Here is a 57671-nt window from a genome sequence, read left to right as displayed (position 1 = left end):
CGTTTCACAATCACCTGCTTTTTCGCCATTTGTTTGGCACCACGAGCCAAATTAACGCTAACGATCGCGGGTAATAGTTGGGGGGTCAATCCCACAGCTAAGGCGAGGGAGAAGAGAAAGGATTCCAGCACGGGGCGTTGCAAATAAACGTTGGCGGCAAAAATCAGCACCACCAAAATCAACGTCACTTCCATCAGAAAGTAGCCAAACTTGCTGAGTCCCGTTTCAAATTCGGTTTCGGGGGGTCTAAGTTTCAGGCTTTCTGATACCTTGCCAAATTCAGTCTGCTTTCCCGTCTGTACCACGATCGCTTTTGCAGTACCACTAATAACATTTGTTCCCATATAAAGGGTGTTGGTGCGATCGCTGAGTCCGACTTCGGCAGGCAATACGCCACTCATTTTATCAGCGGGATAGGTTTCTCCCGTCAGTGCTGCTTCATTCACCGACAAATCCTTAGACTCTAAAATCAGGCAGTCACCGGGAATACTATTGCCAGCAGCAAGCAACACAATATCACCTGGAACCACGTTCTCATTGGGGATTTCTTGAGATTGACCATCTCTCAAAACTGTGGCTTTTACTTGTACTAAAGCTAGTAGCTTCGCGACAGCATCGGTGGCTCCCCGCTCTTGCCAAAATCCTAATAGCCCGCTAATTAGTACGATCGTCAGAATAATTATGGTGTCAATGGCATCGCCCAGGAAACTGGAGAGCAGCGCCGCTGCCATTAAAATCAAAATAATCGGACTCTTAAACTGGTTCAGCAAGAGTATGAGTGCGTTTGACTTTCGTTTCTGCTTCAGGCTATTTGCACCGTACTCGCTGAGGCGTTGCTGCGCCTCCTGGCGACTCAAGCCCTGAAGGCCACTCTTGAGCTGCTGTAACACCTGTTCGGCTGGCAGATGCCAAAATGAGGGGAGAACTTGAGGCATAAGATTCAGATCCTGCTTGGCTACTTAAACTAATGTTTTGGCACACTAAGTACGGAAGAGCCAGAAAAAGAAAAACTATTTTTTTAATAAAGTTTTGGCTTTTTCTTGAAACTGCTTACGCGATGGTTCAGGGACGTGGACGCTCAATCGTTCTACTAAATCTTCAGGAGTGGATGCTTGTTCTAAAGTTTGTTCGATGAGGATTTTAGCGATCGGCCCAATAATAACCGCAAGCAATGTTTCTAACTGTTTTCGGATGTCAGGAGATAGAGAGTAGGTCAGGTTTTCTGTTTGCGTCTGAGTTGCTAAAGCGGTTTGAACGATTGAGACTGCTTGTTGAATATTTTTGAGTTCCTCTGGCTTTAAGTTGTCCTTGAGTGGCTGGGGCTGTTTGTTATTGTAGAGAACTTCAAAGATGGGTACAGAGCCAATGCCTTTCAAATTGCGATCGCTATGCCGATAGATCCCAAAACCACTGCTGTGGGAGAGGCGCACCAAGACTTCCGTCACTTCCGAGAGCAGAATTTGCCCAGCGCTGGCAAGTGCGGCGACACGGGCGGTATAGTCCACTTCGTGACCGATAAAGTTACCCCCGTCGGGAAGCGGACTGCCGGTGTGCATTCCAATTGTGACTTGCAGCGGCCCTAATGGGGTAGGAATCGGATCGTTAATGTGGTTCAATTGAATAGCGATCGCCCACTGTAGGGCTTGCACAGGGCTGGCGAAGACCAGAAAAAAAGCGTCGCCGATAGTTTCCACCTTACGTCCGCCATAAGCAGCGATCGTGTCTTCAACGCGCCCTCTGTGCGGCAAAAGAATCGTGTCTCTGTAAATGCGGTTGGATTCTGTGATATCGCTGCCAGGTAAATTGAGTTTAATGGCAGTAGAGCTAACTAGGTCAGTGAACACCATCGTGACCAGGTTCTCAGACATGGTAACCTTTTTGCCTTCAACAAGACTTGTTTCCAGGTTAAACCTTTGCTGGGAGGTTGGGGACGGGAAAAGTCACTCATTCACTCATTAAAAAGTCAAAAGTAAACAATATGCTTCTGAATTAATTATTGCCGAGCGGTGGAAACCATCGACACAACTTTGTTCAAACTGTCAGCATAAACAGTCCATGTGTTTAGATGTTAGGGTGTTTGAATGCGCCAATTGTGGATATAATGCCGATCGAGATTTCAACGCGAGTCGAAATTTAGAAATTTATCCACAAAACGCGGTTGGCTAAACCGTGTAAGTCTGCTGAGGGTTAACCGCTCGGATGCGCCCAAAGCAGCAGAAAGTAAGCACTAAAATGAGATATCCGTGAAATATCGTGATATACCGTTTTATATCAGTCTTATGTAGCAGTTTTTGCGTCTATTTCACTTGTGACGAGTTTATGAGTTCTCCGATTCGCTTCCTCATGTGCGCCCCCGACCACTACGACGTAGATTATGTGATTAATCCCTGGATGGAAGGGAATATTCACAAATCATCCCGCGATCGCGCCGTCGAACAGTGGCAAAATCTTCACCACATCCTCAAAGACCATACCATCGTGGATTTGGTCAAACCCCAAAAGGGTTGGCCGGATATGGTGTTTACCGCTAACGCCGGTCTAGTTTTGGGTCAAAACGTAGTCCTCAGCCGCTTTTACCACAAAGAACGCCAAGGGGAAGAACCCTACTTCAAAGAGTGGTTTTCCTCACAGGGCTACACTGTGTACGAACTGCCCAAAGACCTGCCCTTTGAAGGTGCTGGTGACGCCCTGCTTGACCGGGAAGGGCGCTGGTTGTGGGCGGGATACGGCTTCCGATCGGAACTCGACTCCCACCCTTACCTGGCAAAATGGCTCGATATAGAGGTACTTTCCCTGCGGCTGACAGATGAGCGGTTCTATCACCTGGATACCTGCTTCTGTCCTCTGGCTGGCGGCTATTTGCTCTACTATCCACCAGCATTTGATTCTTACTCAAATCGCATGATTGAAATGCGGGTATCGCCAGAAAAGCGGATTGCTATTGAGGAAGCGGATGCTGTCAATTTCGCTTGTAACGCTGTCAACGTAGATAGCGTTGTGATTATGAACAAGACGAGTGACAGCTTGAAACAGCGCTTGACTGGCGCTGGCTTTCAGGTAATAGAAACGTCGCTAACGGAATTTCTCAAAGCTGGTGGGGCTGCTAAGTGCCTGACGCTGAGGGTGACGGAGCCTGTGCGGACGGAAGCCCACGCCAATGTATCGGTAGAAAGTCGCACGATTCGGATGGAAGGTCATTTGCTGGACTCCGGTCTGATCAGTCGTGCGCTAGACTTGGTTGTGGAAAACGGCGGTAGTTTCCAAGTTCTCAATTTCAATTTGGGAGAACAACGACAAAGTACCTCTTCGGCAGATGTGAAGGTGTCGGCTCCTTCTCATGAGATCATGGAAGAGATTATGACCCAGTTGATCGACCTGGGTGCTTTACCTCCGCCGCAAGATGTTTGCGATGTCAACATTGCACCTGTAATTCAAAATGGTGTTGCTCCCGATGATTTTTATGTTACGACTATTTATCCGACGGAAGTGCGGGTGAATTCTCAGTGGGTGAAGGTGCAAAATCAGCGCATGGATGGCGCGATCGCAATTACTTACAACTCTGATAGCCCCGTAGCTCGCTGCAAGTTGCTGCGAGATCTGGAAGTGGGGGAAGACGTCATTGTCGGTGTGGAAGGTATCCGCACGATTCGCAAAACGGAATCCCGCGAACAACGGAATACCCAAGAATTCAGCTTTATGGGATCGGGTGTTTCCAGCGAACGCCGGGTGGAATTGGTTGTTGAACAAATCGCCTGGGAACTGCGGCAAATTCGCGATCGAGGCGGCAAAGTAGTGGTAACGGCAGGGCCGGTAGTAATTCATACTGGCGGTGGCGAACATCTGTCGCATCTGATTCGGGAAGGTTACGTGCAGGCGTTGTTGGGCGGAAATGCGATCGCAGTCCACGACATCGAACAATCCACGATGGGTACATCTTTGGGTGTGGATATGAAACGCGGCGTCGCCGTGCGCGGCGGACACCGACACCACCTGAAGGTAATTAACGCCATCCGTCGCTGCGGTAGTATTGCCAAAGCTGTTGAACTAGGCATGATTGACAACGGGGTGATGTACGAGTGCGTTCGCAACAACATACCATTCGCCCTTGCCGGTTCGATCAGAGATGATGGCCCTTTGCCTGATACTCAGATGGATTTGATTAAGGCGCAGGAAGAGTATGCCCGGTTGTTGGAAGGTGCAGACATGATTTTGATGCTGTCTTCCATGCTGCATTCGATCGGTGTGGGCAATATGACACCTGCTGGAGTCAAGATGGTTTGTGTCGATATTAACCCAGCTGTAGTGACGAAATTGAGCGATCGGGGTTCGATCGAATCCGTCGGCGTCGTCACCGATGTCGGTTTATTCCTCAGTTTGTTAATCCAACAATTGGATAAATTGACCAGTCCTTATCGCGCTAGTCACACCGTTTAAACAAGTAGGACTTACGCAAAAACCAAGGTTTTGCCCCCCTTGCCCCCCAAATCTGGGGGGAATCAGGAGAAAAGCGTAAGTCCTAAACAAATAGGGGTTACCTAAAAAATTCATGTGATTATTCTTATCTGCGTTTATCTGCGTACATCTGTCTACCCTACGGGAAGGCGAAGCGCCTACATCTGCGGTAAAAATTTAACCAACGATGACAACAGAAAATTTGACGATCTCACTCATGTACTAACGATGCAACCGGACACAATAATCGCTTGTAATCACTTGCTTTAGATATTTCGGCAAATATAGCAACCGCCAAGGCAGTTAGGAAGTTCTTAATTCCACCAAATCGTTCGGCAGAGCGCTCACGGCGAAGCCCTTGATTCCCCTTCTTCCCCTAGCCCTTAGCTATAGCTCTTTTTTTAATTTCAGCAATGGGTAAAAACAAGGTCTCTTCAATCTCTTTTCGCAGAGAAGGGCATACATTATAAGCACGATCGAGGCAATCCACCAGCAAATTATTGGCATCATAATACTGCCGAAGTAATTCTTTATGCTGATAACTGAATTGCCAATTATGGCTGATATTGCGATGCTTAATCATCACGATTTTTAATTGCTCAGTCCAAACCAGACCATCGGCTTTCCACCATCTATAGAATTCTTCGTCTTTGATGCCCGGATCGGGTAGTTGCTCTTTAAGTTGTTGTAGCGCACCCCTTAGTTCAGGCTGAAAGCTAAGGTTAAGGGCGCGATCGAGGGCACGGTTAAGGTTAAGACCACGGCCAGTGGTAAGCTCACTTTTACTGGCATGAATCAGGATAGGATCGAGAACACGTACAAGACTATAGTCAAGAGCAGGGTTAAGAGCAGGGTCGAAGGCAGGATCGAGGGCACAGTTAAACGTCAGCTCAAAGGCACGGTAAAGGTCAGGATCGAGAACAGAGTCAAGGGTACGGTAAAGTAAGCGGTAAAGAGCAAAGTCAAGGGCAAAGTAAAAAGCTCTCACTGCCATTGGTTTGTAAGGAACATCAACGGAAATAGATTTCTCATTTACCCACATCAGGAACCGCTGCAACTTCTCATCCTTAGCTAGCATTTGATCAATGCTTTGTTTCATTAACTGCAATAGATAATCTGCATTTGGTAACATCCCCGATGTTAGTAAAAAAATTTCTTGCCACTGTTTCTTACTGATATGGCTACTCAGTTTTTCCCAAGCCTGTGATTCCGAGCTATCAACAATTTGTTTAGCAGTAAAATACTCTTGAAATGTCAGATGAGAGAAAGAGTAAATTCCCCATGCTCGTTCTACTAATAACCCATGTTGCGCTTGAATTGATTTCAGCACTGCTTCACTATCTAACTGCATTTCATTAGGGTCAGTTTTGGCATTTGGTAAAGTGTGAAGATAATCAGCAATCAGTCGCTGAATTTTGGATTGTTCAAAGAAGTAATCGCCTTGTTCAAATGTAATAGCTGCCAACTGAGAAAGCAGTTGTTTTTTACGTGCCAATGTCAAAGAATGATATACCTCATCTCGGCAAATGCCTCTAGCCTCATCCCATCTTCTCAGTAAAATGTTCAATCCTTGTTCGTACAATCTAGCTCGATTGAAAGGAAAATCAGCTTTTACTTGAAACACTAAGCAAGTCAGATTTAGCAAAATAGGCGTGACAGCCAGTTCTCGGATTGACTGATTTTCAGGACGCAGAAGTTTATCAATAAACTGATGGGCTAAAGCTTTCCCTTCAGAGTGGTTATTCCTCGCAACTGCTACAAACCATTTTTCGGCAAAACTTTCAACTTGCTCAGAGTTAAAATCTGCTACCTCAACATCTGTGAATTTCTGAAATTGATAATTAGATGCGGCAATCCTACAAGTAATCACAAAGTAATTTTTATGATAATCCTGAGCAAGCTTGCGAATTTCCCTAACAACTTTATCACTATCCTCTTCTGCTACTTCATCTAAGCCATCAAGCAAAATCAGCGTTTTACCTTCAAACAGTAAATTATTAGTAATTTCTGGCTCAATTTCACAACTATTAAATTGTTTAATGATATAACTTAATAGATTAAATTTGTCTTCTTCGCTAGCATCTTCACTAAATTCTTTCAGTTTAATAAATATCGGTACTCGATTTGGCTCAAACTCTCCTTCATTACACTGAATTGCTACATATTGTAAAAACGTAGTTTTACCCGATCCTGGCTTACCAAGTACCATTAATTTACCATATCGCGATACGGCATCTAAGCCAGAAACTCGTGCCTGACGTACCCTACCAAGTCCAAGTCGGTCAAAATTATTTAACTCTGGGTTAAAACCTTTTACCAATTCAGAAATATCTTGCCATTGTTGACTATTTATTTGCTCTAAAACATTAACTTCAGTGAATATATCAGTTAGTGCGATCGGCCTAGAAATATCCAACAGTCGCAAAGTGCCGCACTGATATTGTATTTGATCGCGGCGAGAAAGGCGGACTTTCTGCACTAACCGATCGATATTATCAGGATCGGCGCTGTTGTTCGGCGGCTGCTCTGGCGATCGCGCAATCTCTTGCCAATCTAATCCTAATACTTGACAAATGTTTACAAAATTTGAGGAATCAATCGGTTTACCGCTGAAAAAATTCATCACTGTCGAGCGACTTACCCCTACTTGTTCCTTTAAATCCTCCCGTCTCCAGCCTTTACCAGTAAGCGCTGTCAGTGCTTGTTCAATCCCTCCCTCTGAGGCTTTGAGCGATCGGCCCATCCGCTTTACCATAGCTCAACCATGACACTTGTACAGATTTTAACACCTTAATGGCTAAAGTCATACTGAACTCATACCAAACTCATACCTTACCGTAATTGACTTTTCTAGATTGAACTGAGTACTATTTGATTAACGAAATAAATAAGCATCTCCGCAAAAAATGTAGAGACGTTGCATACAAAGTCTCTACACTTGAAATTCCGACAATCAACAATCTAATTAAGGAAATCAAAAAACTTATGCAACTATCTGAAAGCACCGGGATGTTTTCTGCTAATAACCCATTGGCATTTAATCAAAATTCAGACTTAATTGACATTCAGGGAAATCATCAGCCATTTAATCAGATGGGAGTAGGCTATCAGAATATTGCCTTTATCGATCCAACAGTTAAAGATTATCAAAGCCTGATTGCCGGAATAGTTCCGAATACTGAAATTGTACTCCTCGACCCCACGCGAGATGGAGTAGAACAAATTACCCAAATCTTAGCCGATCGCACAGAAGTAAGTAGCGCCCACATCATCACTCACGGCGGGGAAGCTAGCTTGCAGTTGGGGACGGCGCAACTAAGTTTGGAAAACCTCGATCGATATCGCGCCTCTTTGGAACAGTGGAAAAACGCCCTAACACCTGATGCAGACATTCTCCTATATGGTTGCAATGTAGCAGCAGGAGAGAAAGGAACTGCCTTTGTGCAATCTCTCAGTCAGATAACCGATGCAGATATCGCCGCTTCCGATGACTTAACAGGAAGTGCAGCATTAGGCGGAGACTGGGAATTTGAAGTAAAAACCGGGGAAATTGAAGCAAACATAGCCCTGGAAGCAGAAACAATGGCGAGCTATAACTCAGTTCTGCTTACTTTTAGTCCTGCTACCCAGTTTGGCACGGGAGTACAACCCCAGTCTGTCACAGCACACGACTTCAACGGAGATGGACATCTTGACCTAGCCCTTCCCACCCGTGCTTCTGGCGCTGTCTCTATCTTATTAGGAGATAGCACTGGTAACTTTGGCAAAGCCACTAACTTTAACGCAGGACAATACCCCTTTGATGTTGCCGTAGGAAACTTTAACAATGACAGCTTTCCCGATATAGCCGCAGCGAATTGGGGTACTAGCAACGTTTCCATCCTGTTAGGGGATGGTACGGGTAGCTTTAAAGCGGCTACCAACTTTAGCGTGGGAACAAGTCCCTGGTCTGTGGAAGCGGGTGATTTCAACAGCGACGGCAAACTTGACCTAGCCACAGCGAACATTGATTCTAACAACGTTTCCATCCTCTTAGGGGATGGTACGGGTAGTTTTAGCACGGCTACCAACTTTAGCGTGGGGCTACGACCTCAGTTCGTTGGAGTAGGTGACTTCAACGCAGACAGCAAGCTTGACCTAGCTACAGCCAACTTTAACTCGAACAATGTTTCTATTTTGTTGGGGACAGGTACGGGCAGCTTTGGCACTGCTACCAACTTTAGTGTAGGGACTCGACCCTATGCGCTAGCTGTAAGTGACTTGAACGCAGACGGCAAGGCTGACTTAGCTGTAGCAAATGAAGGCTCTAGCAACGTTTCTGTCTTGTTGGGTACAGGTACGGGCAGCTTTGGTGGGGCTACCAACTTTAGCGTGGGGTCTGGGCCGCGTTTTGTCGCAGCGGGAGACCTTAACGCAGATGGTAAGCTCGATCTAGCTACAGCCAACCTTAATTCAAACAATGTTTCCGTTTTGTTGGGAACAGGTACGGGCAGTTTTGACCCTCCCACGAACTTTAGCACGGGGGCAGGGACAGGGCCGTGGACGGTGGCGATAAGCGACTTGAATAAGGACGGCGCACCGGATTTGGCTACGCCGAACTATTGGACGAATAACGTCTCAGTTCTGATCAATACTACACCTTTAGTTAATTTTGGTGCTGCTAGTTATAGCGCTACAGAAGACAGCAGCGATACGGTAGTTAATATTCCGGTTACTCTCAGCGCTACTCCCGGTACTGATGTAACTGTGCCAATTGTAATTAACAATGGCAGCAGTGCTACAGAAGGCGCTGGCAATGATTACACTCTTGCAACTACTTCTGTTACTTTCGCAGCGGGTGCTACTGGTGCTGCATTAACTCAGAATGTTGCTGTTACTATTAAGCCTGACAATATTCCTGAAAATGATGAAAAGCTAGTTCTCGATTTTGGCACAATTACTGCTGCTGCTGCGGGTACAACCAAACAAACAACGCTAACTATTGCGGCGAATGATGCTATTGATTACGCTGTTAGTGCTGGTGTTGCCAATATTCCCGAAGGTAATAGCGGCATAACTCCCATTACTTTCACGGTTATTCGCAGTGGTAGTATTGATGCAGCGAGTAAAGTAGATTTTGCCATTGGTGGTACTGCTACTAATAACAGCGATTACAACAATATTAGCGGAACTTCTGGCGCAACTTCTACAACTGGCACGATTACCTTTGCCGCAGGTGAAACTCAAAAAACCATCACCATGAATATTGTTGGTGATACGGCATTTGAACCAGAGGAAACAGTCATTGTTAATTTATCGAATCCGGTAGCACCTGGGCAGACTCCGACTATTTCCAATGTAAGTGCGACAACTACTGTTAATAATGACGATACTCAGCCTCAACCAGGTACTTTGCAATTCAGTGCGGCTAATTTCAGCGTACCAGAAGGGAATAGCGGCGGTTTTGTAAATGCGACAGCAGTTACCGTTAATCGTACAGGTGGTAGCAGTGGTGCAGTAAGCGTGCAGGCGCGAGTTAATCTGAATAATCCGGGTACTGCTAATAATCCAGGTAGTCCTAACCCGAATGATTACAACAATAATATCTTTCCAATTACTGTTAATTTTGCCGATGGAGATACTGCTGCCAAAACGGTAGTTATTCCCATCAATGGCGATACTACGGTTGAACCGGATGAAACGGTGAATTTGGAGTTAATTTCTGGCAGTGTTACAGGTGGGGCGACAATTGGTACTCAAAATACAGCGATTTTGACGATTAGTAATGATGATGCAAACACACCCTTTACCGACATCAATGCCGGGTTGCCTGGTGTTTATTCCAGTTCCGTTGCCTGGGGAGATTACGACAATGATGGAAAATTGGATATTCTACTCACGGGAGACAGATCAGGTTCAGGCTACATCACCAAAGTGTACCGCAACACGGGCAGTGGCTTTAGCGATATCAATGCCGGGTTGCCTGATGCTTACCGCAGTTCCGTTGCCTGGGGAGATTACGACAATGATGGCAGATTAGATATCCTACTCACGGGCTACGCCGCTGGTTCAGTCGGCATCGCCAAAGTGTACCGTAACACGGGCAGTGGCTTTACCGACATCAATGCCGGGTTGACTGGTGTTTACCACAGTTCCGCTGCCTGGGGAGATTACGACAATGATGGCAAATTGGATATCCTACTCACGGGCCGCACTGATTCAGGCCACATCACCAAAGTGTACCGCAACACGGGCAGTGGCTTTAGCGATATCAATGCTGGATTGACTGGTGTTGGCTGGGGTTCCGTCGCCTGGGGAGATTACGACAATGATGGCAGATTAGATATCCTACTCACAGGCGACAGTAGTTCAGGCGTCATCGCCAAAGTGTACCGCAATACGGGCAGTGGCTTTACCGACATCAATGCCGGACTACCTGGTGTTTGGGGCAGTTCCGCTGTCTGGGGAGATTACGACAATGATGGCAAATTGGATATCCTACTCACGGGCTGGATTGGTTCATACAGCTCAAGTATCGCCAAAGTGTACCGCAATACGGGCAGTGGCTTTACCGACATCAATGCCGGACTACCTGGTGTTGGGTTCAGTTCCGCAGCGTGGGGAGATTACGACAATGATGGCAAATTGGATATCCTACTCACGGGCTACGGTGGTTCAAGCAGTATCGCCAAAGTGTACCGCAACACGGGCAGTGGCTTTACCGATATTAATGCCGGGTTGACTGATGTTTACCACAGTTCCGCAGCCTGGGGAGATTATGACAATGATCGTAAATTGGATATCCTACTGACGGGCTACAGTAGTTCAGGCAGCGGTATCGCCAAAGTGTACCGCAACAACACTTCGACTGCCAATACTCCACCCACTACACCCACAGGGCTATCATCCACAATTTCTGAAACAGCAGTCACCTTAAACTGGAATCCAGCGACGGATGCTCAAACTCCCACCACTGGTTTAGCCTATAACCTGCGAGTCGGCACTACTCCTGGCGGTAACGATGTTTTTGCCCCGATGTCTCTGAACACGGGTTATCGGCAAGTACCCCAACTGGGCAATACCAACATGAAAACCAGTTGGCAGCTGAACAATTTAACTCCGGGACAAACTTATTACTGGAATGTACAAGCAATTGATACTGCTTGGGCGGGTTCACCTTTTGCCACAGAAGGAAGTTTTACTGTTGCCAACCCAACCCCATCCACAGTTAGCATTACTACCACAGATGCCGAGGCAGCTGAAGCAGCTAACGGACAAACCGCCAATCCCGGACAATTCAGTTTAACTCGTACTGGCAATTTATCCACGCCACTAACAGTTAAATACACCACTTCCGGTACTGCTACTAATAGCACTGATTACAACAATCTCCCTGGTAGCATCACTTTCGGTGCAAATCAATCTACATTTACTCTGCCGATTAATGTCATCAATGACAATTTGGTAGAAGGCAGCGAAACGGCGACAGTTACGATTACCCCAGATAATGCCTACACCGTTGATACCAATAACAAAGCTACCGTCTTCATTGCCGACATCATTACCGTTCCCCAAACTATCAACAGCATCTTGAGTTCTACCGACCCGAATAATCCCACTCGTTCTGGCAAATTCCGAGATGATTATCGCCTGACGGGAGTAACGCCGGGACAACAGGTGCAACTCAATCTTAACGCCCCATTCGATGCTTACTTACAATTGGTGAATGCAGACACTGGTCAGGTAATTGCCTCTAACGATGACTCCAACGGAACTCTCAACTCCCAACTCAATTTCGCAGTGGAGTCGGGTATCAATTACCTAGTGCGAGTAACGAGTTATGCTGGCGGTGCGACAGGTAATTACAGTTTAATTACTGCTATTGTGCCACCACCCACCGTTACTATCACTGCCGCAGATGCCAATGCTGCGGAAGTAATTAGCGGACAAACACCTAACCCAGGACAATTTACCATTTCTCGTACTGGTAGCACCGCTAACTCGCTGACAGTTAACTACACTACTGGGGGAACTGCCACCAATAGTCAAGATTACAACAATATCGCCAGCAGCATTATCATCCCAGCAGGTGCTAGCAGCGCTAACTTGCCTATTAATGTTATCGACGATAACCAAGCAGAAGGTGATGAAGTAGTTTCTCTTACCTTAATTGGCAATAGTACTTACAATCTCGGTAATGCCAAGAGTGCCACTGTTACTATTGCTGACAATGAACCCGCAATTAATATCCCTACAATCAGTGGAAGTCAAACCCTAAATGCGACATTGAGTACCGCTGACCCCAATAACACCAACCGTTCTGGCAGCTATAAAGATGATTATCGTTTGGTTGGGGTGACTCCAGGACAGACGATTCAAATCAACCTTAATGCTTCTTCATTTGATACTTACCTGCAAGTAATCAATGCAAATACGGGTGAAGTGATTACCTTTGACGATGACGCTGGCGAAGGTCGCAACTCCCAACTTTCTCTCACTGTGCAACCAGGTATCAATTATCTGGTGCGAGTTACCAGTTTCTCTGGCGGTGCGACAGGTAACTACACTTTAATTACTTCAGATCCACCCAGCGTCGTCACTATCACTGCTACAGATGCCAATGCTGCGGAAGTAGTTAACGGACAAACACCTAATCCCGGACAATTCACTATTACTCGTACAGGTAACACCGCTAACTCACTGACAGTTAACTACACCACTGGAGGAACTGCTACCAAAGGCACTGATTACAACAATCTTCCCGGCAATATCGTCATTCCAGTAGGTCAAACTAGCATCAACTTACCTATTAACGTTATCGATGATAGTTTGGGAGAAGGTAATGAAACAGCAATTCTTACCTTAGCTGCTAATAGTGGTTACACAATAGGTAACGCTAACAGTGGCACAGTTACCATTGCGGATAACGAACCTTTCAACCGTCCACCGCAAGAGATAATTCACTTAAATTCGCGTCGCCTTAGTCCTACAAATGGAGCAGTAACTTACTCTGGCGTATACACCGATCCCGATGGCGATATTCTGAATTACACTGCAACTAATAGCAACGGTGAACCTTTACCCAGTTGGTTGGGATTCTCCTTTGACTCCAACAACAATAGCATCACCTTCACTCAGGCTTCTACTCCTCCTAGCAATTGGCAATACTCCTACGTGAGGTTAACTGCTACAGACCCTTGGGGTGCCAGTGCAAGCCAAAGTTTTGGGATAAATAAAAGCGGTAGCGGATGGGTTATAGATGGTTACATTGCTGGTTCTACCATCTTCTTTGATGCCAACAAAAATGGTGTAATCGATCGCGACGAACCATCCACAAAAACTGATAGTTCGGGTGCTTATCAGCTAGACATTTCTCCAAATTTCGATACCAATAATAATGGTCAATTCGACCCAGAAGAAGGTAATTTTGTCGCTAATGGCGGTACTGATACCGCTACCGGATTGCCTTTGGAAACGCCTCTTACTGCACCACCCTATGCCAGTGTGGTAACTTTATTAACCAGTATGGTGACAGAATTGCTCGATCGCGGTATCAACCCCGATGAAGCAGAGTCCCAAGTGAAAGCGGCCCTGTCTCTGCCATCTGATGTAAATCTTACCAGTTTAGATCCGATCGCTGCTACCAATAATAAGGAACCCGGTGGCGTGGAAGTTTTGGCAGCAATGGTGAAGGTGCAAAACTTCATCACGGAGACTAAAGCTATAATTGATGGGGCTTTCGGACAACCGCAAGGGGTTGCCGCTGCTAAAAATGATACCGTGCAGGGGATTATGAGTGCGATCGTCAATCAAATTCAATCTGGTGTAATCTTAGATTTCACTAATCCCGAACAGTTGGCGGTAATTATTGAGGCGTCTGTCAATAAGGCAAAACAGTTGTCTTCCACGTTTAATCCTGTGGTAAATAGCGAATTTATCGCCTCATCTGCTAACGTCATGGCACAGGTAAATCAACGCATCGATAAGATTGTCGCCACTACCGCGCCTGACTCAATTCAACAACAAATTGCTCGCGTGCAAAAAGTAGCGCTAGGTGAAATAACTTTAGACTTCAAAGCAGCGGCATCTGGCACAAAATCAATCAACGAGCTAATTGCTGAAAATACTGGTGCAGCTTTAAATACCCAAATTCAAACAGCCCGTATTCCAGGCGTTCCCGCTGTTCCAATTATCAATCATTTACCTAAGTTCGACTCTACTCACCTGTTCGATAGCGACTTTTATCTCCAACAAAACCCGGATGTAGCAGATGCTATTGCTAATAAACTTTTTGCCGATGCTTTAGCACATTTCAGTCAATTTGGTTACGCTGAAGGTCGCAATCCCAGTGCCATATTTGCCACTGACTATCTAAACAAAAATAGCGATGTGGCGGCGGCTGTTGCTAAAGGCGCATTCCACAGCGGTTTTGAACACTTTATCAAGTATGGCATGGCTGAAGGGCGATCGCCTGCGCCTGAATTTATGCCATTAGATGAGTTTTATATATCCGCAAATCAGGATGTCGCACAAGCAGTTAGCCAAGGCAATTTAAAAAGTGGAATCGAACACCTGATGCGATTTGGTATGGCTGAAAATCGCGATCCTTTTACCCGGTTTAATGCTATTTCAGAAACTTTCGATCCCACTTTCTATTTAGCCTGGAACCAGGATGTTGCTGAAGCGGTGAATCGAGGCGAATTCCGCGATTCCTGGGAACATTTCGTTAATTTTGGCAGGTTTGAAAGTCGCGATCCAAGCACGATTTTCAGTAACTTTTCCTATCTTAAAGAAAACCAAGATGTTGCTGCCGCAATTTCTCAAGGCAAATTCCAAAATGGGTTTGACCATTACCTAAAATTCGGTTTTCTAGAGAAACGCAAATCGAATGATTTGTCCGTTCCTCTTTTCTTTTAATCGGGCGAAATGGGGAATAAAAAGAAAACTAATTCTTCATTCCCCATTTCCATAAGGTACATCAGAAGTGCTGAGTACGTCAAAAATTAGCACGGATTGGTGAGATGCGATCGCTCTCCCACTTTCACTTCGCTTATACAGACCAAGGCGCAGGCGTTGCATTCGGGCATAAAAATTGTTGAAGAAAAGCGATCGCGTAGCGTGCCGTAGGCATATCGCTTACTCCCCGAATGCTTCGCCCCTACTCACACATCGGATTGTTTTTTTGTCAATTTATAGCAACCGCCAGGGCGATTAAGCCAACTCCAACTGTTACCTTTAGTCCATAATCCCTTACGGAGTAACCTCTTCCCTCTTCCCTCTTCCCTCTTCCCTAGCCCCTAGCCCCTAGCCCCTAGTCCCTAGCTATATTATACTGGACTGGCACTCTAGCAAGGCAAGGTGACGATAAAGGTGGTGCCAACTCCAACTTCGCTCTCTACAGCGATCGCACCACCGTGTAAATCAACTGCTTTTTTGACAATTGTCAGTCCTAAACCATTCCCGGCAATTCCACCTACATTGTTACATCTATGAAACGGTTCAAATAGTTTCCCTAGATCTTCTTCGGGAATGCCGATACCCCGATCTTGAATGCGGAAAATCACTGCTGAGGACTCTTGACTGGTAAATTCTTTTTTGCTCTTTTCAATCTCTAATTCCAAGGTAATTGTACCTCCGTTGGGGGAATATTTGATGGCATTGGAGAGCAAATTGGAGAGAATGTGCTGTAGTAGTCGTTGATCCAGTGTTGCAACGATAACACCTGATGAAACAAAACTTAACTGGTGTTTACTTTCAGTGTTTAATTGCATTTTTTCCACGAGAAATTGGCAAAATTCGGATAAATTAAGCGGAGCCGGATTAAACTGTAGTTGCTCGGCTTCCGCTCGACCGATCATCAGCATATCCTCAATCAATTGGTTCATATTCTGGGTAGCTGATTGAATCAAACGGAGACATTTTAGTTTGCTTTCGTCATCCCACCGACTGCGGCTAAATTCGAGCAATTTTGTAGAGGTTAAGATCGCAGTCAATGGGTTGCGTAATTCGTGGGCTGCCATTGCCACATATCTGTTTTGGCGACCCGCTTGTTCTTGTGCAATTTGCAGTAGTTGTTCGGAATTTTCTAGAGCTTGCTGCATTTTATTTTCTAATTCGTGTCGGTGAATGGCAATTTCAATATTTGCTTGTAAATCTTTTTGGTGGAAAGGTTTAATAATATAGGCGAATGGGTCTGTAAGCTTGGCTCTCTGCAAGGTTTTTTCATCGGCATAAGCTGTCAAGAACACAATTGGGATATTAAAACGATTACGAATTTCTTCGGCAGCTATTATACCGTCTATATCTCCTTCCAAAACAATATCCATCAGTATTAAATCTGGTTGGCTCTGTTCTGCTCGTTCAATTGCTTCTTCGCCGGTTGTGACAATATCTGTTACTATATATCCCAACTTTCTCAATCTGACTGCCACGTCTTCGGCTACGATAATTTCATCTTCTACAATTAAGATCTTTTTATTCGTCATTACATTAAAACCTCCGGCGGTAATTTAATTCAGCAAAGGTAATTTTAAAGGTCGTCCCTTGATGGCTATCAATTTCGAGAACTCCCTTTAGCTGGCGTGTCAATATACGGACTAATCGCAAACCTAGTGTTTCGGTGGTTTCTAAGTTAAAATTAGGTGGTAATCCGATGCCATTATCACTGATGCTTAAGTTAAATTCCTTAGAGGCCAGTTGAATAAATTGAATGCTAACTTCACCTTTACTGCCTTGGGGAAAAGCATATTTCAGTGAATTGGAAAGCACTTCATTAATAATTAAACCACAGGGTATGGCTGTTTCTATATTCAAATAAATCGGGGCGACGTTAAGATTGAGGTGAATAGTATTATTGGTGCAGCCGAAAGACTGTAATAAATTAGCGACCAAGCTTTGAATGTATTCGACCAAATCAATCCGGTCTAAATGCTCGGATTGATATAATTGCTCGTGAATGAGCGCCATTGAAGAGATGCGGTTTTGGCTTTCTCGAAATAGATCGATCGCCAGGGCGTCATTGAGAGATTGGGATTGCAATTCGAGTAGGCTGGAAATAACCTGCATATTGTTTTTGACGCGATGGTGAACTTCTTTGAGAAGTATTTCTTTCTCTTGCAGCGAGGCTTTTATTTGCGCTTCGGCTAACTTGCGATCGGTGATATCCTCCGCAATCCCCGCCGTGCGGTAAACTTTGCCAAATTCATCTTTAATTGGAAAAGATCGGTCCCAAATCCAGCGAATTGAACCATCGGGCTGCACGATCCGATATTCCACACTCGTGGACTTTTCTGTCCCCAGTGCGGACATTTTGGCTAATACGGTTTCCCGATCTTCTGGCTCGATCGAATCTATCCAGGATTGCCGGTCAGCATACAGTTGCTCGCAAGGGCGTCCCCAGATTTGCTCGTAAGCTGGACTCACGTATAGGATCTCTTTGCCCTCTGGGGACAGCAGCCAGAAGACATCTTGCACATTTTCTGCCAGCTGGCGAAATCGCTCTTCACTTTCGCGCAGCGCTTCCTCAGCTCGTTTGCGCTCAGTAATATCTCGCAAAGAAACAACATAAACTGATTCTCCCTCCCATTGGACTGGTACTACAGACATTTCCCCAATAGAAATTTCCCCTCTAGATCTAATAATGCCCAATTCCACTGTGTTACTTACTGCGATCGGCAAGCCAAATTCTTGACCGATGAGGTCTTCTGGCTGGCAGTTGAAAAGCTTTCCAGCGGCTGGATTGGCAAAACGGACTTTGCTAAAGCGATCGACAATTAACAAACCATCGAACAGATTTGCAACAATAGTATGCAGTCGAGCTTCGCTCTCAAACAAGTTGGCAATAATTTTTTGCAGTCGCGCCTCATTTTCTCGCAACTCTTGCTGGGCTCGTTTGCGTCCGCTGATATCTTCCACAATATTAATAAAATACTTCGGCTCACCCGCATTTCCACAACGCAAAAGCGATACCGTCAGATTGACCCAGACAGGAAAACCATTTTTACGGATGTAGCGCTTTTCCATTGAGTAAGTCTCTATTTCACCAGCCCATATTTGCCGGTAATTTACTAGGTTCTCTGAAATATCATCGGGGTGGGTAATTTCTTGGAAAGTCTTTTGTTGCAGTTCCTCTTCTGTATATCCTACAATATCTGCAAACTTTTGGTTGACTACGAAATACTGACCGGATAACAATAACTGTGCTATACCGACCGCCGCCTGATTGAAAATGCTGCGGAATCTTTCTTCGCTTTCCCGCAACTGCGCTTCTACCCGCCGTCGATCGATAATTTCTTCTCGAAGCAACGCATTAGCAACCTTTAATTCGGCTGTTCTATGCTCTACTCTAATTTCTAATTGTTCTTTCGCCTGTTGCAGTGCTGCTTCTGCCTGTTTTCGCTCTGGTTCTGGCAAGTTCCAAGAGGATTGCAAAGGCTCAGTAATTGGTATGTTATGTTGTAATTCTGATGTTCGATCATCACCATCTTTTGCTAAGTTTTCCATAGGACTTTATTTGCGTAAAAAATTTAACCCAAATAAAATTGCGGCAATGGTTCCAGAGACATTTATTTCTCCGGCTACTATTTTTTCCATCACTTTGGCAACTGGAATTAATTCTACTTCAATGTCTTCTGTGATATCCAGCTGCTGCTTGCCAGATAAATGAACATTTTCGGCGATAAACAGGTGAATTTTATTGGTATCTTTGATAGGATTATCGTATATGGTTGCGAGTTTAATCATTTGGTCTGCAACATAACCCGTCTCTTCTTTTAGTTCCCGACGTGCTGCTGCTTCGCCGCTCTCTATGGCGGGGTCAAACCCCCCAGCGGGAAGTTCTAACAAAATTTCACCAATGGCGTGTCTATATTGACGAACAAAAACAAGTTCTTGGTTTTGGGTGACAGGAAATACTAAGGCTATATCCGGTCTGACAATGACAAAAAAATCGTCAATGATTTTGCCGTTGGGCAATTCTATTTCATCTTGTCTGATTTTTACCCATTCGTTGTCAAAGACGAGGTTGGATTTGAGGATTTGCCATTTTTTGCTCATAGATAATTCGATTTTGGATTGATCTCGTGTTTGGTTACATCTTTAGTACATGAGTGATGTCGTTAAATTTTCTGTTGTTATCGTTGGTTAAATTTTACCACAGATGAAGACAGATAAACACAGATAAACACAGATAAGAATAAGAACAGGATTTTTTTAGTTAACCAATTCGTAAGGAAATTATATGATTTTTTAATGGTCGTCATTGTGTATATACCAATGACTAATGACTACTGACTAATACGGAACCATTCTGCGATTCCATCTGCGATCGCATCTGCCATTTTCTGTCTATCATCGGGATTCATCACGGATTCAAATTCAACCGGATTGCTCATAAAACCCAGTTCTAGCAATACTGACGGGGTGCTGGATGGGCGGGTTAGCGCCAGGTTATCCCAAAATACGCCGTAGGAAGGACGCCCCAATTTTTGCACTACATAATTATGTATGAAGATGGCAAAACTATGGGCTTGGGGATGATACCAAAAGGCGGCAAATCCTTTGGTATTCTGGGCGTCTCCATCGTCGGGTAAGGAGTTGTGGTGGATGGAGATAGAGATCGCAGGTTGGAGTCGATCGATCGCCTGCACGCGGTCTTGCAGGGACAATTCGCGATCGTCCTCCCGCGTCATAGACACATTTGCGCCAAGCGCCACCAGTCTGTCTCGCAGCAGCTTTGATATAACAAGATTGACATCTTTTTCCAGATAACCGTTTGGCCCAGCCGCGCCAGATTCTTTGCCGCCATGTCCCGGATCGAGAAGTATTTTAATCCCCGATAAAGACTTTTCTTCTCTCTCTTTAGTCCCCCCCGTTGACGGGGGGGAAACAGAGGGGGTTCTTGTGGGCGAGTGTCGCAGAGACAGTACCAGATTTGTCCGATCGTATTTCATTTGATAACCCCATTGCTGTTGGGATTTGAGGTTAAAGGTATATTGCACTTGACCGGGTGCTACCTGTTGCCAGTCTAGACGAGAAATAATGGGATCGTCATCAAGGCGAATGATATCCGTTTGGGCGGTAGTGTTGTAGAGAGTGAGAGTGAGAGTGCTAGAGCTTTGCTGCACGCTTACGGGCACAGGTACTTGTAAGGGAAACACGATTTCTGTCGCACCGGGAACCTGACGGACGCGGAGAGTGCGAATAATAGAACGGGGCGGCACAGCAGCTTGGGTAATGCGAATTTCCTTATCCTCAATCCAACCGCCGTAATCCAGTCGCAACCACTTTCCCTCGCGTCCCATTACCGTTGCTTGCGTCCCTTTGGGCAAAGGTGTCAGACGAGAATAATCGCTACTTGGGCCAGTGCGTGCGATCGCGCTATCGACAATCACTTCTGCAATCTCTAGCTGCGTCGGCGATAAAATTTCCACATTTCCTTGCGCCATCTGAGTTGTGGTTTTACCATTCATTGTCAGCTGAAATTCGGGACGCCCTAACTTTCCTGGCGAGTTAGCTGTAGCGCAACCTTGATATTGACCCGTAAAAGACTGGGAATTGGTTGTGTATTGTCCTGTTAACGCCGCAGAATTTGAGGGTACATCTGCAACTGGCGACTGCGGTATCAGGGGAATGGTTTGATTTCCCAGTTTAACAGAGACGGTGGCGTTGGGCGGTGCGATCGCGCTAAAACAAATCATTTCACCCGGCAATTTAGCAATATCCACCCCCGGTTTGAGCGAATCTTTCCCAAACGCCAACCCCACCGGCAGATTTGGTCGTGTTGACAAGCGCGTCACTTTGAGATCGCGTTGCTGATTTCCATACCGTAACGTAAAGAGATTGTCTCCCACTCGCAGCGGAAAACTAGGCGCAAAATGCCCCGCCGGACTCCTCTCAATTGCTTTGCCATTCACCAACACATTTCCACCTGCTGGTGCGCTTCCCAGAAAAAATATCTGGTTAGAAGTTGTTTGGTAGTTGGCCGGTGGAAAGGCCACATAAAGAGATTGTTTTGCCAAAGCTGAATATCCGATTAAAGTTGCCAATGTAACTAATACTAATATTTTTCTCATTCTTTTGTAAGTTGTCAGTTGTTTTTAGGCCCTTAGAAACCCGGTTTCTCCAATCAACCGGGTTTCTGGGTGTTCAGTTGTTTTTAGGCCCTTAGAAACCCGGTTTCTCCAATCAACCGGGTTTCTGGGTGTTCACTATTGACTAATTATCAAAAATCTTTGTTGGCAATCCATCTATGCTTTTTTGGTTTTTTTCTTGCCAATAGTCAACAATCCCTTGTTTTCCCTTTTTGTTTGCCCATTCTACCAGCGTGTTTCTTTCTTCCTTAAGTTCGTAAATGGGTACGCCATATCCGCAAGATGTTTGTACCGACTCAACATCAAGCACAACAATTTGACGTTCTCCCGGTGTCGGCTCAAATAGAGAGTAAAATTTGTGCCATTCTTGATGTCTGGAGCTAATTATGCGCCCTTGTCCGTAGAGACGCAAAATCAAGGGCCGATCGGAAAAACTGCAAAACATAATTGTCATCCGTCCATTTTCATTTAAATGCGCTGCCGTTTCGTTCCCACTTCCAGTTAAATCGAGATAAGCCACTGTTTTATTATCAATGCAGCGAAAGGTATCACACCGCTCAACAAAACCTACTCAAACCTACTCAAAGGCTGAAAGGCCGGTCATTCGTAGTGGGTCAAGCACCACAGGGTTAAACGGCAAACCCTTTATTCCTTGGTCAAAGACATCAGGAATTACTTTTCGAGTAATATTAAATGACCCATTCACATCGGCATTTAATAACCTACCCTTCGCTGTTTTATACAATCCTCTAGCTACTCTTTTTCCCTGAAACACTGGTTTTTTTTCCCCATATTTAGGTACATCATCCCCATCGACAGCACTGGCCACAGAGGTATAAGATTCTTCTGTGATGACTACTTTTATTCCTTTCAATTGAGCTTTATAGTTCAACATTTCTATTAACCTATAATGGGGAATGTTCACAAATTGTTGATTGTTCCTTTTCCCTAAGTTAATTGATTGTTTCCACTTAGCATTATGCCCAATTACTAGGATTCCTATGTGATGCTGTCTACACCAATTTATCACTCTTCTGCTGGCTGTATGTAGATAATTCTCTACTCTACAGTTACGTTTATGAGTGAGGTTTTTTAATCTTTGAGATTGGGTTTGATTATGCTTGAGTTTTAGCTGGGATTGTAAAGAGGAACGTTGTTTATTGTAAAAGGTGTTAATTGCTTTTAGTGGTCTGCCTTTAATCAAAAAAGGTCTGACGCCTGTTTGATTGGTAGTTACAGCCATTAAGTTATTAACTCCTAAGTCTATCCCGGCTATTTGTTGATGATTGGTTGTCTCCTCTACTTTTTCATAAACTATTTCGATTATATAACAACTACTTTTCGGCACGATCCTCGCTTCGATTATTTCCTTTGTTGATGTGGGAATTTGTATTTCACTCATGGATAGGTGACAGATTCCTTTTTTCAAGGCTTTTTTCGAGATTGATTCGTGAGAATACGGGAGGATATTGCGCCCTTTTGTTTTATGTTTATATCCCGGTATTTTTGGTTTAACTAAGAATTTTTCGGGATGTTTCTGCCAGGTTTTTACAGCTTGAAAATAACTTGTCCAGGCTGAATCTAATCGACGGATGATTTGCTTACTAACTTTTGTTGGTAAGGCTTTGTAGTCTTGGGCTTGGGATAGGAGGTGGTAAAGTTGGTTAAAGTTTAATTTCTGGTGGTGTTGAAAGAAGTGTTGACGATAATGATAATTAGCTAGGTTAAACAAATTTTTTGACAAAAAAGCCAAGTGGTCAATTTCTGACCAGAGGGGATGGTTTTTTGCGATGATATGACGTTCAACTAGCTTCATGTTTTGATTATAGGGAAAGAAGGGTTTTTGGAAAACCTTCATCGCAAAAGCTTACTCACTATTGGCATTTAGCTATAAAAATGAGTAAGATTGAGCAGAATTGGCTAAGTTTTTGGAACTGTATTTACCCCTTTTGGCGAGAGATTAATTCTCCCCGTTATTGGTGCAGTCGCCGTGAAGAATATTTTTTGTGCTTCAATAAAATTACGTAAGTCTTCATTCAACTCCGAGTAGAACTTAGCCATTGCAAAAAAAACTCCTCATTGGTCATATCATATCCGGTAACATCGGTTACAAAAAAATCCTGTTCTTATTCTTATCTGCGTTTATCTGCGTACCCTGCGGGAAGGCTTTGCCTACATCTGTCTTCATCTGCGGTAAAATTTAACCAACGATCGCAACAGACAATTTGATGATATCACCGAAAATCTAGCTAATATGGTTAAAAAAGCTGGTAACCAGCTTGAAATGCTATTCTATCCTCTAGACTGTAGCTCGGTTAATAGCAAACTGTTCGCGCAGAAAGCTAAGAGTGTGGCACAATTGACGGGGTGGTTTGCAAGAACGCTTTAATTTTAATCGTGTTATGACCAAGTTTGTCTTTGTCACAGGCGGTGTAGTCTCCAGTATCGGCAAGGGAATTGTCGCCGCCAGTCTGGGGCGGTTGTTGAAATCGCGGGATTATTCCGTCTCGATTCTGAAACTTGACCCTTATATTAATGTCGATCCGGGAACGATGAGTCCCTACCAGCACGGGGAAGTATTTGTCACGGAAGATGGTGCCGAAACAGACCTGGACTTGGGACACTATGAGCGCTTCACGGATACCTCCATGTCTCGCCTCAATAGTGTGACGACAGGTTCGATTTACCAGGCGGTTATAAATAAGGAGCGTCGGGGCGACTATATGGGGGGCACAGTTCAGGTAATTCCCCATATCACGAACGAGATTAAAGATCGTATACAGAGAGTAGCTAAAAATACCAATCCAGATGTGGTAATTACGGAAATTGGCGGCACGGTTGGCGATATTGAATCGTTACCTTTCATGGAAGCTATTCGCCAGTTACGCAAGGATGTGGGGCGGCAGAACGTGCTGTACGTCCACGTAACGCTGGTGCCTTGGATTGCTTCGGCGGGAGAGATGAAAACTAAGCCGACGCAGCATTCGGTGAAGGAATTGCGATCGATTGGGATTCAACCGGATATTTTAGTTTGTCGGTGCGATCGGCCCATAGCCCAAGGACTCAAAGACAAACTATCAGAATTCTGCGACGTGCCGCTTGAATGCGTGATCGCAGCTCAAGATGCTAACAGCATCTACGAAGTGCCGTTGATGCTAGAACGGGAAGGACTGGCACAGCAAGCGCTAGACATCCTCCAACTAGAACAGCGTCAACCCAACTTAAAACAGTGGCAAACCCTAGTAGATCATCTTTATTCTCCCACGAAGCGAATTGAGATTGCGATCGTTGGTAAATACGTCCGATTAAGCGATGCTTACCTGTCGATGGGAGAAGCTTTGCGTCATGCTGCGATCGAATTCTCCCTCGACCTGAACGTCAGGTGGGTCAACTCAGAAGAGATCGAAGTCAATGGTGCCCAGAAGTATTTAGAGGGCGTAAATGGCATCGTCGTACCGGGAGGTTTTGGTAACCGGGGGGTAGATGGTAAGATTGCCGCAGTGAAATATGCCCGCGAAAACAATATTCCCTTCTTGGGTTTATGCTTGGGGATGCAGTGTTCGGTCGTTGAGTGGGCGCGTAACCTTGCTGGTTTAGAAGATGCCAACAGCGCTGAGTTTGCCCCCGATACACCGAATCCAGTCATCAACTTGTTGCCAGAACAGCAAGATGTCGTCGATTTAGGCGGCACCATGAGGCTGGGTCTTTATCCTTGCCGTTTGGCACTCAATACCCTAGCTTACCGTCTTTATCAGCAAGAAGTGATTTACGAACGCCATCGGCATAGGTACGAATTTAACAATGCCTATCGCAACCTCTTTCTAGAAAGCGGGTATGCAATTAGCGGCACCTCTCCCGACGGGCGCTTAGTAGAAATTATCGAACTCCCCAACCACCCCTTCTTCATTGCCACACAATTTCACCCAGAGTTTCAATCAAGGCCCAGCACTCCCCATCCTTTGTTTAAAGGATTTATCCAAGCCGCGTTAGCCCTACTTTCGGTTGGCGAAGTCCCAGAGCAGGATATCCCTTCTGTAAAAGAGGAGGTTCACGCCGACGCTCAAACCATCCCATCCCTGAATGCTTCGGCAATATCCTAGCTATGTTCGGCAGTCGATCCCCTCAAACAGCTATGCCCGAATACCAATCGTGCAGTATATTCACTTCATACTCGGCAACGGCAAAAATTCGGATATGTTCTACGAAATTGTAGAATTTTGTAGATAAGGATGCGATCGATAATGCCAATTCAGTATTTGCGATCGGGGATGAGAAACCGGGTTTATTTGTTTGTCAAAGTCGATATTTCGTTGCTTTAACCCACAGAAACCCGATTTCTGGCATTACGGAATCGGTGTTCTAGGGCAAACGGCGGTTGTGAGGAGAGCCTGTGGCGTATTGGATCAAAATTAATTACGAGAGGAAAGAGTATGTAATCGATCTCGACCGAGTTTGTACTTTTTCTTACGAGCCGAACGGCAGGATCACTTTTTGGTTGCCAGATAGTTCCTTTCCGATCGTCATTAACTCCCAGGGCCACCCAGAAGCTCATCAAAAAGTGCTGTCCTACATCCAAGCAGCGATGGGACATGATTTTGAATCTTATTGGGTAAAAATTTACTACGAGAGGAATGATTATCTCATCAATCTCAAGTTTATCAGTACTTTTTCTTGCGAGCCGAACGGCAGGATAACTTTTTGGTTGCCAGATAATGCCATGCCAATAGTGATCCACCCCCAAAATAACTTGGAGGCTTATGAAAAAGTAATTAGCTATATCAAACAGATCACAGGTTACACCCTACCTTGACACTACCCTCTGGAATCTGGAATCTTCCTAAAAATCGGTCACCTAAAAAATTCCTGTTCTTAATCTTATCTGCGTTCATCTGCGTTCATCTGTCTACCCTACGGGAAGGCTGCGTCAACATCTGTCTTCATCTGCGGTAAAAATTTAACCAACGATAACAACAGAAAAGTTGACGAGATCGGTCTTATGCTACTGTAACGATCCAAATCTTATCCTAAATTATAGCAACCGACGAGAGTCGGTTAGGGCAACGCCAACTCTTACCTCTGGTTCATAATCCCCGATAGTCGTAAGCTTTTCCCTCTTCCCTCTTCCCTCTTCCCTCTTCCCTCTTCCCTCTTCCCTCTTCCCTCTTCCCTAGCCCCTAGTCCCTAGCCCCTAGTCCCTAGCTATAATTTAAAAATTTTTCCCAAGCCAATTTAGCCGCACCAACCATCCCCGCTTGATTGCCTAATTCTGCTACCAATAGTTGCAAAAGGGCGCGGGAACTTGGCAAAACCCGACGATTTATTTCTGCCATAGCGGTAGGGAAGAAAAACTCCGCACTGGCACTTACTCCCCCGCCAATGATAATTGCTTCCGGGGTCAAAACGTAGATTAAACTTGCCAACCCAACACCCAGATCTCGTCCGTAACTTTCCCAGAATTCTAAAGCTTCGCGATCGCCTGCTTTGGCCCGTCGCCCCAAGTCCTCCGGTTCTAAACCCGTCCGGCGTCGAATTGCCTGTACCGAGACATATTGCTCGAAGGAACCTCGATTGCCGCTATTACATTCTGGGCCATCCGGGTTCAAAGTAATTAACCCCAACTCCCCACCTGCACCTTGATGACCTGTAAATAGCTTCCCATCAAGGATAATCGCACCACCCACTCCCGTTCCCAATGTCAGCAAAATCATGTTACTAAACCGGCGACCCGCGCCTAACCAAGCTTCTCCCAACCCAGCGCAGTTGGCATCGTTGGCCATAATGGTCGGTAAACCTGTCTTTGCCTCTAACAAGTCAGCTAGGGGAACATCCTTCCATCCCGCCAGGTTAATCGCTACTCTGACAATGCGTCCAGCGGCATCCACAGGGCCTGGTGTGCCAAAACCGATCGCTTTTACTTCACTTTTGCCGCAGGCAGTTACTGCGTCTGCGATCGCCTCTACAACTGCTTCTGGTGTCGCCGGTTGCGGCGTTGGCACAGTCAACGACTGCAAGCAAGTCCCATCTTCTAGGAAGCGTCCGAGTTTAATTGCTGTTCCGCCTAAATCGATGCCCAATACTTGAGGCCCTGATTGTTGCTGAGTTAAAAGATTGGAGTCTGTTCCCATGCTGAAATTTTTGCAGATATTTCTTGCTAATCTTTGACACTCCCCAGCCCTAAAGGGACGGGGATTCTTGCTTCAATGAGCAATCTTGCTTAAACGCTGCTGCCAGGTTTAAGTAGAGGATCGTCTCTCCACAAGCGTTAATTTCGGTATGCCCTACCGTATGTAAAACTGACGGTCATTTTAGATGCGTAGCAGCTTATAACAAAGTGCTGAGTGCAAATGCCCCTAGCCCCTAGCCCCTAATTCCTTTTCGCAACCGGGGATTAACAAACTCGGTTAATCCTTCTCCCAACAAAGATAACCCAACCACCATGAGAGTAAGAGCTAAACCCGGAAACAAGGTTGTCCACCAAATGCCGACAGGCAAAGCTTCCAAAGCCAGTTTTAAATCGTGACCCCATTCTGGCACTTCATCGGGGAGTCCCAACCCCAAAAAGCCTAAGCCTCCCAACGTTAAAATGGCATCGGCGCTGTTGAGGGTAAACAGCACGGGTACGCTTTGAATTACGTTCAGAAATAGGTAGCGAGATAAAACAGTCCAGGTGTCGGCACCCATCGCCTGCGCTGCTTCGATAAACAGTTCTGTTTTGACGCTAACGGTGTGGTTGCGAACCACGCGGTAGTATTGAGGAATGTAGGAGATGCTGAGTGCGATCGCCGCATTCAACACTCCCCGCCCCACCACAAAAGCCAGCGTCACCGACAGTAACAACCCCGGTAAAGTATAAATTGTATCCATTACAAACAGCAGCACGCGATCGAGCCTGCCGCCCAAATAACCGCTAACTAAACCCAGCGGCACACCAATTACCAAACTGAGTGTTGTTGCCAAAATAACCACTTGCAGCGCCGCTTGGCTGCCAAACAGCGTCCGCGAGAAAACATCGTAGCCTTGGCGACTGGTGCCAAACCAATGTTTCCACGAAGGCGCTTCGTGTATCGGATTACTCAAGGATTCTGTCGGATTTTGCAACCATCCCCAGGCTTGAAAAGCGGGAGCTAAGATAGCTACCAATACAAAGAACAAAGTAATTACTAATCCCACAGCCATCAGTTGCATTGACAGACTGGGCCGATCGAAAAAACGTAAAAATTGAGGTGACTTGGTTTTGGTGGGGGTCATTTATTTTATATAAACTGTTTATCAAACACTATCTTGCAGATGCTAATATTTGTTTAATTTCATCTGTTTTTTGATGAGCCGCCGTAAAATTAGCATCAAATGTTAGCGCCAGTTCAAAGGCAGCTAATGCTTCTTGGAGGCGTTGCATTTCCATGTAGGTACAACCTATATTATATGCAGGGTATGTAGTCAAAAAACTTTCTTCAAAAGGTTCTCCTATATAGTAATTGCCCTCTTGACCCAGTTGCAAGCATTTTTCAAAATAAGCAATAGCTCCTAACGGAAATCCTAAAGCCCTGACTATCTCACCAGCCAGATTATTTATTGGTGGATAATTAGGACACCATTCTAGACCTCGTTGGCAAATTAACCGCGCCGTTTCATAATCTTTTTGCTCCAAAAGCTGCACTCCTAAAATATGAAGTAATGTAGGAACCCAGAAAAAATCTTCAGGTGGATCTCCATCCATCAAATTCGGTGAGAGTTTATCTAAGACTTCTACATAGCATTCTTCAGCTTTCTCTCTATCCCCAATTCGCGTATATTTTCGAGCGAGACAATCTAAAAGCCATAGGCTAAGATCTTCTTTTTTTCGCATATCTTCCAGTATGGGAATATCGCGATTTGCGGCTTTTTTTATGACTTTTTCTTCCTCGAAATTGCCGTAATGAATTATTTTTATACCCTCTAATTTACCGTAAACTAGGTTTTTATCTTGATACTTAAGCTGCTCATGAAAGCGATTTACATATCTGAGATTTGGCAAATTCCGAAATAATCTCCCATGAAAACCGCCAATAATATTTGTGACATTCAAGTCTTCCCTAACCAGTGCGTAGCCAAGAAGCTCCTTGTTATCAGCTAGTTGTTGTTTGAAATTTTCAGTTTCGACCACTAACTCTTCATCTGCATCCAATAGCAAAATCCAGTCACCAGATGCCAGAGAGATAGAATAATTACGAGCAGCCGAAAAATCATCGCACCACTCGAAATAGCTAACTTTTGCTCCATAGCTCAGAGCAATTTCAGGTGTTCCATCCTGCGAACCAGTATCTACTACAATCATTTCATCGACATAGGGTTTAGCGCTGGCGAGACACCGAGGTAAATTCTCTTTTTCGTTTTTAACAATCATGCACAAAGATAAAATTGGTTTATTTAGCAAATTTAAAGACTTTTCCATCCTACATACCTCACCTTTTTAGGTTCTTTCGGAGTTGCTATGCTTTTGTTCACTTGAGAACATTTTTATTTCTTTTCTCTACTCCTCTGCTCAAATAGCATAGTAAGTACGGAAGAGCCGTACTGATTACCATAATCTTTAAGATGAAATGTAGACGGCTGCCAAAAGAGTGGGCAGAGCAATAATGTGCCCAGGAGCGGCAATGAATTCATCAACAAATTCTTCTATAAAAACAAAACCGTAAGGAGAGAGAAGGTCTGATAAAGTTTCGGCAGTGTATTTGCGAATGTGTTCGGGTTCTTCTTCAGGCCCAAGGCAATCGTTCGGTACGCCAAAAAAAGCTCTGCCACCGGGACGGAGAACTCGAACCGCCTCTTTGACACAGGTTCGATCGTCATCTAAGTGTTCTAAAACCTCTGTAGCGACTACGACATCGAAGCTGTTGTCTGGGAGGGGAATATCAGGCAGAGTAGAGACAACGCCTTTGATTTCGGGGGGCAATTGAGCGATCGCAGCTTCAGAAATATCCAATCCGGTCACCGTATTACCAAAATCCAACAACTGACGAGCTAAGACACCCGTACCGCATCCGAGTTCCAGCACTTCATTGAAATGCCCCACCGCCCAGCAAATCCTGCCGAAACACCCAGGATATCGACGCCAGGTATCGCTACCTTCTTTTTGCCAAACTTCATTCCAATAATTTGGTTGAAGATTAATGTTGGTTTCTGTCATCCTCTGAATTATTTAGCTCTTAACTCATCATAAACTTCTCCGGCTACGGAGCGCGAGAAGTTTACAAACTAAACAAGGAGCTAGTTTTCAGAGTAAGGCTATAAATATTGCACAATGAGTTCCCGATATTGGCTCTTTGGCTTGACGCCTTTAAGTTCGGTCAGCAATTCCTTGTCTTTGAAGAACTGAATCGTCGGACTTCCAGTAACGCCAGCGTTTTTGGCAATATCTGGGTCTTCCTGGATGTCGATTTCTACGAAGTGAATTTTGCTGTCGAATTCATCCACCACCTTATCTAGAATAGGCTTGAGGGTGTGACAAGGGCCGCAGTGGGGTGAGACGTACTTGACTACCAACAGGCGATCGCTCTCGTGGAAAAGTTTCCTGAGCGCATAGCCACCCTTATGGCGCGTCCCCTCTAGACTAAACTCCGAGGCTTGTTCCGCTTCAGTTTTCTTAGCAGCTGCTTGAGTATCCGGTCTTTCAGAAGCGGGCGTTTGATGAAATTCTTGGATAAGACCATTAGCAGATAGCCACCTTTCCGCCAGCATAGCCGCCATACAGCCTGTACCCGCAGCAGTTATCGCCTGACGAAACTCGCGATCTTGCACATCTCCAGCCGCGAAAACGCCCTCCACGCTGGTTTCTACCGAACCGTGTTTTGTGACAATGTAACCTACCTCATCGAGTTCCAGCTGCCCTTTAAACAAAGAGGTGTTGGGAGTGTGGCCGATCGCATAAAACAACCCCTTCACCGCCACCACGCTTTCCTCTCCAGTCTCAGTATTGCGGATTTTTACCCCATTCATGCGACTGTCCTCACCCACGACATCCACTGGCTGGCTATTCCAGCGAACCGTAATTTTGGGGTTACTCAGCACCCGATCCTGCATCGCTTTAGAAGCACGCATTTTGTCGCTTCGCACCAGCAGATGTACGCGAGAGCCGTACTTGGTCAGATAAATCGATTCTTCTGCCGCCGAGTCACCAGCCCCTACCACCGCTAGTTCGGCATCGTGGAAAATAGGGGTAGCCCCATCGCAAATCGCACAAGCTGAGATGCCTCGGCTCCAAAATTCATCTTCGCTGGGCAGACCCAACCTTTTCGCCGTAGCACCTGTGGTAATGATAATGCTATGGGCTCTAACTTCCCGTTCCTGGGAGCGAACAGTAAAAGGACGCTGGCTTAAATCAACGGATATTACATCCTCGGTGACTAACTGGGCCCCCCACCTCTGCGCCTGCTCCTTCATCCGATCCATTAATTCCGGCCCCATAATTCCATCAGGAAAGCCGGGAAAATTCTCCACTTCAGTTGTCGTCATCAGCTGCCCACCCGGCAAGCCTCCAGCTTGATAGCCCTCAAACACAAACGGTTTCAGGTTGGCGCGTCCCGCATAGATGGCGGCTGTATAACCTGCTGGGCCAGAGCCAATAATCACCAAATTCTCCACAGTTGGGTTTGCCATTACCTTAAAATAAACTCATAACGACTACGTTTAATCATAGCATAACGGGCTACCACTCTCAGCCGAGATTTCAGTTCTGTTTGGCTCTAGCTGATTGTCCCCTGTTCCCCGGCTTCCCCTCTTTTTTCGGATGGAGCTAGCGAAGCGATCGCCGATTGTTGTACTCTGAGACTATGAATGAAAATACTTCAAAGTAAAGAGTTCGTACATCTGGGCAACAATTAATTCCTAAATTTAAGTAAGAGGACTTCTCAAAATGGATACTCAAGCATCGGATTATATAGAGAAAATGCGTCAGCAATTTGATGCTGCCCCTTATCCGAGAATACCATTAGATAGTTCTCCTAAAAATAACATCAAACTTCTCTATATACATAGCCTAGTAACTGCTTATTACTTAAGAAACCAAAAACTTATAGAAACTGAAGGCAAGGTGATTTTAGACGCAGGCTGTGGCACCGGCTACAAAGCACTGGCACTGGCCATAGCAAATCCCGGCGCGAAAATCGTGGGAATCGACCTATCGGAAGAGTCGGTAAAATTGGCGCGACAGCGGTTGCAATATCACGGGATTGAGAATGCCGAATTTTATGCAAAATCGATTGAAGATTTACCGAACCTTGCCCTGGAATTTGATTACATAAACGCCGATGAAGTTTTGTATCTTATGCCCGATACAGCCGCAGCATTGCAGGCAATGAAGTCAGTTTTAAAACCAGAAGGAATCATCCGTACAAATCTCCATAGTTCCCTCCAGCGGTCTCAATTTTATAAAGCTCAGAAAAGTTTTACAATATTGGGATTAATGGAAGAAGCTCCAGGAGAGTTGGAAGTTCAATTAGTTCGAGAAACTGCTAAAGCTTTGAAACATAATGTAGGTTTTAAAGCAACTGCTTGGAAGCCTGAGTTTGAAAATGACGACGAACGAATTCTCGTAAATCTTTTACTTCAGGGCGATAAAGGCTACACCGTACCTCAAATGTTTTCAGCTTTGAGATCTGCTGACTTGGAGTTGGTCAGCATGGTGAATTGGCACCAGTGGCAATTGTTGGATTTGTTCAAAAAAAGCGAAAAATTGCCAGATGCTCTCGCAAAGAAATTACCACACTTTTCATTAGAAGAACGGCTGCATTTATTTGAACTTTTGCATTCTGTATCCCGCCTGCTTGACTTTTGGTGCGGTCATCCTAACACTGCAAAGGCGGTTGTGCCAGTTGCCGAATGGTCGTCGTCTGATTGGCAGGGAGCGTTGGTGCATATACATCCTCAGCTAAAAACAACAGAAATTAAAGAAGAAATGGTTGCCTGCATTAAGAACATTCAGTCTTTTGAAATCAGCCGATATCTGCCATTTGCTAAAGACCCCGTTCTTTTTTTAGAAAATACAGCCGGAGCGTGTCTCCTACCCCTTTTTGAGAGGCCCCAGTCGGTTACTTCATTAGTAGAGCGCTGGCAAAAATTGAAGCCAGTCGATCCCATAACTTTAAATCCAACTGATTCAGAAGCTGCTTTTAATAACGTCAAAAAGCAGCTAACTAACCTGGAGCAGATAGGGTTTGTACTCCTGGAAAGGAAACATTAAATTTCTGAGTACGGCATTTGCTTCCTATTTGATGGTTCATCCGAGCCAGAATTAAACAATGAACAATAAACGATGAACTATAGGAGAACCTCAAAATGAATGAGCAAGCATTGGATTCACTAGAAAAAGTACGCAAGCAATTTGACGCCGCCCCTTATCCGAGAGCCCCCTTAGATTTTTACCCCAGGAATATTCAGTATCTCTATATCCATAACTTGGTAACTCCTTATTACCTGAGAAACCAAAAAGTCGTAGAAACAGAAGGCAAAGTAATTTTGGATGCTGGCTGCGGAACTGGCTACAAAACTCTAGCATTGGCAGTAGCAAATCCCGGCGCGAAAATCGTGGGAATTGACTTGTCAGAAGAGTCGGTTAAGCTGGCACGCCAGCGTTTGCAGTATCACGGTTTTGAGGAAGCCGAATTCTATCCTCTCTCGATTGAAGATTTACCGAAACTCGATCGAGAATTTGATTACATAAATAACGACGAAGTTTTGTATCTCTTGCCCAACCCAGCCGCAGGATTGGAAGCAATGAAGTCGGTTCTAAAGCCCGATGGCATTATACGTACCAATTTGCACAGTTCGCTACAGCGAGAAAACTATTACAGGGCGCAGGAAGTCTTTAAAATGTTGGGTTTACTTGATGACAACCCAGAAGAAGCCGAAATCGAACAAGTTCGGGAAATTATGAAGACTTTGAAAGATGACGCCCTGCTCAAGGTAAATACTTGGATACCTGCTCAAGAAAACGACGAAGAATGGTTTATCGCCAATTATTTGCTTCAGGGAGATAAAGGCTACACTATCCCAGAAGTTTTTTCAGCCCTGAGAGCGGCTGATTTAGAGTTCGTTAGCATGGTGAATTGGCCCCAGTGGGAATTGATGGATCTATTTATAGAGCCAGACAATTTGCCGGTTTTTCTAGGCATGAGCTTACCAGGTCTTTCACTAGAAGAGCAGCTGCACTTATTTGAACTTTTACATCCTATCCACAGGTTGCTTGACTTTTGGTGCGGTCATTCTAACGCTGCCAAGCCGGTTGTGCCAGTTGCCGAGTGGACTGCTCTTGACTGGCAGGGAGCCTTAGTGCATATCCATCCTCAAATGAAAGCGACACAAGTTAGAGAAGAGTTGGTTGCCTGCGCTACCCAGATCCAGTCTTTCGCCATCAGCCAGTATTTGCCATTTGCCAAAGACCCTGCTCTTCTAATGGACAGTGCGGTCGCAGCCTGCATCATACCCCTTTTGGACAGGCCACAGCGGATTAGCTCCCTGGTAGAGCAGTGGCTGCAAGTCAGACCCGTGCATCCACTCACCCTACAGCCAACAGAGCCAGAAGTGGCCTTCCAAACTGTCAAACAGATGCTAACTACCCTGGAGGAGATAGGGTTCGTACTTCTGGAACGCAGACCTGGAGAGGATTGAACCTAATCCCCAAAAAAATTTGGCGGCAGGTGATATGAAATCGATCTGATGTGGGTAAGTTCTATATATAAGGCAGAAAACACCCACCTAGATCTGAAGGATCGATTCTCATGAATACTACATTTAAAACCAAGTTCCTGTTACACATCAACCAAAAGAAACAAGAAACTGGAGAACAAGGTTTCACCCTGATTGAACTGTTGGTCGTTATCATCATTATCGGTATTCTGGCTGCTATTGCTTTACCTTCCTTCCTTAACCAAGCAAACAAAGGTAAGCAGGCAGAAGGTAAGCAGTATGTTTCTTCAATCAATAAATCTCAGCAAGCATACTACACAGAAAATGGTACCTTTATAACTGCCTCTAACCCTAATGACTGGGCTAGCTTGGCAGTTGGTATCAAGACTCAAACCTCTAACTACAAATATACGCTGTCGGGAATTGGTACTGACGGAGCAAACGCCCTTGCGGACGCTACCACAATATCTAAGGCTCTCAAAAACTACACAGGAGTTGTAGGCTTGATCGCCCCAGTAGCAGGTGCTGACAAAACCTCGCAGGCAGTAGTTTGTGAAACTAAAAATGCTGGCGATGCACCTGCGGCTGGTACAGTAGCGGCAACTGAAGTGCAATGCCCTGGTAACGCTCAGCCCCTCAAGTAAGACAGACAGTCGCTCGGGAATTGTTCTCGCCTAAATTAAGTGAATTTTTTGAGAAAATGGGTAGCAAAGTGTACGCTACCCAATTTGTTTTTCAGCTAGGCCAAAACGCTCATGTCTTCTACTGACGCGACTAATTGGCAGCAGGAAGCTAATCAATGTTTGCTCCAAGGAAACTACGATCGCGCTGCCAGTCTCTACGAACAGGCGATTGCCTACGGCACGTCTGCGACGATCGCATCTGAACCGGACATCCGCTCACACTATTGGCATTTGGGATTGATGTTGCTTTTGCAAGGACAAGAGGCAGAAGCTCAAATGACTTGGATGTTAGGAATGGAGGAGGGCGATCCAGAACAAATTGAAAATTGGACTAAACAACTGATCGAGGTTCTGCAAACGGAAGCAGAACGGCAGGAAATCCTGGCAGATAATTCAGTTGCTTGGGGAATCCGGCAGCATATTCGGGAAATTAATTCCACAGATATTAATAATTTGTTGCACTTAATTCAACTTGCCATCAAGTTGAATTCGTTTACGGGAGAGGAACTGAATTCTCTCGGTGCGATCGAAACTCTCCAGTCGCAACAACTGTTGGCATTAGATTCCGATCTACTGATGCAAGTTTTGCGCCTCGTTTTAGATACAGATCCTTTGCACCCATCCTCTCTGGAATTTGCCCAAGCGTGCATACCATATATTGGCGAACCTTATATTTTTCTTGATATTTTGATTTTGACCTCGGTTAAAATAGCGTATTCGTCCCGGCAACCGAGATTGGCCGCAAGTTTTTTGGAGCTAGGTTTGAGTTTGGCTCCTCAAAATCCAGAAGTATTAATTCAACTGACTAATTTTTATCAAGATGCGGGGGAATATTCTCAAGGGATAGAGACCGCTAAATTATGCTATTCTATTTTACAAGAATTGCCTGAAAAAGTTTTTGCCAACCATCTGATTCTAAGGGGTTTGATGGTTGCGGCTGGTGAATATTGGGCAGAAGCTAGTTCGGTATTCGCTCGACACGAATCGCTTTTGCAGTCGTTGTTTGAATCACAACAAACCAACCTCGACCCCACTACAGTTGTACGTTTGTTTTCTTCAACTTTCTTTTTACCCTATTTTCGAGACGACATTAAAACTAACAGACGATTGCAAAATAAAGTCGCTCAAATTTGCCAGTCAAATATTCAAAAATATGGCAGTGATAGAGAACCGCAATACCGTAAAAGAAAATTTAGTACAAGCAAAATCGGCTCTACTCCTAACCGTTTAAAGCTGGGATACCTATCCCATTGCTTTAAAAGACATTCTGTAGGCTGGATAGCGCGATGGCTGCTCAAATATCACGATCGCGATCGCTTTCAGCTTCATGGCTATTTTATCAACGCTCAACAAAGAAACGATCCGTTACAGGAATGGTATGTCAATCAGGTTGATAAAGCATATAAATCTGGATTAGAAGCAGCGGAAATAGTAGAGCAAATTGAGCAGGACGAGATTGATATTTTAATCGATCTTGACAGTATAACTCTAGATATTATTTGTGAGATTACATCGCTAAAACCGGCACCTGTTCAAGTTACTTGGTTGGGCTGGGATGGTTCTGGGATACCGGCGGTTGACTACTTTATTGCCGATCCGTATGTTTTACCAGAATCTGCTCAAGATTACTATAGCGAAACAATTTGGCGACTGCCTCAAATCTATTTAGCCGTAGATGGTTTTGAGGTAGGTGTACCAACTTTACGCCGAGAAATATTGAACATTCCCAGCGATGCTGTTATATACTTTAGTTCTCAGATGGGATTCAAGCGGCATCCCGATACAGTTCGACTGCAAATGAAGATTGTTAAGGAAGTGCCGAATAGCTACTTTTTAATCAAAGGTACTGCCGATCGAGAATCAATTGAAAGCTTTTTTACTGAGATAGCAGAATCAGAGGGTGTAAGTTGCGATCGCCTGCGGTTTTTACCTGATGTAGCTTTTGAGGAAATTCACCGAGCTAATCTGGGCATTGCCGATGTGGTATTAGATACTTATCCTTATAATGGAGCCACCACCACTCTAGAAACGCTTTGGATGGGTATTCCTTTGGTGACGCGGGTGGGGGAGCAATTTGCCAGCCGCAACAGCTATACCATGATGATGAATGTAGGAGTAACTGAAGGAATTGCCTGGACAGATGAAGAATATGTAGAGTGGGGTATCCGCTTGGGTAAAGACGCAACTTTGCGGCAACAAATTGCTTGGAAATTGCGGCAGTCAAGGCAAACTTCTCCCTTATGGAATGGTAAACAGTTTACTCGCAATATGGAAAAGGCTTACGAGCAAATGTGGGCGAAGTATATTCAGAATTAGAACAATCAACTTCCTGGCTGAGGATGAGACATTTTTGCCATGCGGGCGATCGGGCCTGCGCTCGTTCTGAAGTATCCAGGGGCGTGTCAATACAAATTATATTACAGCGGTTCCCGCTCTTATGAGGTACAGTAGCAATTAGTAAACCAATTTATTACAAACCGCTACAGAATATTTAGTGTACCTCATTACAGCGGAAACCGCTGTATGTCCGGTTGCATCGGTAGCGTAAGCGTGATGCGAGAAATTGTCTGTTGTCATCGAGGGTTAAATTTTAACCACAGATGAAGACAGATGAACACAGATGAACACAGATAAGAGAGTTATTTTTTAACCTTCCCGAAAGAATCGGGTATTGGCAAGGCTATCTAGCTGAAATAACGGCACACTCTCTACTCTTGCTTGTGCGATCGCCTGTTCGTTTTCATTTTTCAAGATAATCCTAGAGTGAATGCGATCTAACAAAATTTCCCATTGCAGTGAATCTAGCTTGCCAACAGGTGAAATTTCCAGTCCATCAGTGACATCTATATCTTCTTGCATAAGAAGATTCATCACAACACTAGATAAAGCCAGGTTCGCATCTATTTCTGACTCTTCAGAAATATTGCTAGTGTCAATGAGTAGAGTCATTTGGCTTCTATCTGGATGGGTGCCCACAACCCTAATTACTTCTTCCAATTCTAAATAAAGAGATTCTTCTGACTGCAACCAATCTGGAAAAATGATTACATTAACCTCTCTTAAGTTTAAAGCCAGCAGAGTAGCCCCAATCAAAGCCGATCGCACTTTACTCCCCATTTTTGACCAAGAAAACTTTTTCGCCTGTGACAAACCAGCAGCAATTAAGAAGTTACGAACAGTAGCTTTTTGAATATCGCAGAGGGCATTTGCCATTCCATCAATATCATCGGATTTGACATATAATGCTGCTTCTCCTGCCACTTCAGGAATAGAGGCGTTGGGGCAAGTAATCACCGGACAACCACAAGCGATCGCCTCCAGCACAGGTAACCCAAACCCTTCATACAGGGAGGGAAAAACTAATGCTACAGCACCCGAATAAGCTGCTCTCAATTCAACATCGCTGAGTGGTAGCATATATACGGTACAGCCTGAAGTATAAGCTCTAAACTCATCCTCAAATTCTAGATCGAACCCTGTGCAGACAATATCAAAGCTATGTTTATTATAGAGTTTGTCAAATGCCTGAAAAAACAATGCCCCATTTTTATAACCGCTTCTGGAACCTACTAGAATAAAGTATGGCTTTGATATACCGTACTTTGTTTTGAACTTCTCAACCTCGTCCTGACTTCCTGGTGATAAAGTGCTATTAACACCGCAATGAGCAACAGTAACAGACTCTGCGGAAATATCGGGAAAAAACCTCACGAGATCCCGTGCTGTATTTTCTGAAATCGTTATGTAGGAAGAAGCGTGGCGAATAGCAAAATGCTTTTCTTGCCACATGGGTTCATTAAGATTACCTTCCAAAACTTCGGGAATCATGTCATAACCAATGAAAACCGATGGCGTTGATACAGGTGTTGTATAGTATGTGGAAACAAATAAGTCAGCATCCTCTTCGTCGCATATTTGCTGTAACAACTCGCGATCGCGCAATGTTCTACTATAATTGTAAGGTTCTACAACGCGATATTTTATACCCGGAATTTTTGGTACAGTTCCAGCCCTGTCAAGCACAATAATATGTTCGGCAAAACCATCCTTTGCCCACTCTTCAAGCAATGATTTCCAAACTCGTGCGATGCCTGTTTTATATAGCTGAAAAAATACACCATCAACAACTACTTTTATCCCTTTTTTGACTGATATAGATTGTGTAAATGTTGGTAATTCTTCATTTTTATTCTCTTCTAACTTTCCTATTGCTTTTAAATAATCTTTTTCTATAAGAGATGGCTTTTTAGCTTCTGGTGGTTCAGAATAAGACAAACTTTCAAACAAAACTGGTGGGATAACTTTTTCTGTTATCAAGTGCAAATTTAGTCCATTTGAGTAGAAGTTTAAGCCAAGCCGATCGGCAATTATAGATAAAGCTTTACTTGTATATATTGAAATGTGTTGACCTTCTTGAAGCGAATAATACCACCATTCATCTGGTTTGGGATTGCTTTCTGGAAGCAATTCCGTGCTAAATAATATGTTTTTAGAAAAATTTAGTAGATTCTCAATTTCGGCAAGAGGGTTGACAAAATGCTCAAATACCTCAAAAGCTGTCACTAATTCATAAGGTCTAGTTTCTACGTCCTGCGCTTCAAAACCTTTACAAAAAATATTATTACAATATTTATCATGCCAGTGAAAATCAAATCCTGAATCTCTCATAAGTCGAACAAATAAACCATAACCACCACCATAATCTACAAATTTATTGTAGTGATTAAAAATGGTCAATATTATATTACTCGTTATTTTGGAAAACATTATATTTCTGAATACTAATCCTACATCACTACTGGCTATAACATCAGAATATGCCTCTGACAGCCAGTAGGGTTCTTCAGTTTGAACAAAGCCACAATTTTCACATTGGAAGTAATCGATGTCATATTTATTTAGGATTTTAGCATTTGCCAAATAAGTTGATTCTGATTCACAAATTTTGCATTGCATGGCTGATTTTAAAATTGAACTCGTCAGGGGCGTCTCTGTGAGCAAAACTAGCTCAGGATATAAGCACCAATTATAGCTGCTGGTTGCCGGGGAGCGCACCCTATACTACTAGCTAGGAGGTGTCTCTCTGAGCAAAACTGCTTAGGTGGTGGACATCAGGAAGGGTACAATATCTAAGATACCCAATTTCTACAGGGTGCTGCTCATCTCTAATTACTCCCAACGGTTGTAGAAGACTATGTATAGTGGCAATGCGGAGCCCCTACATAATCTTTTGGCGGGAAGGGAGTAAATCATTTTTAAGCTAGGATAGTACATAAGTACTATATTTGGGCGGGTTGTCATGGCATATTGACTCTTAAACCATACAATATTATAAAGGTAGTGTATAAAGTGGAAAGGTGATATAAATGTTTTTACCTTTTTGGCGAAAACTGAATTCATCGCTAGTTTCTTCCGCAGTAATGCTGGTATGTGTGTTAGCAATTATAGGTCTGCAAGAGCCTCGGCTGAATCAACTATTGAATAAATCAAAAAACGCCTCACTCGAAGAATTGAAAAAAGAGATAGAGGCTGAAAAAGTACGTCTTAATCTGCTTAAAAATATTCCATCTCTGGGTTTTAATAATTTAATTGCAGATTCGGTAATCCTTAATTTTTTTCAGTATTTTGGGGATGGACTAGCACGCGATCGCACGGGATACGAACTTAGTCCAGAATACTTTGACATTGTAATAGAGCGCGATCCAAGATTTTTTGAGGCATATATTTTTCTGTCTACAAGCACTACTCTCTACGCAGGGAAGCCAGAAAATTCTATTGCTTTAATGGAAAAAGGATTAAAGTCGCTCTCTCCCGAAATGCCAGGCAAATATTATTACGTTTGGCGCTATAAAGGAATTGATGAATTATTATTTTTAGGTAAGGCAAAAGCAGCCCAGCAATCGTTTGAAATGGCGGCCCAGTGGGCTAGTCGTCGGAACGACCCAGAAAGTCAAAGTATTGCCGCCATCTCTGAGAGAACGGCTGGATTTCTATCTAAAAACCCCAATAGCAAGTCAGCTCAGGTCGGTGCTTGGTCTATGGTGTTAGGGAATAAAGTAGACGATCGCGTCCGCAAAATAGCCATCAGTCGCATTGAAGCGCTGGGTGGCAAAGTAATTATTACACCCCAAGGAGGAGTCCAGATTGTCCTGCCAAAAACAGACTAATCTTGGTCATTGTTAATGCCTCATTGTTCATTACTCATTGCCTCTAAACAAAAACCCAGAAAGCGATCGCTTCCTGAGTTAGCATGAGGTAGTTGATGGCTACGATGTCCCCTTGTTCCTCTTGATTCTTGACTCTTGACTTTTGACTTTTGACTTTTGACTTCCTATCGGAGGGGCTCACCTTGACTGAACTGTCCTGAAAAACGCTCGCCATTGGCATAGACAATGCTTCCTCTGCCGTGAGGTTTAGCCGCACGAATTTCTCCCTGGTAGCGGTTACCCTTGGCGTCTGTGCAACTTCCTCTAGCATCAAAAGCGCCATTGAAGTACTCTCCTTGACAGCGCGTACCATCTTTGGCTGTGTAAACTCCCAGTCCATTTGGCTGGCCTAAAATGAACTGTCCTTGGAAGCGATCGCCATTCGTATATGTTAATACCCCTCTAGCGTGGAACTGTCCATCACGGAACTGTCCTTGGTAGCGAGTGCCATCTGCGAATATGAATGTCCCTGTGCCATTAGGCATCCCATTGCGGAACTGTCCCTGGTAGCGGCCATCGTTGACATATATAAATTCCCCTCTGCCATTAGGCTTACCGTTGAGGAACTGTCCCTGGTAGCGGTCTCGATTTCCAAAGACGAATACGCCTGTCCCATTCGGCACCCCATTGCGGAAGTCCCCTCTGTAGGTGACCCTCTCATTCTCACTTCCACTCCCTCCGTATACGCATACGCCTCTACCGTTAAGGGTTAGAGAGCCAGGTTGAAACGACCCTTGACAATAGGTGCCATCTGCAAATGTCACCACTTGCCCCAGGGATGGGAGCGGATTAATAATGTTACTGGCGATACCCAAAGAAGAAACAGTTAATGTTATGATTCCTACTTTTTGAATTAAGCCAAGCATGGGTAAACACTCTCCAATTTTGTGCCTGCATTAAAGGTTTTTAACAGGCTACTTACTAATTTGCCGATCTCTCAAATATTAGCTAATGGTTTTTCCCTACCATTATCAAGGATCAAAACCTTTTTTACAGCGATAAGCTAAGGATAAGACTCACAAAGCAGATTTTTAACAAAACTCAACTATTTTTAATATAACGTAATTAATTGACCTAAGTCCGTAATCCGTGGGATGTAGCGCATTTTTCTGTAAAATGCTGTATGGGATTTAGCCGAGCCAATACAAAGATCTAAGAATTCAGCCTAAACTAGGCAGCGGTTCAACGGGTCGATCATTGTGAATCGTCGCTCTCCCTGCTCAAGGTATTGAAGCCATAGCTTTCTCTTCCTGAGTCAAGTCGCCGATTCTTTCTGGCACAGGCAGTGATTTTGACATTCGAGATTAAGTAGAAACTGAGGTTAGTATTGAGGTTAACCATGAGGTATCGCGGTTTAATCGTTGCATTCTTGGCATTGTGCTTGAGTGTGCTAACTGCTTGTAGTGAAGGTTCGGCAACTGCAACCAGCACCGAGCAATTAACTTACGACCAGATCCGGAATACAGGGCTCGCTAATAACTGTCCGCAGTTGGAGGAAACAACTCGCGGTTTTATTCCGCTTAAAGCCGGTGAGTCTTATATCATCAAGGGTTTGTGTTTGCAACCGACCTCTTTCTTCGTCAAGGAAGAGCCCGCCAACAAACGGCAAGAGGCAGAATTTGTTCCAGGCAAGTTGTTGACGCGGTACACCTCTAGCATTGACCAAGTGCAGGGGCCCCTGAAAGTGAACGACGATGGTAGCCTGACGTTCTCTGAAAAAGATGGGTTAGACTTCCAAGCCATTACGGTGCAACTGCCTGGTGGCGAACGAGTACCTTTCCTATTTACCATCAAACAATTAGTAGCCACAAGCCAGCCTGGAGCGGACAGTATTAACACCTCCACGGATTTTGAAGGCGAATTTAATGTTCCCTCCTATCGGAGTGCTGGCTTCCTCGATCCGAAAGGTCGCGGTGAAGCTACTGGGTATGACAACGCAGTGGCTTTCCCATCTTCAGCCGATGCTGAGGGTTTGAATCGGGCCAACGTCAAGCGGGCTGAAGTCAAGAAGGGTAGGATTTCTCTGCAAGTAGCGAAGGTAGATAGCAGCACGGGTGAAATTGCGGGAACTTTTGTGAGCGAACAGCCCTCGGATACGGATCTGGGAGCTGCCGACGCTAAGGAAGTGAAGATTCGCGGTCTGTTTTACGCTCGTTTGGAACCGGGAGAGGCATAAATCACCACATCAAGCTCTAGTTATACTGCCCTCTGTTACTTGTAGCCACATTTTCGCGTCCGGGTAGATCGATCGCTGATGGTTAATTGTTCAAAAGCAACGAACAATCAACTCTCATAAGTGAAAAATGTCCAAGAGCAGGCCGCGCAAAGTATATTTTCCCAGGGCTGGATGATATTGCCACTCAAAAAAGGGCGCAATGCGCCCTTTTTTCGTGCTAGGTTCTTAGACTCTACTTAGCTCACTTTGGCGAGCGCCGTGGGAGAAAATTCAGTATAAATGAGGTTGTATGTCTAGGTTGGATATAACTATTCTTAAAGAGTGACTTGAAGTATTGCGGCAGAGCAGGTAGCCTTCTTGAGAGCCATTGCCGCTCCAAAAGGAGAGTGGGTTGGCACTAAAGTTTGGGTTAAGCTTGATTTTAGAGCCTCCTGTAGCTCGATCTGCGCCACCCAAAAAGTGCGATCGCCCCTTACCCGGTCACAGATCACAGCTTTTTTAGTGCCAACTTGATAAGACTGATCTGGGCGTATCTTGGTTTCCTGTATCTACCCCCTAAACTCCGCCATGTCTACGACTCTATCTCATACATTGAAGAATGATAGCTTGCAGCTGTTGCGAGAGTACCAGAGATCGCGATCGGCTACTATCCGCAATCAGTTGGTTAAACTCAATTTAGGATTGATTAGAAAAGAAGCGCATTACTGGAGCAATCAATGCTCAGAAAACTACGAGGACTTGGTTCAGGTGGGCTGCTTGGGTTTAATTCGCGCTATTGAGCGGTTTGAAATCTGCAAAGGTCATGCCTTTAGCTCTTTTGCCCTTCCGTATATTCGAGGTGAGATTCAACACTATTTACGAGATAGAGGCTCTTCTGTCAGGATTCCGCGACGCTGGCTGACACTACAACGGCAGGCTGTAACGGTAACGCGATCGCTCCACGGACAGCTCAATCGACAGCCAACGGATGCAGAAGTGGCGGCTGCACTACAAATTTCCCAAACAGAATGGCAGGAAATTAAGTTGGCTTGTCAAAATCGTGCGCCTCTAAGCCTAGATACACCGATGGGAGATGAAGAAGAAGGTTCTACTTCCCTCGGAGAACTCGTACCCGACCCCCGGTATCGCAGTTTTCAGTTAGCGCAAGAAGACCAGATTCGCCTCCAACAAGCTCTCGTGCAGCTAGAAAACCGCACTCGCGAAATATTAGAATTTGTTTTTCTACAGGATTTAACGCAAAAAGAGGTTGCCGAACGCTTGGATATCAGCGTGGTCACTGTATCTCGTCGTGTCAAAAAGGGACTAGACTCGCTCAAGCAGTTGATGGCAGGAAACAACGATTAAATCACGCCTTAACATTAAATAAAGCGATCGCGCTCATCGTCCCAGAAACATATTCCTGGAGTGTAATTTGCAGTCAGTACGTATATTCACGTAAGGCTGCTGGCCTACCCTCGGAAAATACTCGCTCTTTTTCTGGGGGCGATGAAATTTTAGAGGAATTATGCTTTCCCCCTCCCCTCCAAATCTGGGGGGAACAGAAGTCTTCTCCCCCCAGATTTGGGGGGCAAGGGGGGCAAAACCTTGAAGAGAGTGTCAAAAACCCGTTCCTCAACAAATTAGCAGCGGGTAGTTCGTGATATAAATGTACCAGGCACGCTCTTTGTGTTCGGATGTCGAAAGACTGGGCTTTTGTGGTAAATGGTTGTAAAGCTTTTGGGAGACTGGCAATGCGTCAAATTTCATTCCTTACCTTTTTAACGACGCTGGCTCTTTTGATGGGTGGATGCAATCCTTTTGGTGGTGGAGGGAGTGAAAGTAGTAGTTCTCCCACGCCTACTACCTCACCAGTAGCCCAGTCACCCAATCCTGATTTTCCAAACCCAACGGTTGAGCAACAACAGAAACCAAGTCCTGCGCCGGTACAACAAAAACCCACAGTTGCGGCAGCCACAGCTTCAGAATTGATTCCACCTACTGACCCCGACAAGCGGAGGGCAGAGGTGCAAAAAGAAAAGCAAAAAGCGGCAAAAGACCCATTTGGCGTGATTCCCATTCCACAAAATCCACCACCGCCCGATCCTGGTTCTACTAACGCTCCCCCTCCGCCCACAACATCTCAAAGAGTTGTTCCTCAAGTACCTGAACTGCAAGTAGCACAACCGCCCAGGCTAAATGTTGTTTCTACTAATAACAGCATATCTGTGCCTCAATTACCTGTATTGGCAGTAGCTCAACCGCCCAGGCTAAATGCCGGTTCTACTAATAACAGCATATCTGTGCCTCAATTACCTGGATTGGCAGTAGCTCAACCACCAACGTTGAATGTTAGAGATAACAATAAAAGTGTTCTTCAACTACCTGGAGTCTCAGGAGTAGGAGTGCCAAGAAGAACCCCTGTGCAACCGCAACGCCGCACGCCAGAGTTCACGGGCGGACTGGGCAAACTGCCAAAACCTCCTGCATCCACGGTCAACACAGTAGCAAGCCGATCGCAACGGACGCCATCCACTCCCACCAGAGTCGCCAGAGCGCCACAACGCAGCCAACAGCTAGTTAGCACTAGCACAGTAGCAAGGCAACCGCAACGGACGCCATCCACTCCGACTAGAGTCGCCAGAACGCCACAACGCACCCAAAGGCCAGCAATTACAGTGGCAAGGCAACCGCAACGGACGCCATCCACTCCGACTAGAGTCGCCAGAACGCCACAACGCACCCAAAGGCCAGCGACTACAGTGGCAAGGCAACCGCAACGGACTCCATCCACTCCCACTAGAGTCGCCAGAACACCACAACAAACCCAAAGGCCAGCGACTACAGTAGCAAGGCAACCGCAACGGACTCCATCCACTCCCACTAGAGTCGCCAGAACACCGCAACAAACCCAAAGGCCAGCGACTACAGTAGCAAGGCAACCGCAACGGACGCCATCCACTCCCACTAGAGTCGCCAGAACACCGCAACGAACCCAAAGGCCAGCCAACACAGTGGCAGCAGTTCCCGCAACAGCGACTCCAAATGCGACACCTACCAGCCCTGCTCTAATTGCGCCGCCTCAACCTCCCCAAATTCCGGTGTTACCGCCGCCGCCAGACCCTACTCTGGCAAAAGGGGTTGAAGTTTCGGGTGTGATTGTAGTCAACAATGAGGCTCAGGCGATCGTTAAAGCACCGAATGAAGCGACAACTCGGTACGTCAGGGCTGGGCAGCGGTTGTCAAACGGGCAGGTGCTGGTTAAACGAATTGATATGAGCGAAGGGTCTGAGCCGATCGTCATTCTGGAACAAAACGGCGTTGAAGTTTCCAAAGTAGTTGGAGAAAAACCGATCGCGCCCACACAACCGGGATCGCAACCGGCTACTCCAGGACAACCGGGTACTCCCGCAGCGACTGTCTAAGTACTCATCGACTGAGAATTCTAGCTGGAAACCTAACCCCCCAACCCCCTTCCCTACCAGGGAAGGGGTCGCAGTTTATGGCTGCCCTCTCAGAAGCGGTGGGGGTCTGTCAATCCAAAATGTAAAGATAAACAAAACGATCGAGATGCTTGGAGAAAACCACAAATATCAAGTTCAATTACCTGGACTGCCTTTAGCTGTTTATCGCGAGTTAGCAACTCATCTGCGTCAGGTGGAGGGTGTGCAAACGGGCCTTATACCTCAGCATTCCCAGGAATTCGATTACGATCGCTCTCAAGTGGAAAGTCTGTGGATCGAGTATTCCGAAGCAGCAGACGACGCAGCTCGCCAACGGGTAGGCCGGATTTTGCAGTATTATCGGGAGCGATACGCCACAACGTAATGGTCAGTGGTCAGTGGTTAGTGGTCAGTGGTCAATGGTCAGTGGTCAGTGGTCAATAGTCAGTGGTCATTAGAACGCATTACTCAGTAATATTATGTCCGTTACATCAGCATTGTCTGTGGGTATTATTGGTTAAATTTAACCACAGATGAAGACAGATGAACACAGATAAACACAGATGTAGAGGGAGATTTTTTTAGACAACCGATGCTACCGGACATGATATAACCAGTAAGCACCAATTACCAATTACCAATCACCAATCACCAAACTATGGGTACGATTCAAGCTTTACGAGGAACGCGGGATATTCTGCCAGAAGAAGTTGTGTATTGGCAGCGGGTAGAATCTGTGGCGCGGGATATTCTCGGTAGAGCGGCTTATCAGGAAATTCGCACTCCTATTTTTGAGGAAACGGGGCTGTTTGAGCGCGGCATCGGTGAAGCTACTGATGTTGTAGGTAAAGAAATGTACACTTTCCTTGACAAGGGAGAGCGTTCTATTACCTTGCGCCCAGAAGGAACAGCAGGGGTGGTTCGAGCTGCGATCGAACACGGCATTTACGCTCAAGGTGGGGTGCAGCGGCTTTGGTATACGGGGCCGATGTTTCGCTACGAACGTCCGGGTGCGGGCAGACAGCGGCAATTTCACCAAATTGGGGTGGAGGTGTTGGGCAGTCCAGAACCACGTGCAGATGCGGAGGTAATTGCGATCGCAACCGATATCCTGCAAACGCTGGGACTCAAAAACCTGCACCTAGATATCAATTCTTTGGGTAATCGAAACGATCGCTTAACTTATCGGCAAGCACTGGTAGATTATTTGACTCCGTATAAAGCCGAATTAGACCCCGATTCTCAAGATCGTCTCAGTCGCAATCCGCTGCGAATTTTGGATAGCAAAGATAAGCGTACCCAGGAAATTGCCCAGAATGGCCCCAATATTTTGCAATATCTCGGCCCAGATTCAAAGCGGCACTTTGAAAAGGTACAGCAATTCTTGAGCGATTTGGGGATTTCCTATCAGGTCAATCCTCGTTTGGTACGCGGTTTGGATTACTATACTCACACTGCTTTTGAAGTTATTTCTGATGATGGCGAGTTGGGTTCCCAAGCAACTGTTTGCGGTGGTGGTCGCTACGACGGATTGCTGGCAGAATTGGGTGGGCCAGATACTCCATCTGTAGGTTGGGCGATCGGTTTGGAAAGATTAATTATTCTGCTGCAAAAGTTGCAATCTCCTCCAAAGTTTGTGCTGGATTTTTATGTAGTTTCGCGAGGAGAAAAGGCAGAGGCGCAAGCGCTTTTGTTGACTCAAAAGTTGCGTCGCGCTGGATTTAGCTTAGAATTAGATTTAAGTGGAAGTGCGTTTAAGAAACAGTTTGCACGCGCCGATAAAAGTGGCGCAATTGGTTGCTTGATTTTGGGCGATGAAGAAGCAGAAAGTCAAACCGTTAAGTTGAAGTGGATGGCGACAAAAGAACAACAGGCTCTAGCTCAAGTTGACTTACTGGAAAAAGCAGATGAACTGCGGCGCGAAATTGATAACCTTAAGACAAAGGAGAATGAACCATGAATCCGCAAATTTTAGAAAAAACAGAAAACTTTGTAGTTGAAGAAGATCGACGGCTAACTTTATATGGAGTTACCTGGGAGCAATACGAAACTATCCGCGATACCCTGGATGATTATGCCGGGTTGAAAATGATTTACATAGAAGGAACTCTGGAGTTTTTTATGCCTGGTGATAAACATGAAAGGAGCAAAAAAATCATTGCTCGTTTGGTTGAACTGTACTGCACAGATAAAAATATTAGGCTTTATGCCTCTGGTTCTACAACCTATCGTAAAAAGGCAAAAGAAAAAGGATTAGAACCGGATGAAAGTTACTCTATTGGAGAATTCAAAGAATTTCCAGACTTTGCCATAGAAGTTATTGTTACCAGTGGGAGTATTGCTTTACTGGAGGTTTACAAGGGTTTAGAAATTCCAGAAGTATGGATATGGAGGAATGGTAAGTTATCTTTGTACTATTTACGAGGGGAGAACTATGAACTAATTGAAAAAAGTAATTTTTTGCCGGAATTAGATATTGAGTTATTAGTTCGCTGTGCTAATATTGCCGATCAATATGATGCTGTCGTCGAATTTCGCAACGCCATCCGTTAATAATCGCTCCCAGTGAAATCGGATGTTCGGCTCTTTCGGAGTTGTTATACTTTTTTTCAAAAAAATAACATTTTTATTCCTCTGCTCCCCTGCTTTTCTGCTCAAATAGCAGAGGAAGAGCCATTTTTTCCCGCCTTCCCTTCCCGGCGGTAGGCAATAGCCCCTCAAAACGCATATTTCCTCATAAATAGATACAATATTCTGATATCCGCTTCTAGTATAACTTTTTTCACCGTGACCGCATTAACAAAAGTTACCCCAGGTCAGCCGCTCACCTCTTTGCAAAAATCAGGTCTGGAATGGGTCGCTCGTCTGCACGGGGGACGCGATGTGGTCTTGGCGATCGATCTTACAGAAAGTGTCGGTCTCAATGATGAAGGTCGCAATCGTCTGCGTCAGATTGTGCAGGATAGCCTGCGTCCCGGAGATTCTGTTTACGTTGTTCCTTTTGCTACGAATGTAAATCCCCTACCGCCAGCGATTGAATTTAACGGGAAAAGAGAAGATATTGATAGAATCTTACAGGTTGTACCGCTCGATCGCGATCCAAACCTCCGCAATACAGATATTCAGCGTGCAGAATTAATTATATATCAAAATCTTGCTCAAGTCAATCACGATCGGCTGCAAGAAAATCAGCCAATCAAGCCTCAGTCAGTTGTTTGGATTACCGATGCTCCCCTCTTCAGTAAATCTGGACAAGAGTGGATTGAAACGCCTGCTGACAGTCCTTTTCGAGTGGAAAGCTCCGAAGAAAGTCAACAGCGGCGGGAGTGGATTCAGGCTTTGCCAATGCGCGATCGCAAATTGGGAATCCGAACAAACGATAATAAAGAATATAACCTGACTGTTGTTGATATTGACCCTACCGTTCAGGAATTATGCACCCCAGCACCAGGCGGTAGAGAAACCTGTTTGGTTACTCCTTATTTAATAAAGCAGCTGTGGCTACCAGCGTCAATTTCCATCATAGTATTCATTGCTTTAGTGGTGGCGGGAATAAAATTTTATCGCCTACAAAAGAAGTGGCAGCTAATAGTAGATTTTACCGCCACAGCCAAAGAAGAAGACCAAATTTGCTATTTAGGACACAAAAAACGAATTGCTATTGGTGAATATGATTCTACTTGTGATGATTCAATTGACACTCCAGGGCCAGAAGTGAGAGCATATTTAGAGCGGAAAGGTGATAAACTTTACTTAGTGCCAACGGGTGACGCACCAATTTATTACAACGGTCGAGAAATCACCGTGCGGACTCTCATCACTGGATACCGGATAAGGTTGAATTGTCCAGATTCTAGAAAACGCGATTACGAGATAGTTATTAAACTAATAAAATAGCATTAAAGGAAATGCAATGTCAACACCGCAGGCAGATTATGATAATAGTTGGAAACACGCGATCGAGCAATATTTCGAGCAATTTGTATTGCTGTGTTTTGCGGATATTTATCCGTTAATAGATTGGCGTCGCGGTTTCCAAGTTTTGGAACAAGAATTGCAACAGATAGTAGGGGAAGGAGAATCGGGAAAACGAGTAGCAGATAAACTGTTTCAAGTTTGGCTGTTGGATGGATCGGAAACTTGGGTATTGATTCATATAGAAATCCAAAGCCAAACGGAATTAGACTTTGCCAAACGGATGTATCAATATAATTATCGAGCTTTTGAAAAGTACGATCGACCAGTGATTAGTTTGGCAGTTTTAGGGGATGAAACAAATTCTTGGCGACCATCTGTTTATGAGTATAGTTTGGATGGTTTTCAGTTGCGAATGCAGTTTCCCATAGTCAAAGTGTTAGATTACGAAAGTCAGTGGGAGGATTTAGAGCAAAGCGCTAATCCTTTTGCCATTATGATCATGGCACATTTGAAGACAAAAGCCACGATTGGAAATCTAGAAAATCGGAAGCTTTGGAAATGGACTTTGGTGAGGGGACTTTTTGAAAAAGGTTACACTAGAAACGATATCGTACAGCTATTCCGGTTGATTGACCGAATGATGGCTTTAACGAGGGAACTACAACAGCAATTTAAACAAGAAGTAAATCGCTATCAGGAGGAAATAAAAATGCGTTTTTTAAGCAGAATTGAAGAAGAAGCTATAGAAGAAGGAATCCAGCAGGGAATTCAGCAGGGAATTCAGCAGGGAATTCAGCAGGGAATTTTGCAAGCTGTCCGAGGGGATGTAATTGAAGTTTTGGAAATGCGGTTTCAAGAAGTACCGCCGGAACTGATTGAGGCGCTGAACAACATTAATGATGTGTCGGTATTGAAGCAACTTCACCGACAGGCGCTTACCATTAATTCTATCTCGGAATTCCAGCAATTATTTTGAGAAAGAAACCCGGTTTCTCGAAGAAACCGGGTTTCTGAAAATCAGGAGGAAAGAAGAATGCGTTTTTTAAGTAGGATTGAAGAAGAAGCAATTGAAGAAGGAATCCAGCAGGGAATCCAGCAGGGAATTCAGCAGGGAGTTTTGCAAGCTGTCCGAGGGGATGTAATTGAAATTTTGGAAATGCGGTTTCAAGAAGTACCTTTGCGAGTGAATGAGGATCTGAATAAAATCAATGATCTGTCGGCATTGAAGCAACTTCATCGACAAGCGATTAGTGTTAATTCCATCTCGGAATTTCAGCAATTACTTTGAGAAAGAAACCCGGTTTCTTTGAGAAACCGGGTTTCTGCGAGAAAGGTTTCTTAGAGAAACCGGGTTTCTGCAAACAATGAATAAAAAGGAGATCGAAAAAATGACTCAATCAAATGAACGGAATTTTCGGGGAATCAACCGCACTATTTGTATCGGATTAGGCGGTACGGGTAGAGATGTGTTGATGCGAATTCGGCGGTTAATAGTCGATCGCTATGGCGATTTAACCAAACTGCCAATTGTAAGTTTTGTTCATATAGATACAGACAAAGCTGCTACCCAAGTATCTGGATTGCGGACAGGAAGTACCTATCACGGTGTTGACCTCAGTTTCCGGGAATCCGAGAAAATAGGCGCTACCATGACATCATCGGAAGTTACTAATTTCGTGCAAGGAATGGAACGCCGATCGAATTACGATCGCCAAGGCCCTTATGACCATATCGCCAGATGGTTTCCGCCGCAATTATTGCGGAATATCAAAGCAGTGGAAGAAGGCGCAAAAGGAATTCGACCTGTAGGAAGATTGGCCTTTTTTCACAACTATCGCAAAATTCAAAGTGCCATTCAAACAGCAGAAAATCGCACGCGGGGACACGAAGCAACCTTACTGAAATTAGGACTAACAGTTGAAGAGGGATTGAATATTTTTGTGGTAGGTTCTCTCTGCGGTGGTACGGGTAGCGGGATGTTTTTGGATGTCGCTTATAGTCTCAGGCGTGCTTATGGCGATCGCGAAGCCAAAATTGTTGCTTATTTGGTAATCAGTCCAGAGTTGTACGGCAATAGTCCTAATATGATCGCCAATACTTACGCTGCTCTCAAAGAACTTAATCATTATACCACACCCAGCACAAAATTTGAAGTTTGTTATGATATGCAAACCATAGAAATTGTGCAAGAGACACGACCGCCTTTTGACTACGCATATTTAGTTTCCAATCAAACCAGCAGCGACTATAAAATTCTCAAACAGGCGAAATTGTGCAACGTCATCGCGCATAAAATTGCGCTAGATTTTTCGGGCGAATTAGCACCAGTCGTTAAGGGAATGAGGGATAATTTCACCTCACACATGATTCAGTGGGACGAGCATCCCCGTCCCAACGTTCAGCGGTATTTAACATTTGGATTGGCGGCAATTTATTTTCCCCGCGATATCATAGTGCAAATCGCTTTGACTCGGATTAGTTTGAAATTAGTTGCATTCTGGTTAAATGGTTCGGGACAAAGCCCAGATCCTCAACGGTTATTTGAACAATTTATAGTTCAATATAATTGGCATAGCGATTTGGCGCAAAGGGATGGTTTTACTACCAGATTAGCAGAAGCGGTTCAAGAATCGAATAAGACTTTTGTCGGTACGCTGAACAGTTGGAGAAATACTAAGTTAGAAAAAGCAATCAACGAGTGCAAAAATAAAGACGATCGCAACGGTTTAAGACAAACTTTGCCTCGCGAGTTACGAGAGCAATTTAGAAAAACACAGCCGGGTGAAAATGAAAGTACAAGAGGAATTTGGCTGACCAGATTGCTACAGGTAAGCCCGGAAATTTTGAAACAACTCAAAGAAAACATCGATCAATTTTTGGCTAATTTAATGACACCGGGAACTGCCAATTTTTCGATTAAGAGCGCTCGCGACTGGTTAGATACTTTGCAAACAGATTTGGATAGGTATCAGCGACAGCTTGAGGAGGAAATCACTATATTTGGCGGGGTACGCAAATTGGAAGATTTGGAGAAGAAATGGCGGGATGCGGAACAGGTAATTGAAGATATCGAGCAGAAATTCGAGTTACCTTTGGTTGGTGGTAAGAATCGAGAAGTCCAAACAGAAGCCAAAAGGGTAGTGCGGGAAGTTTGCGATTTAATCAAACACAATTTTGATTTCGCAGTCACTCAAGAAGCACTCAAAATTGTCAATGAATTGCAAAAGCACTTGCGCGATCGATCGACTCAACTGGCTGGTTTCAGTCGGGTAGTTGATAACTTGAAAAGCGACTACGAAAAAGAGGAAAGCGATCTCAGACAGATGAATTTTGATGAAATGAGCGGCGAGGCAATTTTTGACAATGAAGATATTGAAAATTGTTACAAAACATTGTTGCCCAGCAATGATTTTCGCGCCCAATTAGTGCTACTGAGTAAGGAAATAACAGAAGCAGCGGGGATTGAAGAGTCGATCGCTTATTTGATCGATCGCACCAATCAAGAACAACTGCAAAAAGAAATCGACCTGAAAGTAGACAGCTTGTTTGGATCTCGCAGCAATCAAATTGTCAAGTCAGTTATTAAGCGTTTTATTCAAAATTACAACGCTTCCGAACGGCGTACTCGTTTGGCACAAGTTAAAAATGAAGCGGAACCGCTGCTGCGTTTAAATTTGAGCGCTCCTTACTTCCATCAAACACCAGCCAAAAGAAGTGATTTAGTGGGATTTAAAGATACTGACGAATCGGAAGTTCAGCAGTTTAAAACCATTCTAACCAGCGATTCGGGAATTTCGGAAAATGCCCTTAAACCAACTCAAGCTGAAGACGAAATTTTAATCGTGACCGAATATGCCGGTTTTCCTCTCCGACTGATTAGCGGTTTGGAAGCAATGCGAAATCCTTACATTCGCGAAAATAATATGGGTGGTTTTCTCCATAATGATTATCGCACTGTATTTACCGATATTATTCCTCCCGATGCTAGAACGATCGAGGATTTGGAGGATGTTTTCTATCCTTGTTTGGCGTTTGAGTTAATCAAGCAGAACACAGAAAATCAGCAGTTGGAATTTGAATATTACGATGGTTTGCGAGATACTCATAATACTGCTTCTCTCAGTCCAGTGTGGAATCAAGCTTTAGAAGAACTCGCTAACAGAAGCGATATGACTGGAGCTTTGAAGCAACTTTTGGAGGGTGCGGAAACACAGATAGAGAGACAACCAAATCGCTGGCAAGATTACTACTTACCCAAACTGAGGCAATTTGTCGATCGCGTCGATAAACTACCAGAAGAAGATCCCAATTATCCCTACAAAGCTACCGTAGTGGGAGTTTCGGGAACTACCACTACGGTAGCCAAAGAAGGAATCATCGATCGCTTCCGCAAAAAAATAGAAGCGCGAGTTAAATCCATCTCAGCACCAAATTCCCCGCGGAGAAAACCTCCCCAGGAGCCAGAAGTTATCTCAGCCGAATTTTTCGAGCCAGTAGATTCTACCGATCCCAAACAGATCGAACTCGATCGTTTACAACAAGAGTTGCGAGATGGTTTGATTACTCAAAAAGGATACGCAATAAAATGTGAAGAAATTAGGAAAAAATACTCCCAATGAGGTGACCAGGCTCAGCCTGGTCACCTCATTGGGAGGCTCTGCCTCCTTACTGATAAAACTGAGGCTGAGCCTCTTATATCCCATTCCCAGGCTCAGCCTTGGCACGAGAAAAACCACAGATTGTGATGGGTGTATGTACGACAATGTTTGCAAATTTATAACCGAAGAATTCACAGCCGATATTGCCACCTGGCTATTAGGTTCACCAGTCAACTTAACTCTACTGAGTCTTTCCGAATTATCCTTAGAACCAATTAGAGCAGATTCTCTAATTCTACAGGATGTTGATAATAATTTGGTACTCCATTTAGAGTTTCAAACCGATCCCGATCCCGCAATACCTTTTCGGATGGCTGACTATCGCCTGCGCGTTTATCGTCGTTTTCCGCAAAAAAGAATGCGTCAAATAGTCATTTATTTGCGAAAGACAGGTTCCCAATTAGTGCAGCAAACTTCTTTTGTTTTAGAAAGAACAACTCATTCATTCGATGTGATTCGCTTATGGGAAAGACAGCCAAGTGAATTTCTCAATCCTAATTGTGTGGGATTATTACCATTTGCCGTGTTAAGCAATACGGAAAATCCCCAACAAATCCTCAATCAAGCCGCACAATTGATTGAAGAAATACCAGAAAGAAGGGTACAAATTAACTTAGTTGGTACTGCCGCCATCTTAGCTGGGTTAGTATTGAAGGAAGAGGTCATTAAAACAATCCTACGGGAGGAAGTTATGAGGGAATCAGTGATTTATCAAGAAATTTTGCGAACTGGATTTCAGCGGGGTCGTCTGGAAGGCAGACAAGAAGGTATTCAGCAAGCGACAGAGAAATTTGCTCGTACTTTGCTGCAAAGAAATATGCCTGTAGAGGAAGTGGCAAGTCTGACAGGACTGACAATTGAACAAGTGCAAAGTCTACAGAATTTTGTGGATAATAACTGAATTTTAGCGTGACCAGGTTCAACCTGGTCACGTCAACTAGCAGACTCTGCCTCCTAGTCGAGGGTAGCTCGGAAGAGCCTCTTAGAACACGAAACAGTTTATCATCAGAATCTTAAGGTTTTTGCCATGCCGCTAGTACCGCCTTACTTAGTTTTTCTCACTTTCGTACTTGTAATTTTGCCATCTATAGCTGCTATTTTATTACGCTTTGCTCTCCATAGCCATCTGGCGGAGCAAGTGGTAAAAGTTAAAATGTTGCTCGTTGGTAACAGCAGTGTAACGGAACCTAACATCGTTAAAAACCTGAAGTCAAGGTTTAAAGAAGCCAGTAGTAATTTAGAGCAGGTTAATACTGGAGCATTAATAGATCAAGTTTATAGCGAAGAGACAGTTTGGGGAATATCCTGCGAACAAATTGATTATTACTGCCGCATTCTCCCTAATTTACTTCTATCGTTTGGATTACTGGGGACTTTTCTAGGTATTATCATCAATTTGTCGGCACTGAGTCAAACGATCGGTCAAAC

39 protein-coding genes and 1 pseudogene (2 of these 40 only partly in view) are annotated in these 57671 nt (G+C 44.7%); 22 read left to right on the top strand and 18 right to left on the bottom strand.

All coding sequences use genetic code 11. The features are described 5' to 3' along the window. Both mgtA and LAY57_RS07515 read right to left on the bottom strand, forming a co-directional pair. A protein-coding gene (gene mgtA, locus LAY57_RS07520; RefSeq protein WP_249065786.1) for a magnesium-translocating P-type ATPase crosses the window boundary here: on the bottom strand, nucleotides 1-935 show its beginning. It extends 1585 nt beyond the left edge of the window; 935 of the gene's 2520 nt are visible here — the first part of the coding sequence; the start codon lies at nucleotides 933-935; its stop codon lies off the left edge, out of view. A 75-nt stretch (nucleotides 936-1010) separates the two neighbouring features. Then, nucleotides 1011-1868 (bottom strand): adenylate/guanylate cyclase domain-containing protein, encoded by an 858-nt coding sequence (locus LAY57_RS07515; protein WP_249065785.1) that lies wholly within the window; start codon nucleotides 1866-1868, stop codon nucleotides 1011-1013. Nucleotides 1869-1977: 109 nt separating this feature from the next. Here LAY57_RS07515 and LAY57_RS07510 point away from each other — a divergent pair. Together LAY57_RS07510 and argZ are read left to right on the top strand one after the other, a co-directional pair. After that, nucleotides 1978-2166 (top strand): annotated as a pseudogene (locus tag LAY57_RS07510) (zinc ribbon domain-containing protein); the annotation flags it as partial. Nucleotides 2167-2319: 153 nt separating this feature from the next. Then, the gene (gene argZ, locus LAY57_RS07505; RefSeq protein ID WP_249065784.1) at nucleotides 2320-4434 is read left to right on the top strand and encodes a bifunctional arginine dihydrolase/ornithine cyclodeaminase; all 2115 of its coding nucleotides are present in this window, start codon (nucleotides 2320-2322) and stop codon (nucleotides 4432-4434) included. Between the two features lie 394 nt (nucleotides 4435-4828). On the opposite strand, the gene LAY57_RS07500 is transcribed toward argZ, so the two are convergent. After that, the gene (locus tag LAY57_RS07500; RefSeq protein WP_249065783.1) at nucleotides 4829-7207 is read right to left on the bottom strand and encodes an NACHT domain-containing protein; all 2379 of its coding nucleotides are present in this window, start codon (nucleotides 7205-7207) and stop codon (nucleotides 4829-4831) included. A 230-nt stretch (nucleotides 7208-7437) separates the two neighbouring features. Between LAY57_RS07500 and LAY57_RS07495 the strand changes: the two genes are divergently transcribed. Beyond that, complete coding sequence (locus LAY57_RS07495; RefSeq protein ID WP_249065782.1) at nucleotides 7438-15348, top strand: FG-GAP-like repeat-containing protein; 7911 nt, start codon at nucleotides 7438-7440, stop codon at nucleotides 15346-15348. A gap of 36 nt (nucleotides 15349-15384) precedes the next feature. On the opposite strand, the gene LAY57_RS35745 is transcribed toward LAY57_RS07495, so the two are convergent. The 8 genes from LAY57_RS35745 to LAY57_RS07460 form a co-directional block, all read right to left on the bottom strand. Further along, nucleotides 15385-15510, bottom strand: coding sequence for a hypothetical protein (locus LAY57_RS35745; protein WP_275993712.1), 126 nt, complete (start codon nucleotides 15508-15510; stop codon nucleotides 15385-15387). A 266-nt stretch (nucleotides 15511-15776) separates the two neighbouring features. Then, nucleotides 15777-16916: a hybrid sensor histidine kinase/response regulator gene (locus tag LAY57_RS07490; RefSeq protein WP_249065781.1), complete on the bottom strand. Its 1140-nt coding sequence runs from the start codon at nucleotides 16914-16916 to the stop codon at nucleotides 15777-15779. A gap of 4 nt (nucleotides 16917-16920) precedes the next feature. Beyond that, nucleotides 16921-18933: a PAS domain S-box protein gene (locus tag LAY57_RS07485; RefSeq protein ID WP_249065780.1), complete on the bottom strand. Its 2013-nt coding sequence runs from the start codon at nucleotides 18931-18933 to the stop codon at nucleotides 16921-16923. A gap of 6 nt (nucleotides 18934-18939) precedes the next feature. Next, a complete protein-coding gene (locus LAY57_RS07480) occupies nucleotides 18940-19485 on the bottom strand; it encodes an NUDIX hydrolase (RefSeq protein ID WP_249065779.1) in 546 nt (181 codons plus the stop codon). A 230-nt stretch (nucleotides 19486-19715) separates the two neighbouring features. Continuing rightward, nucleotides 19716-21503, bottom strand: a complete 1788-nt coding sequence (locus LAY57_RS07475; RefSeq protein WP_249065778.1) for an N-acetylmuramoyl-L-alanine amidase family protein — start codon at nucleotides 21501-21503, stop codon at nucleotides 19716-19718. Nucleotides 21504-21645: 142 nt separating this feature from the next. Beyond that, nucleotides 21646-22041 carry a pyridoxamine 5'-phosphate oxidase family protein gene (locus tag LAY57_RS07470; RefSeq protein ID WP_249065777.1) on the bottom strand — a complete coding sequence of 132 codons (396 nt, stop codon included), beginning with the start codon at nucleotides 22039-22041 and terminating at the stop codon, nucleotides 21646-21648. A gap of 57 nt (nucleotides 22042-22098) precedes the next feature. Then, nucleotides 22099-23379, bottom strand: coding sequence for an RNA-guided endonuclease InsQ/TnpB family protein (locus LAY57_RS07465; protein ID WP_249065776.1), 1281 nt, complete (start codon nucleotides 23377-23379; stop codon nucleotides 22099-22101). Nucleotides 23380-23441: 62 nt separating this feature from the next. Next, complete coding sequence (locus LAY57_RS07460; protein WP_249065775.1) at nucleotides 23442-23582, bottom strand: hypothetical protein; 141 nt, start codon at nucleotides 23580-23582, stop codon at nucleotides 23442-23444. A gap of 341 nt (nucleotides 23583-23923) precedes the next feature. On the opposite strand from LAY57_RS07460, the gene pyrG reads away from it, so the two are divergent. Continuing rightward, nucleotides 23924-25621: a CTP synthase gene (pyrG, locus tag LAY57_RS07455; RefSeq protein ID WP_249065774.1), complete on the top strand. Its 1698-nt coding sequence runs from the start codon at nucleotides 23924-23926 to the stop codon at nucleotides 25619-25621. A gap of 290 nt (nucleotides 25622-25911) precedes the next feature. Then, entirely contained in the window at nucleotides 25912-26331 is a 420-nt protein-coding gene (locus tag LAY57_RS07450) for a hypothetical protein (protein WP_249065773.1), read from the top strand. 385 nt (nucleotides 26332-26716) lie between these two features. Here the strand turns inward: LAY57_RS07450 and LAY57_RS07445 are convergent, their stop codons facing one another. The 5 genes from LAY57_RS07445 to trxB all read right to left on the bottom strand — a co-directional run bounded on the left by LAY57_RS07445 (nucleotide 26717) and on the right by trxB (nucleotide 32156). After that, nucleotides 26717-27646, bottom strand: coding sequence for an ROK family protein (locus LAY57_RS07445; RefSeq protein WP_249065772.1), 930 nt, complete (start codon nucleotides 27644-27646; stop codon nucleotides 26717-26719). Between the two features lie 232 nt (nucleotides 27647-27878). Further along, complete coding sequence (locus tag LAY57_RS07440; RefSeq protein WP_249065771.1) at nucleotides 27879-28769, bottom strand: ABC transporter permease; 891 nt, start codon at nucleotides 28767-28769, stop codon at nucleotides 27879-27881. Between the two features lie 28 nt (nucleotides 28770-28797). Then, nucleotides 28798-29952 carry a glycosyltransferase family 2 protein gene (locus LAY57_RS07435; protein ID WP_249065770.1) on the bottom strand — a complete coding sequence of 385 codons (1155 nt, stop codon included), beginning with the start codon at nucleotides 29950-29952 and terminating at the stop codon, nucleotides 28798-28800. Between the two features lie 138 nt (nucleotides 29953-30090). Continuing rightward, nucleotides 30091-30687: a class I SAM-dependent methyltransferase gene (locus LAY57_RS07430; protein WP_249065769.1), complete on the bottom strand. Its 597-nt coding sequence runs from the start codon at nucleotides 30685-30687 to the stop codon at nucleotides 30091-30093. A 98-nt stretch (nucleotides 30688-30785) separates the two neighbouring features. Further along, the gene (gene trxB / locus LAY57_RS07425) at nucleotides 30786-32156 is read right to left on the bottom strand and encodes a thioredoxin-disulfide reductase (protein ID WP_249065768.1); all 1371 of its coding nucleotides are present in this window, start codon (nucleotides 32154-32156) and stop codon (nucleotides 30786-30788) included. Nucleotides 32157-32412: 256 nt separating this feature from the next. Here trxB and LAY57_RS07420 point away from each other — a divergent pair, with 256 nt between their 5' ends. The 4 genes from LAY57_RS07420 to LAY57_RS07405 all read left to right on the top strand — a co-directional run bounded on the left by LAY57_RS07420 (nucleotide 32413) and on the right by LAY57_RS07405 (nucleotide 38182). Next, nucleotides 32413-33738: a class I SAM-dependent methyltransferase gene (locus tag LAY57_RS07420; RefSeq protein ID WP_249065767.1), complete on the top strand. Its 1326-nt coding sequence runs from the start codon at nucleotides 32413-32415 to the stop codon at nucleotides 33736-33738. A gap of 95 nt (nucleotides 33739-33833) precedes the next feature. Continuing rightward, nucleotides 33834-35165, top strand: a complete 1332-nt coding sequence (locus tag LAY57_RS07415; RefSeq protein ID WP_249065766.1) for a class I SAM-dependent methyltransferase — start codon at nucleotides 33834-33836, stop codon at nucleotides 35163-35165. 110 nt (nucleotides 35166-35275) lie between these two features. Beyond that, nucleotides 35276-35827, top strand: a complete 552-nt coding sequence (locus tag LAY57_RS07410) for a type IV pilin-like G/H family protein (protein ID WP_249065765.1) — start codon at nucleotides 35276-35278, stop codon at nucleotides 35825-35827. A 111-nt stretch (nucleotides 35828-35938) separates the two neighbouring features. Continuing rightward, the gene (locus LAY57_RS07405; RefSeq protein ID WP_249065764.1) at nucleotides 35939-38182 is read left to right on the top strand and encodes an O-linked N-acetylglucosamine transferase, SPINDLY family protein; all 2244 of its coding nucleotides are present in this window, start codon (nucleotides 35939-35941) and stop codon (nucleotides 38180-38182) included. Nucleotides 38183-38512: 330 nt separating this feature from the next. Here the strand turns inward: LAY57_RS07405 and LAY57_RS07400 are convergent, their stop codons facing one another. Next, the gene (locus LAY57_RS07400; RefSeq protein ID WP_249065763.1) at nucleotides 38513-40822 is read right to left on the bottom strand and encodes a glycosyltransferase; all 2310 of its coding nucleotides are present in this window, start codon (nucleotides 40820-40822) and stop codon (nucleotides 38513-38515) included. Between the two features lie 410 nt (nucleotides 40823-41232). Here LAY57_RS07400 and LAY57_RS07395 point away from each other — a divergent pair, with 410 nt between their 5' ends. Next, entirely contained in the window at nucleotides 41233-42033 is an 801-nt protein-coding gene (locus LAY57_RS07395; protein WP_249065762.1) for a tetratricopeptide repeat protein, read from the top strand. 164 nt (nucleotides 42034-42197) lie between these two features. On the opposite strand, the gene LAY57_RS07390 is transcribed toward LAY57_RS07395, so the two are convergent. Then, complete coding sequence (locus LAY57_RS07390; protein WP_249065761.1) at nucleotides 42198-42938, bottom strand: MORN repeat-containing protein; 741 nt, start codon at nucleotides 42936-42938, stop codon at nucleotides 42198-42200. A 473-nt stretch (nucleotides 42939-43411) separates the two neighbouring features. On the opposite strand from LAY57_RS07390, the gene LAY57_RS07385 reads away from it, so the two are divergent. The 12 genes from LAY57_RS07385 to LAY57_RS07330 form a co-directional block, all read left to right on the top strand. Then, nucleotides 43412-44248: a photosystem II manganese-stabilizing polypeptide gene (locus tag LAY57_RS07385; RefSeq protein WP_249065760.1), complete on the top strand. Its 837-nt coding sequence runs from the start codon at nucleotides 43412-43414 to the stop codon at nucleotides 44246-44248. A gap of 567 nt (nucleotides 44249-44815) precedes the next feature. Continuing rightward, nucleotides 44816-45592 (top strand): RNA polymerase sigma factor SigF, encoded by a 777-nt coding sequence (locus LAY57_RS07380; RefSeq protein WP_249065757.1) that lies wholly within the window; start codon nucleotides 44816-44818, stop codon nucleotides 45590-45592. A 386-nt stretch (nucleotides 45593-45978) separates the two neighbouring features. Then, on the top strand, nucleotides 45979-47649 hold the full coding sequence (locus tag LAY57_RS07375) for a hypothetical protein (protein ID WP_249065756.1): 1671 nt from the start codon (nucleotides 45979-45981) through the stop codon (nucleotides 47647-47649). Between the two features lie 145 nt (nucleotides 47650-47794). Beyond that, nucleotides 47795-48052: a hypothetical protein gene (locus LAY57_RS07370; protein ID WP_249065753.1), complete on the top strand. Its 258-nt coding sequence runs from the start codon at nucleotides 47795-47797 to the stop codon at nucleotides 48050-48052. A gap of 273 nt (nucleotides 48053-48325) precedes the next feature. Then, nucleotides 48326-49627, top strand: a complete 1302-nt coding sequence (hisS, locus tag LAY57_RS07365; protein ID WP_249065751.1) for a histidine--tRNA ligase — start codon at nucleotides 48326-48328, stop codon at nucleotides 49625-49627. Further along, on the top strand, nucleotides 49624-50220 hold the full coding sequence (locus LAY57_RS07360; RefSeq protein WP_249065749.1) for a Uma2 family endonuclease: 597 nt from the start codon (nucleotides 49624-49626) through the stop codon (nucleotides 50218-50220). Before hisS ends, LAY57_RS07360 begins: the two co-directional genes overlap by 4 nt. A 234-nt stretch (nucleotides 50221-50454) precedes the next feature. Next, a complete protein-coding gene (locus tag LAY57_RS07355) occupies nucleotides 50455-51564 on the top strand; it encodes a VWA domain-containing protein (RefSeq protein ID WP_249065748.1) in 1110 nt (369 codons plus the stop codon). A 16-nt stretch (nucleotides 51565-51580) separates the two neighbouring features. Further along, complete coding sequence (locus LAY57_RS07350; protein ID WP_249065746.1) at nucleotides 51581-52561, top strand: RpnC/YadD family protein; 981 nt, start codon at nucleotides 51581-51583, stop codon at nucleotides 52559-52561. 57 nt (nucleotides 52562-52618) lie between these two features. Further along, nucleotides 52619-52873, top strand: a complete 255-nt coding sequence (locus LAY57_RS07345; protein ID WP_249065744.1) for a hypothetical protein — start codon at nucleotides 52619-52621, stop codon at nucleotides 52871-52873. A gap of 100 nt (nucleotides 52874-52973) precedes the next feature. Then, nucleotides 52974-56204, top strand: a complete 3231-nt coding sequence (locus LAY57_RS07340; protein ID WP_249065743.1) for a tubulin-like doman-containing protein — start codon at nucleotides 52974-52976, stop codon at nucleotides 56202-56204. A 133-nt stretch (nucleotides 56205-56337) separates the two neighbouring features. After that, entirely contained in the window at nucleotides 56338-57144 is an 807-nt protein-coding gene (locus LAY57_RS07335) for an Rpn family recombination-promoting nuclease/putative transposase (RefSeq protein ID WP_249065741.1), read from the top strand. A gap of 126 nt (nucleotides 57145-57270) precedes the next feature. Beyond that, nucleotides 57271-57671, top strand: the beginning of a protein-coding gene (locus LAY57_RS07330; RefSeq protein WP_249065740.1) for a hypothetical protein. The gene runs 1132 nt beyond the window's last position; the window shows 401 of its 1533 coding nt (coding positions 1-401); the start codon lies at nucleotides 57271-57273; its stop codon lies beyond the right edge, outside the window.

The sequence above is a fragment of the Argonema antarcticum A004/B2 genome (assembly GCF_023333585.1).
In the GTDB taxonomy this organism is placed as follows: Bacteria; Cyanobacteriota; Cyanobacteriia; order Cyanobacteriales; family Aerosakkonemataceae; genus Argonema; species Argonema antarcticum.
This window is presented reverse-complemented; position numbering and strand designations above follow the sequence as displayed.

Bases quoted from the DNA above. Each gene is read 5' to 3' on its own strand.
- LAY57_RS07515 (WP_249065785.1), bottom strand. From the start codon at position 1,868: ATGTCTGAGAACCTGGTCACGATGGTGTTCACTGACCTAGTTAGCTCT.
- argZ (WP_249065784.1), top strand. From the start codon at position 2,320: ATGAGTTCTCCGATTCGCTTCCTCATGTGCGCCCCCGACCACTACGAC.
- LAY57_RS07500 (WP_249065783.1), bottom strand. From the start codon at position 7,207: ATGGTAAAGCGGATGGGCCGATCGCTCAAAGCCTCAGAGGGAGGGATT.
- LAY57_RS07495 (WP_249065782.1), top strand. From the start codon at position 7,438: ATGCAACTATCTGAAAGCACCGGGATGTTTTCTGCTAATAACCCATTG.
- LAY57_RS35745 (WP_275993712.1), bottom strand. From the start codon at position 15,510: ATGCAACGCCTGCGCCTTGGTCTGTATAAGCGAAGTGAAAGTGGGAGA.
- LAY57_RS07490 (WP_249065781.1), bottom strand. From the start codon at position 16,916: ATGACGAATAAAAAGATCTTAATTGTAGAAGATGAAATTATCGTAGCC.
- LAY57_RS07485 (WP_249065780.1), bottom strand. From the start codon at position 18,933: ATGGAAAACTTAGCAAAAGATGGTGATGATCGAACATCAGAATTACAA.
- LAY57_RS07480 (WP_249065779.1), bottom strand. From the start codon at position 19,485: ATGAGCAAAAAATGGCAAATCCTCAAATCCAACCTCGTCTTTGACAAC.
- LAY57_RS07475 (WP_249065778.1), bottom strand. From the start codon at position 21,503: ATGAGAAAAATATTAGTATTAGTTACATTGGCAACTTTAATCGGATAT.
- LAY57_RS07465 (WP_249065776.1), bottom strand. From the start codon at position 23,379: ATGAAGGTTTTCCAAAAACCCTTCTTTCCCTATAATCAAAACATGAAG.
- LAY57_RS07460 (WP_249065775.1), bottom strand. From the start codon at position 23,582: ATGGCTAAGTTCTACTCGGAGTTGAATGAAGACTTACGTAATTTTATT.
- pyrG (WP_249065774.1), top strand. From the start codon at position 23,924: ATGACCAAGTTTGTCTTTGTCACAGGCGGTGTAGTCTCCAGTATCGGC.
- LAY57_RS07445 (WP_249065772.1), bottom strand. From the start codon at position 27,646: ATGGGAACAGACTCCAATCTTTTAACTCAGCAACAATCAGGGCCTCAA.
- LAY57_RS07440 (WP_249065771.1), bottom strand. From the start codon at position 28,769: ATGACCCCCACCAAAACCAAGTCACCTCAATTTTTACGTTTTTTCGAT.
- LAY57_RS07435 (WP_249065770.1), bottom strand. From the start codon at position 29,952: ATGGAAAAGTCTTTAAATTTGCTAAATAAACCAATTTTATCTTTGTGC.
- LAY57_RS07430 (WP_249065769.1), bottom strand. From the start codon at position 30,687: ATGACAGAAACCAACATTAATCTTCAACCAAATTATTGGAATGAAGTT.
- trxB (WP_249065768.1), bottom strand. From the start codon at position 32,156: ATGGCAAACCCAACTGTGGAGAATTTGGTGATTATTGGCTCTGGCCCA.
- LAY57_RS07420 (WP_249065767.1), top strand. From the start codon at position 32,413: ATGGATACTCAAGCATCGGATTATATAGAGAAAATGCGTCAGCAATTT.
- LAY57_RS07415 (WP_249065766.1), top strand. From the start codon at position 33,834: ATGAATGAGCAAGCATTGGATTCACTAGAAAAAGTACGCAAGCAATTT.
- LAY57_RS07410 (WP_249065765.1), top strand. From the start codon at position 35,276: ATGAATACTACATTTAAAACCAAGTTCCTGTTACACATCAACCAAAAG.
- LAY57_RS07405 (WP_249065764.1), top strand. From the start codon at position 35,939: ATGTCTTCTACTGACGCGACTAATTGGCAGCAGGAAGCTAATCAATGT.
- LAY57_RS07400 (WP_249065763.1), bottom strand. From the start codon at position 40,822: ATGCAATGCAAAATTTGTGAATCAGAATCAACTTATTTGGCAAATGCT.
- LAY57_RS07395 (WP_249065762.1), top strand. From the start codon at position 41,233: ATGTTTTTACCTTTTTGGCGAAAACTGAATTCATCGCTAGTTTCTTCC.
- LAY57_RS07390 (WP_249065761.1), bottom strand. From the start codon at position 42,938: ATGCTTGGCTTAATTCAAAAAGTAGGAATCATAACATTAACTGTTTCT.
- LAY57_RS07385 (WP_249065760.1), top strand. From the start codon at position 43,412: ATGAGGTATCGCGGTTTAATCGTTGCATTCTTGGCATTGTGCTTGAGT.
- LAY57_RS07380 (WP_249065757.1), top strand. From the start codon at position 44,816: ATGTCTACGACTCTATCTCATACATTGAAGAATGATAGCTTGCAGCTG.
- LAY57_RS07375 (WP_249065756.1), top strand. From the start codon at position 45,979: ATGCGTCAAATTTCATTCCTTACCTTTTTAACGACGCTGGCTCTTTTG.
- LAY57_RS07370 (WP_249065753.1), top strand. From the start codon at position 47,795: ATGCTTGGAGAAAACCACAAATATCAAGTTCAATTACCTGGACTGCCT.
- hisS (WP_249065751.1), top strand. From the start codon at position 48,326: ATGGGTACGATTCAAGCTTTACGAGGAACGCGGGATATTCTGCCAGAA.
- LAY57_RS07360 (WP_249065749.1), top strand. From the start codon at position 49,624: ATGAATCCGCAAATTTTAGAAAAAACAGAAAACTTTGTAGTTGAAGAA.
- LAY57_RS07350 (WP_249065746.1), top strand. From the start codon at position 51,581: ATGTCAACACCGCAGGCAGATTATGATAATAGTTGGAAACACGCGATC.
- LAY57_RS07345 (WP_249065744.1), top strand. From the start codon at position 52,619: ATGCGTTTTTTAAGTAGGATTGAAGAAGAAGCAATTGAAGAAGGAATC.
- LAY57_RS07340 (WP_249065743.1), top strand. From the start codon at position 52,974: ATGACTCAATCAAATGAACGGAATTTTCGGGGAATCAACCGCACTATT.
- LAY57_RS07335 (WP_249065741.1), top strand. From the start codon at position 56,338: ATGTACGACAATGTTTGCAAATTTATAACCGAAGAATTCACAGCCGAT.